At 70.4% G+C, this 45562-nt stretch carries 43 protein-coding genes and 3 pseudogenes; 25 read left to right on the top strand and 21 right to left on the bottom strand.

Features of this window, described 5'->3' with window-relative positions; all coding sequences use genetic code 11:
- From AB0B89_RS09565 to AB0B89_RS09540, 6 genes are all read right to left on the bottom strand, one after another.
- The coding region (locus AB0B89_RS09565) for a sigma factor-like helix-turn-helix DNA-binding protein (protein WP_358550417.1) at window positions 1–672 on the bottom strand (672 nt) is incomplete at its 3' end.
- Window positions 673–741: 69 nt separating this feature from the next.
- Window positions 742–2811 (bottom strand): UvrD-helicase domain-containing protein, encoded by a 2070-nt coding sequence (locus tag AB0B89_RS09560; RefSeq protein WP_358550415.1) that lies wholly within the window; start codon window positions 2809–2811, stop codon window positions 742–744.
- Window positions 2812–2822: 11 nt separating this feature from the next.
- On the bottom strand, window positions 2823–5276 hold the full coding sequence (locus AB0B89_RS09555; protein ID WP_358550413.1) for a hypothetical protein: 2454 nt from the start codon (window positions 5274–5276) through the stop codon (window positions 2823–2825).
- A gap of 69 nt (window positions 5277–5345) precedes the next feature.
- Window positions 5346–6128: a class I SAM-dependent methyltransferase gene (locus tag AB0B89_RS09550; RefSeq protein WP_358550411.1), complete on the bottom strand. Its 783-nt coding sequence runs from the start codon at window positions 6126–6128 to the stop codon at window positions 5346–5348.
- 140 nt (window positions 6129–6268) lie between these two features.
- Window positions 6269–7351: an extracellular solute-binding protein gene (locus AB0B89_RS09545; RefSeq protein ID WP_358550409.1), complete on the bottom strand. Its 1083-nt coding sequence runs from the start codon at window positions 7349–7351 to the stop codon at window positions 6269–6271.
- Between the two features lie 104 nt (window positions 7352–7455).
- Window positions 7456–7608, bottom strand: coding sequence for a hypothetical protein (locus AB0B89_RS09540; RefSeq protein ID WP_358550407.1), 153 nt, complete (start codon window positions 7606–7608; stop codon window positions 7456–7458).
- Window positions 7609–7782: 174 nt separating this feature from the next.
- Between AB0B89_RS09540 and fdxA the strand changes: the two genes are divergently transcribed.
- The 3 genes from fdxA (at window position 7783) to AB0B89_RS09525 (ending at window position 9982) form a co-directional block, all read left to right on the top strand.
- On the top strand, window positions 7783–8109 hold the full coding sequence (fdxA, locus tag AB0B89_RS09535; RefSeq protein WP_358550405.1) for a ferredoxin: 327 nt from the start codon (window positions 7783–7785) through the stop codon (window positions 8107–8109).
- Between the two features lie 122 nt (window positions 8110–8231).
- Window positions 8232–9311, top strand: a complete 1080-nt coding sequence (gene dapC, locus AB0B89_RS09530) for a succinyldiaminopimelate transaminase (protein ID WP_358550403.1) — start codon at window positions 8232–8234, stop codon at window positions 9309–9311.
- An 11-nt stretch (window positions 9312–9322) separates the two neighbouring features.
- Window positions 9323–9982: a DUF4178 domain-containing protein gene (locus AB0B89_RS09525; RefSeq protein WP_358550401.1), complete on the top strand. Its 660-nt coding sequence runs from the start codon at window positions 9323–9325 to the stop codon at window positions 9980–9982.
- Between the two features lie 68 nt (window positions 9983–10050).
- Here the strand turns inward: AB0B89_RS09525 and AB0B89_RS09520 are convergent, their stop codons facing one another.
- Window positions 10051–10830: a hypothetical protein gene (locus tag AB0B89_RS09520; RefSeq protein WP_358550399.1), complete on the bottom strand. Its 780-nt coding sequence runs from the start codon at window positions 10828–10830 to the stop codon at window positions 10051–10053.
- Window positions 10831–10937: 107 nt separating this feature from the next.
- On the opposite strand from AB0B89_RS09520, the gene AB0B89_RS09515 reads away from it, so the two are divergent.
- The 3 genes from AB0B89_RS09515 to AB0B89_RS09505 all read left to right on the top strand — a co-directional run bounded on the left by AB0B89_RS09515 (window position 10938) and on the right by AB0B89_RS09505 (window position 13901).
- The gene (locus AB0B89_RS09515; protein ID WP_358550397.1) at window positions 10938–11774 is read left to right on the top strand and encodes a 2,3,4,5-tetrahydropyridine-2,6-dicarboxylate N-succinyltransferase; all 837 of its coding nucleotides are present in this window, start codon (window positions 10938–10940) and stop codon (window positions 11772–11774) included.
- Window positions 11767–12840 (top strand): succinyl-diaminopimelate desuccinylase, encoded by a 1074-nt coding sequence (dapE, locus tag AB0B89_RS09510; RefSeq protein WP_358550395.1) that lies wholly within the window; start codon window positions 11767–11769, stop codon window positions 12838–12840. The genes AB0B89_RS09515 and dapE overlap by 8 nt, the downstream gene beginning before the upstream one ends.
- Before the next feature lie 272 nt (window positions 12841–13112).
- A complete protein-coding gene (locus AB0B89_RS09505) occupies window positions 13113–13901 on the top strand; it encodes a TIGR00730 family Rossman fold protein (RefSeq protein ID WP_358550393.1) in 789 nt (262 codons plus the stop codon).
- A 71-nt stretch (window positions 13902–13972) separates the two neighbouring features.
- Here the strand turns inward: AB0B89_RS09505 and AB0B89_RS09500 are convergent, their stop codons facing one another.
- Both AB0B89_RS09500 and AB0B89_RS09495 read right to left on the bottom strand, forming a co-directional pair.
- Complete coding sequence (locus AB0B89_RS09500; RefSeq protein WP_358550392.1) at window positions 13973–15217, bottom strand: cytochrome P450; 1245 nt, start codon at window positions 15215–15217, stop codon at window positions 13973–13975.
- Window positions 15218–15464: 247 nt separating this feature from the next.
- Window positions 15465–15848, bottom strand: a pseudogene (locus AB0B89_RS09495) (AMP-binding protein); the annotation flags it as partial.
- On the opposite strand from AB0B89_RS09495, the gene AB0B89_RS09490 reads away from it, so the two are divergent.
- Window positions 15753–16022 carry a hypothetical protein gene (locus AB0B89_RS09490; protein ID WP_358550424.1) on the top strand — a complete coding sequence of 90 codons (270 nt, stop codon included), beginning with the start codon at window positions 15753–15755 and terminating at the stop codon, window positions 16020–16022. The pseudogene AB0B89_RS09495 and the gene AB0B89_RS09490 overlap by 96 nt on opposite strands.
- A 198-nt stretch (window positions 16023–16220) precedes the next feature.
- On the opposite strand, the gene AB0B89_RS09485 is transcribed toward AB0B89_RS09490, so the two are convergent.
- Window positions 16221–17621, bottom strand: a complete 1401-nt coding sequence (locus tag AB0B89_RS09485) for an FAD-binding oxidoreductase (RefSeq protein ID WP_358550391.1) — start codon at window positions 17619–17621, stop codon at window positions 16221–16223.
- Between the two features lie 165 nt (window positions 17622–17786).
- Between AB0B89_RS09485 and AB0B89_RS09480 the strand changes: the two genes are divergently transcribed.
- The 3 genes from AB0B89_RS09480 to AB0B89_RS09470 all read left to right on the top strand — a co-directional run bounded on the left by AB0B89_RS09480 (window position 17787) and on the right by AB0B89_RS09470 (window position 22486).
- Window positions 17787–18269, top strand: coding sequence for a hypothetical protein (locus AB0B89_RS09480; RefSeq protein ID WP_358550389.1), 483 nt, complete (start codon window positions 17787–17789; stop codon window positions 18267–18269).
- Window positions 18270–18328: 59 nt separating this feature from the next.
- A complete protein-coding gene (locus tag AB0B89_RS09475) occupies window positions 18329–21826 on the top strand; it encodes a BTAD domain-containing putative transcriptional regulator (RefSeq protein WP_358550387.1) in 3498 nt (1165 codons plus the stop codon).
- 72 nt (window positions 21827–21898) lie between these two features.
- On the top strand, window positions 21899–22486 hold the full coding sequence (locus AB0B89_RS09470) for a TIGR00730 family Rossman fold protein (RefSeq protein ID WP_358550421.1): 588 nt from the start codon (window positions 21899–21901) through the stop codon (window positions 22484–22486).
- Here AB0B89_RS09470 and AB0B89_RS09465 read toward each other — a convergent pair.
- Complete coding sequence (locus tag AB0B89_RS09465) at window positions 22463–22747, bottom strand: hypothetical protein (protein WP_358550385.1); 285 nt, start codon at window positions 22745–22747, stop codon at window positions 22463–22465. The genes AB0B89_RS09470 and AB0B89_RS09465 overlap by 24 nt on opposite strands.
- 106 nt (window positions 22748–22853) lie before the next feature.
- Here AB0B89_RS09465 and AB0B89_RS09460 point away from each other — a divergent pair, with 106 nt between their 5' ends.
- Window positions 22854–23711, top strand: a complete 858-nt coding sequence (locus tag AB0B89_RS09460; RefSeq protein WP_358550383.1) for a hypothetical protein — start codon at window positions 22854–22856, stop codon at window positions 23709–23711.
- Window positions 23712–23759: 48 nt separating this feature from the next.
- A complete protein-coding gene (locus AB0B89_RS09455; protein ID WP_358550381.1) occupies window positions 23760–24317 on the top strand; it encodes a DNA-3-methyladenine glycosylase I in 558 nt (185 codons plus the stop codon).
- A gap of 13 nt (window positions 24318–24330) precedes the next feature.
- Here AB0B89_RS09455 and AB0B89_RS09450 read toward each other — a convergent pair whose 3' ends face one another.
- Window positions 24331–25224, bottom strand: coding sequence for an enoyl-CoA hydratase-related protein (locus tag AB0B89_RS09450; RefSeq protein ID WP_358550379.1), 894 nt, complete (start codon window positions 25222–25224; stop codon window positions 24331–24333).
- Complete coding sequence (locus AB0B89_RS09445; protein WP_358550377.1) at window positions 25224–26012, bottom strand: PaaX family transcriptional regulator C-terminal domain-containing protein; 789 nt, start codon at window positions 26010–26012, stop codon at window positions 25224–25226. Before AB0B89_RS09445 ends, AB0B89_RS09450 begins: the two co-directional genes overlap by 1 nt.
- Before the next feature lie 180 nt (window positions 26013–26192).
- Here AB0B89_RS09445 and AB0B89_RS09440 point away from each other — a divergent pair, with 180 nt between their 5' ends.
- Both AB0B89_RS09440 and AB0B89_RS09435 read left to right on the top strand, forming a co-directional pair.
- A complete protein-coding gene (locus AB0B89_RS09440; RefSeq protein WP_114033903.1) occupies window positions 26193–26360 on the top strand; it encodes a DUF3117 domain-containing protein in 168 nt (55 codons plus the stop codon).
- 107 nt (window positions 26361–26467) lie between these two features.
- A complete protein-coding gene (locus AB0B89_RS09435) occupies window positions 26468–27910 on the top strand; it encodes a leucyl aminopeptidase (RefSeq protein WP_358550375.1) in 1443 nt (480 codons plus the stop codon).
- Between the two features lie 65 nt (window positions 27911–27975).
- On the opposite strand, the gene AB0B89_RS09430 is transcribed toward AB0B89_RS09435, so the two are convergent.
- Window positions 27976–28626: an O-methyltransferase gene (locus AB0B89_RS09430; protein ID WP_358550373.1), complete on the bottom strand. Its 651-nt coding sequence runs from the start codon at window positions 28624–28626 to the stop codon at window positions 27976–27978.
- A 189-nt stretch (window positions 28627–28815) separates the two neighbouring features.
- On the opposite strand from AB0B89_RS09430, the gene sigE reads away from it, so the two are divergent.
- From sigE to AB0B89_RS09410, 4 genes are all read left to right on the top strand, one after another.
- Window positions 28816–29475, top strand: a complete 660-nt coding sequence (gene sigE / locus AB0B89_RS09425) for an RNA polymerase sigma factor SigE (protein WP_358550371.1) — start codon at window positions 28816–28818, stop codon at window positions 29473–29475.
- The gene (locus AB0B89_RS09420; RefSeq protein ID WP_358550369.1) at window positions 29472–29999 is read left to right on the top strand and encodes an anti-sigma factor; all 528 of its coding nucleotides are present in this window, start codon (window positions 29472–29474) and stop codon (window positions 29997–29999) included. Before sigE ends, AB0B89_RS09420 begins: the two co-directional genes overlap by 4 nt.
- A 164-nt stretch (window positions 30000–30163) precedes the next feature.
- Window positions 30164–31780 (top strand): trypsin-like peptidase domain-containing protein, encoded by a 1617-nt coding sequence (locus tag AB0B89_RS09415; protein ID WP_358550367.1) that lies wholly within the window; start codon window positions 30164–30166, stop codon window positions 31778–31780.
- A gap of 120 nt (window positions 31781–31900) precedes the next feature.
- Window positions 31901–32272: a sec-independent translocase gene (locus tag AB0B89_RS09410; protein ID WP_358550365.1), complete on the top strand. Its 372-nt coding sequence runs from the start codon at window positions 31901–31903 to the stop codon at window positions 32270–32272.
- A gap of 118 nt (window positions 32273–32390) precedes the next feature.
- On the opposite strand, the gene AB0B89_RS09405 is transcribed toward AB0B89_RS09410, so the two are convergent.
- Entirely contained in the window at window positions 32391–33530 is a 1140-nt protein-coding gene (locus AB0B89_RS09405) for a P-loop NTPase (RefSeq protein ID WP_358550363.1), read from the bottom strand.
- 122 nt (window positions 33531–33652) lie between these two features.
- On the opposite strand from AB0B89_RS09405, the gene AB0B89_RS09400 reads away from it, so the two are divergent.
- The gene (locus AB0B89_RS09400; protein ID WP_358550419.1) at window positions 33653–34102 is read left to right on the top strand and encodes a MarR family transcriptional regulator; all 450 of its coding nucleotides are present in this window, start codon (window positions 33653–33655) and stop codon (window positions 34100–34102) included.
- Here AB0B89_RS09400 and AB0B89_RS09395 read toward each other — a convergent pair.
- Complete coding sequence (locus AB0B89_RS09395) at window positions 34087–34578, bottom strand: DUF1003 domain-containing protein (protein WP_358550361.1); 492 nt, start codon at window positions 34576–34578, stop codon at window positions 34087–34089. The two genes, AB0B89_RS09400 and AB0B89_RS09395, sit on opposite strands and share 16 nt — an antisense overlap.
- The gene (locus AB0B89_RS09390; RefSeq protein ID WP_358550359.1) at window positions 34568–35935 is read right to left on the bottom strand and encodes a CBS domain-containing protein; all 1368 of its coding nucleotides are present in this window, start codon (window positions 35933–35935) and stop codon (window positions 34568–34570) included. The genes AB0B89_RS09395 and AB0B89_RS09390 overlap by 11 nt, the downstream gene beginning before the upstream one ends.
- A gap of 122 nt (window positions 35936–36057) precedes the next feature.
- Here AB0B89_RS09390 and AB0B89_RS09385 point away from each other — a divergent pair.
- A pseudogene (locus tag AB0B89_RS09385) lies at window positions 36058–36918 on the top strand (EamA family transporter); the annotation flags it as partial.
- A 101-nt stretch (window positions 36919–37019) separates the two neighbouring features.
- Here AB0B89_RS09385 and AB0B89_RS09380 read toward each other — a convergent pair.
- Both AB0B89_RS09380 and AB0B89_RS09375 read right to left on the bottom strand, forming a co-directional pair.
- Complete coding sequence (locus AB0B89_RS09380; RefSeq protein ID WP_358550357.1) at window positions 37020–37403, bottom strand: hypothetical protein; 384 nt, start codon at window positions 37401–37403, stop codon at window positions 37020–37022.
- Between the two features lie 899 nt (window positions 37404–38302).
- Window positions 38303–39640 carry a hypothetical protein gene (locus tag AB0B89_RS09375; protein WP_358550355.1) on the bottom strand — a complete coding sequence of 446 codons (1338 nt, stop codon included), beginning with the start codon at window positions 39638–39640 and terminating at the stop codon, window positions 38303–38305.
- A 113-nt stretch (window positions 39641–39753) separates the two neighbouring features.
- On the opposite strand from AB0B89_RS09375, the gene AB0B89_RS09370 reads away from it, so the two are divergent.
- Window positions 39754–40242, top strand: coding sequence for a hypothetical protein (locus AB0B89_RS09370; protein ID WP_358550353.1), 489 nt, complete (start codon window positions 39754–39756; stop codon window positions 40240–40242).
- Window positions 40243–40690: 448 nt separating this feature from the next.
- Window positions 40691–40834 (top strand): hypothetical protein, encoded by a 144-nt coding sequence (locus AB0B89_RS09365; protein ID WP_358550351.1) that lies wholly within the window; start codon window positions 40691–40693, stop codon window positions 40832–40834.
- Between the two features lie 33 nt (window positions 40835–40867).
- Here AB0B89_RS09365 and AB0B89_RS09360 read toward each other — a convergent pair whose 3' ends face one another.
- Together AB0B89_RS09360 and AB0B89_RS09355 are read right to left on the bottom strand one after the other, a co-directional pair.
- Window positions 40868–41104, bottom strand: a complete 237-nt coding sequence (locus AB0B89_RS09360) for a DUF6879 family protein (protein ID WP_358550349.1) — start codon at window positions 41102–41104, stop codon at window positions 40868–40870.
- Between the two features lie 207 nt (window positions 41105–41311).
- Complete coding sequence (locus AB0B89_RS09355) at window positions 41312–41878, bottom strand: biotin transporter BioY (protein WP_358550347.1); 567 nt, start codon at window positions 41876–41878, stop codon at window positions 41312–41314.
- Window positions 41879–42035: 157 nt separating this feature from the next.
- Between AB0B89_RS09355 and AB0B89_RS09350 the strand changes: the two genes are divergently transcribed.
- The 3 genes and pseudogenes from AB0B89_RS09350 to AB0B89_RS09340 all read left to right on the top strand — a co-directional run.
- Entirely contained in the window at window positions 42036–42974 is a 939-nt protein-coding gene (locus tag AB0B89_RS09350; RefSeq protein ID WP_358550345.1) for a CoA ester lyase, read from the top strand.
- 413 nt (window positions 42975–43387) lie between these two features.
- Window positions 43388–44284 (top strand): CPBP family intramembrane glutamic endopeptidase, encoded by an 897-nt coding sequence (locus tag AB0B89_RS09345; RefSeq protein ID WP_358550343.1) that lies wholly within the window; start codon window positions 43388–43390, stop codon window positions 44282–44284.
- Between the two features lie 899 nt (window positions 44285–45183).
- Window positions 45184–45562: pseudogene (locus AB0B89_RS09340) on the top strand (hypothetical protein); the annotation flags it as partial.

The raw sequence follows: 45562 nt of genomic DNA, 5'->3' as shown, positions 1-45562 counted from the left end.
GTGCCAGGGCACCGCGGCGGCGAGGTCGTCCGCGGGCACGGCCGAGCCCAGCCGTCCCCGCAGCCAGGCGAGGTGGGCGGCCAGCGGGGTGGCCTCGGGGGCCGCGAGCCGGGCCTGGACGTGGTCGCGAAGGTCGCGCTCGATCTGCCGGATGCGCTCGCGGGTCACAGAGAACCGCTGCGCCAGCTCGTCGAGCGTCACCCGGCGCTCGGCGTAGACCCGGTCCTTGGCGATGGCCCGCTGCCGGTCGTCGAGCGCGGCGAAGATCTCGTCGATCAGCTCGGGGATCGGCCGGTCGGGCTTGGCCGGCTGGGCGGGCACGGACGCCGCCTCGCGGCCGGGCTGGGCCTCGGAGGCCAGCAGCCGCGACAGGACGCTCGTGAACAGCGCGTGGACGGCCTCCCGGGTCTCCGGGACGCGCAGGCTCTGCTCGGGGTCGGTCAGCCGGATCAGGGGCAGGATGTCGCCGAGTGGTAGGTGCCCCCAGCAGGCCATGGAGAGGTCGGCCAGTCGCGCCGCCACCTGAGCGGTTCCGACGATCAGGCAGGCGCGGTCCAGGGGGAGTGCCTGCCACCACGCGTCCGGGAGACGGGTGTCGCTCGCGATCGGCTCGACCTGGCTGGGCGCTGTCCAGCGCAGGGGAGGCACGATGTCGCTAAGGCTCAAATTCATGGGGGTCCAACCGGCATGGGGCTTGGGTCGGGATGAGACTCGGTCTTATCCGCAGTTCAGGTTATTGGGTCATGGGGGCAGAAAGGGACTTGCCCGGCCGGAGTAGGACACGTAAAGCCGCTCGGCGGCCCGTGTACAGGCCATGTAGAGCAGCCCCCGTTCCCGCTGCAGGTCGTGGGCGCGCGCCGTCGGATCCTCGGCGGCCGGGGTGAGCGCGTCGGCCGAGGGCACGATGCCGTCGGCCACCCCGATGAGGGCGACCCGGCGGAACTCCAGGCCCTTCAGGCCGTGGAGCGTGGTGACCCGCACCGGCGCCTCGGCGTTCGCGAGCGCCGCCTTGGCGTCCTTGACCAGGTCGCCGTGGCGGGTCGCGACGGCGATCTCCTCGGGTGGCACCCCGTCGTGGATCCATTCCTGGACGACGGTGACCAGGCCGGCCAGCTCCGCCTCGTGGGAGGTGTACTCCCGTACGAGCGGGCGGGTGCCCGGATGCGTCGCGCGGAAGCCCACCAGTTCGATGATGCCGTCGACCAGGCCGTCGGCCGGGCCCCCGCCGCGCAGCCGTACGCCCCACGAGAGGATCTCCTGCGGCAGGCGGTGGGAGACGGTGAGGCGGTGGCTCTCGGCCTTGATTCCGAGCGCGCTGAGCGCCACCCGGGTGTCGAAGACCCGCTGGTGGGGGTCGCCGACGATGAACAGGTCGTTCGGGGCGGGCGGCACGGCGGCGCGCAGGAGCCGCCACTGCGCCGGGTGCAGGTCCTGCGCCTCGTCCACCACGATGTGCCGGTACGGTTCGAGCCCCGGCGCGTCGTCGCCGAGCAGGTCGCCCGTGGTACGGCCGAGCAGCGTGGAGGCCTCGGAGGCGAGCTGGAGCAGCGTGCGCCGGCCGGAGGCGCGCAGCCGTCCAGTGACGTGCTCGATGGCCTTCCAGACCGCGGTGCGCTCCTCGACTTCGAGCTCCACGCTGCGGCCGGGACGTCGCGCGGCCAGGTATTCCTGCACGGTGCAGAGGTTCTGCGCGAGGATCACCTGTTCCCACTCGCGCAGCAGGAACGCCGGGCTGTGCAGGTCTCCCGAGACCTCCGAGGCCTCCTGCCACAGCGTGGCGAGGTCGGGCGCGCCCACCAGCAGCGGAGGCCGTCCCTCGGCCTCGGCGACGATTCGGTGGGCGAGGCGCTCCACGTTGCCGACCTCGACGCGCTCGCGGATCTCCTCGTCGTCCACCAGCAGGTCGAGCTTCGCGGCCACGTCGGCGGCCACGCCCTGGGAGAACGTCACGAGCAGGACCCGGCCCGCGCCCGCGCGTGCGAGGTGGGCGGCGCGGTGGAGCGCCACCAGGGTCTTGCCGGTCCCCGCGCCGCCGGTGACGAGCACCGGCACGCCGTAGCTGTCCTGGTGGGCCAGGCGGTGCTGGGTCGGGTAGAGGAACGTGCACCAGTGCGGGGTGGTGAGCACCCGGTCGAGCACGCTCGGGTCGGGGACGAAGGCGGCCCGGTCGGGCGTGCGTTCGAGGGCGGCGGTGAGGTCGGTGACGTCCACGGCCGTCGCCGGCACGGCCACGCGCGTGTCCAGCGCCCGCCACGCCTCGGCGACGGAGCCGCCCTCGCCCAGCACCGCCAGCGGGGCGAACTGGCTCTCGGGGAGCAGCGGTTCGAGCGCGTCGAGGTTGGCGGCCGTGGTGATCAGCCGCACCAGGGGGAGCACCTCGGTGTCGATGCCGAGCCCGAGCAGTTCGCTGTCGCGGACGTGCGCGAACAGCCGCCACTCGGTCGAGGCGGCGGAGCGGCGCAGCGCGGGCTCGACCCGTTCGAGGGCCTCGGCGTTCCAGATCTCGGCGACCCCGATGGCCGCGTTGACGGCGAAGCGGTGCCGCTGGGCGTACGACCAGGCCTCGGCGTCCGGCAGCACGGTGAGCATCCAGTACACGTCGCGCTGCCGCACCACCACCCCGCGGTGGCGGTCGGCGAGCCGCAGCGTCGCGACGCGCGGGTCCCTGGTGTTGCGCACCCGCTCGGGGTGAGGAGCGGACGTGGTGTTCTGCAGGAACCGGCGCAGGGAGATCACGGCGTCCCGGCGTACGGGCCGGGGAAGCGCGTCGAGGTCCTGGGGGACCTCGGGGGCGATCGCGAGCCGGGGCACTGCGGCTCCCGTCAGACCATCAGGGACAGCAGGTCGCGGTCCCCGCGTTCTCGGAGCCGGTTCATCAGGTCGGGCAGTCCCACTGGCCCGGTCATGCCGATGCGGGTCGCGAGCACCCGGATGGTCTCTTCGAGCGACTCGGGGCCGCCGTTGGTGGTGTGGCCGGCCAGCCGCAGCGCCACCTCGCCCTTTTCGAGGTCGCCGGTCGAGGGGGGCACCAGCCTGGTCCGCAGGACCTTGTCCTCCTCGGCGACGGTGAGGAACAGGTGGGCTCCGGGCTGCGCGCCCATGTCGTGGAGAAGCTGTCCCAGCGACTCGATGACCGGACGGGCCTGCCAGCTCAGCGTCACCTCTCCGGCGGCGCTCGTCACCGTGTGGCTTTCGCCGGGGGAGAGCCCGAGGTAGGCGGCGAACCCGCTCGGCAGCGGGCACTCACCACCGGTGAGCTGCTCGGGCGCGACGTCGACCCGCAGCCACCAGAGGCCGTCCGGGTGCCGGAAGCACCTTCGGGTCATCGACACGTCCTTGAGCTGGCCGGTCGGGACCGAGTGGGGCCCCTCGGGGTCGCCCGGTCTCTCCTCTTCGGCCTTGCCGGGCTTCTTGGTGCTCTGGATGCGCAGCTGCGGGACGTTCTCCAGCCACTCCTTGGCCACCTCGGGGTGGATGCCCAGGGTCGACACCAGTTCGAGGGCGCGGGCCACCGTCGGCGGGCGGTCGGCGTTGAGGATCAGGGCGCAGGTCTGCTCGCGTAGCTCCGCGATGTCGCCCGACACCAGCCAGTCGTCCTGGACCGTGTAACCGGGCAGGGTGGCCAGCACGAACTGCCAGGCAGGGACGTCGAGCGAGCGTAGTTCCCTGGTGTGCCAGTCGGCGGCGGTCATCAGGCGCGACTTGGGCGCGGCCACGCCGAGCGTGCCGGGGAGCTTCTCCAGGTGCTGGGTGTACGGCGCGGCGTCCGCGCTGTCGAGCCAGTCGGCCAGCCTGCCGCGGAGCTCGCCCTCCAGGGCCACGATGTCCTCGGGGGTGACGGCGAACAGCTTGGCCAGTTCCTCGGGGGCGGCGGGGGAGTCGGCGAAGACGTGGTTCTGGGCCACCGCCCAGGTCTTGTCGTCCAGGTCGGCGAACGCCGCGTCGATGATCGCGGGGATGTCCCTCTCGGTGCGCCCGGTGCCCAGCTCGTCGGTGTTCGTGCCCGTCGGGGTCCCGCTGCCCTCGGGCGCGGCCGGACCTTCCGCCTCGCGCGGCGGTTCGCCCTCGCCCGGGATGTCGCGATCCTGGGTGTCCTCGGGGCCTCCGGGGGCTCCGTCGTCTTCCCCGGAGCCTTCCGGGGCGTCCGCGGCCGAGGGGGGCTTGGCGCCGAAGGGGTCGGGGTCGAGGGGGGCACCGGCGGGGCCGAAGGGCCCGGAGTCCGGGCCGAACGGGTCGTTCTGCGCGAACGGGGCGGGCTCGGCGTCGAACGGCTCGGGCTCGGGCACGAAAGGCCGGGGCGTGGGGGTGAACCCCGGCTCGTCCCCGCCGAACCCGGGACCGTCCGTGCCGAAGGAGGGGACGTCGGGGGCGTACGAGGGGCCGTCAGGGGCGTACGAGGGGACGTCGGGGGCGTACGCGGGTGCGCTCGGGGCGGCGAAGGGCCGTTCGGCGCGCGGGGGCGGGGTGAACATCGAGGGACGGGACGGCGCGGAGTCCCGGGGGCCGTCGCCGGGGAACTCCCTGGAGGCGTGCTGCTCCAGGGCGGCCTCCGCCATGCGGGCCGCGGCGAGCCCTAGGGGGTCGACGCGGTCGATCGACGCCTTCTGCCTCTTCGGCAGCGGGGGCGCGGTCCGTACGGGAAGCGGTTCGGCCCGCGGGGGCGCGGAGGCGGGCGCGGAGACGGCCACGAGCGCTTCCGAGGGCGGCGCGGGTTGGGAGACCGGGGTGGGCGTCTCCGAGGCCGGTACGGGCGTCTCGGAGGCGGGGACGGGCGTCTCCGCGGGTGTCTCCGCGGGCGTTGAGGGGGTCTCCCCGGGCTTCTCGGCCGGCGGGGACGTCCGGGCCGCCTGGTCGTCCTGACTCTGCTCGCCGGTGGGCGTCAGCCGTACGAAGACCGCGGTGAACAGGGCGGTCAGGACCGGCCTGGCACGGATGAACGGCTGGTCGGTCAGCTCGCGGCCGGTCAGCGACAGCAGGCCGAACCACGAGCCCACTCGGTCGAGCGCGATGGAGACCTGCGGCTCGTCGGCCTCCTCGGGGTCCATGACGTGCAGGGCGGGCAGGATGTCGCCCACGGCGGCGGCCGGCCAGTGCTCCATCGCCAGCTCCGTGAGGAGCTCGCCCAGGGCCTCGGGGCCGAGCACGGCGAAGACCCTGCTGAGGGGCACGGCCCGCCACCAGGCGTCCGGCAGGCTCGGCACCTCGCGTAGCTGCGAGAACCCTGTCGCGTCACTCCACCGAAGCGGAGGCACGAGATCACTCAGGCAGAAGTTCATCCCGTTTCCTCTCCGGTGATTCCGTTGACCAGACCATAGTCTGGCAAATCGCTCGATCGTAGGCGGCGGTTAGGCTCGCACAGCGGCGAATCGCAGCCTCACGTAGTCGGCCACCCAGCCCGATTCGCGGCGCAGGGCGGGAGCCGCCAGCTCGTTGACCCTTCTCAGCAGCGGCTCCACCGTTGCGGGCGGCACTCCGTCGAGCAGGGATCCGGCGAACATCCGTACCCAGTCGGCGGCGCCGTTGGGGCACTCGTCGAGCGGCGTCGGGCGGTCGAAGTATTCGAGCAGCCGTACGGTGAACCCGCCCTTCTCCAGGCGGACGGCGTACTCGGCCGGGCTGGGGAAGTACCACGGCAGCTCGGGTTCGGGCAGTCCGTACTCCCGCCAGGCCGTGAGCATCGCGGAGGTGAGCGCCGCGCAGTTGCCGGCGCCGCCCAGCTCCGCCACGAACCGGCCTCCGGGGGTCAGCGCCGTGCGCACGCACCGGATCACCGCGTCGGGGTCGCGGCCCATCCAGTGCAGCGCGGCGTTGGAGAAGACCGCGTCGTACGGCCGGCCGACGCCGAAGTTGGCGCCGTCGCCGACCATGAAGTCCAGGCCCGGGTGGTGGGCGACCGCGACCTCGATCATCGCGGCGGAGCCGTCCATGCCGAGCACGGTGGTGCCCCTGGCGGCGATGTCGGCGGTGAGCACGCCGGTGCCGCAGCCCAGGTCGAGGATGCGCTCGCCGGGCTGGGGGTCCAGCAGCTCGATCAGCGGCGCTCCGTGCGCCGAGACGTAGCCGAACGAGCTGTCATAGGCGCGTGCGTTCCACCGCATCAAGCTCGGCGTGTCGTATCGCAAGGCCATCAGCTCGCATTCTCAGACATCGCTTCCCGTGTCCGTAAGTACAGACACTTTAGAGCCAAGATGCCCTTGCGACACATCTGTCCGGGTGCTTCCCCCTCACCGGCCGCGTCGATCCGGGGATGGGGGACGGATCACCAGGGTCAGCTCATGGACTTGGCCCAGTTGTCCTTCAGGTAGGTCTTGGCCTCGTCGGCCTGGGGGATCGTGAGCACGACCGGGGTGCCGGACACGGCGGGCAGCTTGGCCGCGGCCTGCTTGTCGAGCTTGCCCTTCATGTCCAGCGCCTCCATGCGCGCCGGGCGGGCGAATCCCTTGAGGAAGAGGTTCTGGACCTCGTCGCTGTAGAGGAACTCCTGCCAGAGCCGGGCCGCGGCGGGATGCGGCGCCTTCTTGTTGATCGCCTGGACGTAGTACGACGCGAGCGCCGCGTTCGCCGGGATCACGACCTTCCAGGCGGGCTTGTCGTCTCCGGCGGTCTGGGCGGCCTTGGCGGCGTTCACGTAGTCCCAGTCGACCAGGGTGTTGGCCCGGGAGGGCAGGCTGAAGGCGCCCGACTTCTTGAGCTTGGTGAAGAATTCGAGGCCCCGCTGGGCCTGCGGCTTGCCCGCCTGGAGCGAGGCCGCCATCACGCCGTTGAACGCCGCCGCGGTCTGCAGCGGATCGCCCGGCAGGGCCACGGCGTATCCGGGCCTGAGCAGGTCGGAGAAGCGCGACGGGGCGCTCACCTTGCGCGGGTCGTACCCGATCGACATGTAGCCGCCGTACCCGGCGTACCAGTGCCCCTTGAGGTCCTTGACGCCGTCGGGGATGTCCTGCCAGGCGGCCACCTTGTAGGGGGAGAACTTCTGCGCGTTGGCGATGGCGACGTCCATGCCGAGGTCGAAGACGTCCGGCGCCTGGGCGGGCGGCGCGGCCTTCGCCAGGTCGATCTCGCGCTGGCTGCTCGCGCCGGGCTCCGCCACGTTGATCCGCAGCCCGTACTCGCCGGTGAAGCGGTCCATGATGGCACCGTAGTTCACCCAGTCGCGGGGGACCCCGGTGAGGTTCAGGGAGCCCTCTTTCCTCGCGGCCTCGACCAGCCGTTCCATCGAGCCGAACCCTTCGGCGAGACTGGCGGCCTTCGGGTTGACCGGAGGGAGCTTCTTGTCGGTGGTGGTCGCTGACGAGCACCCGGCCACGGCTGTGGCGAGGAGCGCTACTGCGGCTGCGGCACGTGATGTCACGAGACGAATACTCAACGTCACGCCCTCTCGCGTCGAGGAGGCACGCGGACACTTGGGGCAGCGTTGGGGTACAGCTCAGGGCTTACGACGCCAAAGGGGCCGGCTCAGCGCTCGGGGACGACCTTCGCCGCGACGACCTTCTCCTCGGGGATGCCGACCAGCGTGCCGTCGCGCTTGCGGACCTTGAGCAGACCCTCGTGCCAGGACTCGAGGACGCCCACCGTGTCGCGGAATCCCTCGGGTTCCCTGCGTCGCACCGTTACCCTGCTGCCGACATCTGATGGGGAAACGGAGATGAGCAGTCTTCCGCCAAAGTGCGTTGTCATCCGCTTTCCCCCCCTCCCGTTTCAGACATGTGGCCAGCACGGCAATACTAGGTCTAGCAACCCGCGGTCGAGTCGTGCGAAGGCGCGGAGAAGAAGGAGCCCGAGGTGACCTACGTCATCGCGCAGCCTTGCGTGGATGTCCTGGACAAGGCGTGCATCGAAGAATGCCCCGTCGATTGCATCTACGAGGGCAACCGCATGCTCTACATCCACCCAGACGAGTGTGTGGACTGCGGCGCGTGCGAGCCCGTCTGCCCGGTCGAGGCGATCTTCTATGAGGACGACACGCCCGACCAGTGGAAGGACTTCTACAAGGCGAATGTGGAGTTCTTCGACGAGCTGGGCTCGCCCGGCGGAGCTTCCAAGGTCGGGAAGATCGCCAAGGACCACCCGATCGTGGCGGCCCTTCCGCCGCAGGCAGAGGAGCACTGACCTTCGGCCTGCCCGTGGTCATGAGGTGCCGCCGGGTACCGTGGCCTCTGGTCGCGGTACCGCCGGTGACATGACCGGCCGCCGACATCCATGATCGCGCTGGACTTCTGGGGGGTTTCTCGGTGATCGGGCTGCCTGACTTTCCGTGGGACCGTCTGGTGCCCTACAAGGAGCGCGCGCTCGCGCACCCTGGCGGCATCGTCGACCTGTCGGTCGGCACCCCCGTCGACTCGGTGCCCGCCGTGGCGCAGGAGGCGCTCGCCGGCGCGGCCGACAGCCCCGGGTACCCCCTCACTTACGGCACCGAGCGGCTCCGCCGCGCCGCCGCGGGCTGGCTCGCCCGCCGCCACGGCGTCACGGTCGACCCCGCCGGCGTCCTGCCGACCATCGGCTCCAAGGAGCTGGTCGCCTGGCTGCCCACCCTGCTCGGCGTGGGCGCGGGCGACCGCGTGGTGATCCCCGCCCTGGCGTACCCCACCTACGACGTCGGCGCCCGCATCGCCGGGGCGACGCCGTACGCCACCGACGGCCTGCTGGGTCTCGGCCCCGAGCGCGTGCCGCTGGTCTGGGTGAACTCCCCGTCGAACCCCACCGGCCGCGTGCTGCCCGCCGAGCACCTGCGCAAGGTCGTCGCATGGGCGCGCGAGCGGGGCGCCGTCGTGGCCTCCGACGAGTGCTACATCGAGCTGGGCTGGGAGGAGCGGCCGATCTCGATCCTGCATCCCGATGTCTGCGGCGGCTCCCACGAGGGCCTGCTCGCGGTCCACTCGCTGTCCAAGAGGTCCAACCTCGCCGGCTACCGCGCGGCGTTCGTCGCGGGCGATCCCGCGCTCGTCGGGCGGCTGCTCGAGGTGCGCAAGCACGCCGGCATGATCGTGCCCGCGCCCGTCCAGGCCGCGATGACCGCCGTCCTCGACGACGACGAGCACGCCGACGCGCAGCGCGATCTGTACGCCGCGCGACGCGCCCTGCTGCGCCCGGCGCTCGAAAAGGCCGGGTGGCGTGTCGAGCACTCGACCGCGGGCCTCTATTTGTGGGCGACCGACGACCGTAACTGCTGGGAGCAGGTTCAAGCGCTTGCTGAAATCGGCATTTTGGTTGCGCCGGGCGACTTTTACGGACACGCCGGTTCATCACATATCCGGATCGCCATGACAGCAACTGACGAACGGGTCAATGCGGCGGTGCTCCGCCTCCAGTAGGATCCCGCGGCATGACCGTTGCGGTCGTGCTCGCAGTGAGCGCAGCCATCTTCGTCGTGGTGCTGGGCGCTTTTCTCGGCACGCGACGGCCCGAGAAGACGGCTCGACCGGCTCCCAGACCCCCTGAGCCGGCACCCGAGCCGAGTTCGTCGCACCCGGCGCTGGCCCGCCCGGTCGTCCTGGACCCCGACTACCTCGATCCGAGGACGATCAAGGTCGGGGACACCATCGACCGTCAGGGGTCGCGCTCGCGCGTCCTCGGCGCCCTGCACCTGTCGTGGCAGGGCGACCAGTGGATCGAGTACCTCCTGGAAGAGGGGGTGCGCCACTACCTGTGGCTGTCGGTCGAGGAGCGCCAGGGGGCGACTCCGGACGACCCGCCGCACCTTGAGGTCTACCTGTGGACGCCGGTCCCGACCCAGGGCATGGTGCCCGCGAAGAGCATGCTGATCATGGAGAACGTCGAGTTCTTCCCGATCGACCGTGGGACCGCCGCCTTCCGCTCCGAGGGCACGACCGGCTATCCCGAGCGGGGGCTGGTCGACTTCGCCGACTACCGCGCCGCCGACGGGCGGCTGCTGAGCTTCGACCGGGTGCAGGGCCAGGCCTGGACCGCCGCCTACGCGCAGCCCCTCTCGCCCGGCTCGATCAACGTCGAGCGCATGCTCTAGACGCGCGGAGGGCATGTTTCAGGCCCGCGGAGCGCATGCTCCAGCCGCTGCTCCGGCCGCGCGGAGCGTCAGGCGATCTCGACCTTGCCCGCTGAGGACTTGGCGTCGGTCAGCCAGCCGTCGTGGCCGGTCGCCGACTTCCACGCGACGCCGGCGTAGCGAACCTGGTGCAGGCCGTACTTCTGGGCGTGGGCGACCGACCAGGCGGCGATCAGCCAGCCCCTGCGCTGCGTCGCCGCGCTGATCTGGTTGCCGTCGCTGGTGGTGTCCCCGAGGGCCCTGCTCAGCTCCTTGCGCGCCTTGGCGGTCTGGGTCGGCACGGGCTTGTCGGGGAGCGGGTACCAGCAGTGGACGGCCTTCGGGACGCGCCCGGTGAACGCCCCCGCGAGGATCTTGGCGTCCGCCTCGTGCTGGGCGTACGCGGAGCCGTCGGCGGACCGCTGCACGGCCTGGGCCGCCTCGTGCAGCGGCAGTTTCTGGTAGCGCTTGACCTTGACCAGCGCCGAGAAGAACTTCTGTGTCGCGTACACCGGGTCCTGGAGCTGCTCGACGGTGCCCCAGCCCTGCGAGGGGCGCTGCTGGAACACCCCCACCGAGTCGCGGTCGCCGAACGGGAGGTTCAGCAGTTTGGACTCCTGGATGGCCGTGACGTACGCGATCTCGACGGCCCGTTCGGGCAGCCCGCGGCGCGTGGCCACGGCGGCGATCGTGGCCGCGACCTGCGCCTGCTCGATCTCCAGGTCGAGCGTGCCGAGGGTGGTCTTCACCTCGCAGTGCTCACCCAGAGCGAGCGGCTTGGCCTTGTTCAGCAGCTGATAAATCCCGAAAAATATCGCTACGCCAAGCACGACGACGATGCCCGTAATCGTCAGAACCGCTCGTGAGAATCGCCGTGCCACGCACAAGAACCTACCGGCCCAGCCGAGGTCCCCGTGCGGCACTAAGCTCCCCTTGCATGAGCGAGACCTTCGAAAGCCCCTTGTCGGCCACCGTGGACGAGCTGTGGGAGCGGCGCGCCGAGCTGTCCCCCGATGACGCCGAAGCACGTGGCGTGATCGTCGCCGCCGTCGACATGCTGGACACCGGAAAGGCCAGGGTCGCCTTCGTCGACCACTCCTCCGGTGACGTGATCGTGGACGAGCGGGCCAAGCGCGCCATCCTGCTCAGCTTCCGGGTCCTCGGCATGGTCAGGAGCCAGGTCGGCGACTTCCACCACAACGACCGCATCCCGCTGAAGACCTCCCTTGAAGGCGTGCGCGTGGTGCCGGGCGCCATCGCCCGCTGGGGGGCCTACCTCGCCTCGGGCGTCGTGCTGATGCCGTCCTTCACCAACATCGGGGCGTATGTCGACAGCGGCACGATGGTGGACACCTGGGCCACGGTCGGCTCCTGTGCCCAGATCGGCAGGAACGTCCACCTGTCGGGCGGTGTCGGCATCGGCGGCGTCCTTGAGCCCCCGAACGCCGTCCCGGTCGTCGTCGAGGACGAGGCGCTGATCGGCAGCCGCTCGATGATCGTCGAGGGCGCGCGGGTCGGCAAGGGCGCCGTGGTGGGCGCCGGCACGATCCTGACCTCGTCCATGCCCGTCATCGACGTCCAGACCGGCGAGGAGATCAGCCGGGGCCACGTCCCCGACTGGTGCGTCGCGGTCGGCGGCACGCGCCCCAAGGAGTTCCCCGGCGGCACTTTCGGGCTCCCGTGCGTCCTTGTGCTCAAGCGGCTCGCGGCCGGCCGGCGACACGACAAGGCCGAGCTGAACGACGTACTGCGCCAGCATGGCCTCAATGCCTGAGACGGCGCCGCTCGACCTCTCCGGTGACGTACGGGCGCTCACGGCCGCGCTGGTCGACATCGAGTCGGTCAGCGGCGGCGAGAAGGCTCTGGCCGACGCGGTCGAGGCGGCCCTGGCCCCGCTGCCGCACCTCACCGTCGTGCGCGACGGTGAGGCCGTCGTGGCGCGCACGGATCTCGGGCGCTCCGAGCGGGTGGTCGTCGCGGGCCACCTCGACACCGTGCCCCTCGCCGGGAACCTCCCCTCGCGCGTCGAGGGCGACCTGCTGTACGGCTGCGGCACCTCCGACATGAAGAGCGGCGTCGCCGTCGCGCTGAAGCTGGCCGCCGGGGTGCCGAGCCCCAGCAGGGACGTCACGTACGTCTTCTACGACTGCGAGGAGATCGAGGCCGCGCGCAACGGGCTGGCGCGGCTCGCCCGCACCCGTCGCGAGCTCCTGGCGGGCGACTTCGCCGTGCTGATGGAGCCCACCGGCGGCGAGATCGAGGGCGGCTGCCAGGGCACCCTGCGGGCGCAGGTCGTCACCGAGGGCAGGCGGGCCCACAGCGCCCGCTCCTGGTACGGCGTCAACGCCATCCATGCCGTGGCGCCCATCCTGGACCGCCTGAACACCTACGAGGCGCGGGAGCCGGTCGTGGACGGCCTCGGCTACCACGAGGGGCTGAACGCCGTCGGCATCGCCGGAGGGGTCGCGGGCAACGTCATCCCCGACGAGTGCGTGGTGACGGTCAACTACCGCTTCGCCCCCGACCGCTCGCTCGACCAGGCCCAGGCACACGTGCGCGAGGTCTTCGACGGGTACGAGGTGCGGTTCACCGACGGAGCGTCCGGCGCGCGCCCCGGGCTGACCCATCCCGTGGCCGCCGCGTTCGCGCAGGCCATCGGCGGGACTCCCCGGGCGAAGCTGGGCTGGACCGACGTCTCGCTCTTCTCCGAGCTCGGCGTCCCCGCGGTGAACTACGGTCCCGGCGACCCGAACATGGCGCACCAGCGGGGCGAGTACGTGTCGCTCTCCGCGATCGCCGAATGCGAGCGCAGGATGCTGGCCTGGCTCGGCGCTCCGTGACCGTGGGGCACTGACCGTACGGAATCGGGGCCGCGCCGCTTCGCGGAGCGGGCCGTAAGGCGTCCGCGCAAAAGAAAGTGGCTTTCCTCGCCGGCCATTTGGCGGGGAAAGCCACTTTCAGTCCCGAGCAGCACCCTCGGCTCTTAGACGCGACCTCGCGAAGAAACGGTTCCCCTGCTCCGAGCAGATTTTTCAAGATTCTTTGGGGCCTGGGTGAGACCTTCCCATCCGGTGCGGCTTACGCGCTCGCGCGGGCGGTTAGCGTGATTCGCATGAACAAAGCACCTCGCGAGGAACGCCGTCAGGGACCGTCTCTGGTCCGGGGGAAGTTCCTCCCCGACACCACCTATGACGAGAGACTCCTCGACCAGCGCGGATCCACCGAGTGGCTGCACATGGACCCCTGGAGGGTGCTGCGCATCCAGGCCGAGTTCGTGGAGGGGTTCGGGCAGCTCGCCGAGCTGCCGCCCGCCGTCACCGTCTTCGGGTCCGCGCGCACTCCCGCCGACAGCCCCGACTACGCGCTGGGCGAGCAGGTCGGCAAGGCTCTGGCCGAGGCCGGGTACGCCGTCATCACCGGCGGCGGGCCCGGATGCATGGAGGCGGCGAACAAGGGGGCGCGCCAGGCCGGCGGCGTCTCGGTGGGGCTCGGCATCGAGCTGCCCTTCGAGCAGAAGCTGAACGACTATGTGGACCTCGGCATAGAGTTCCGCTACTTCTTCGTCCGCAAGACCATGTTCGTGAAGTATTCGCAGGCCTTCGTGGTCATGCCTGGCGGCTTCGGGACTCTCGACGAGCTCTTCGAGGCCATCACGCTCGTCCAGACGGGGAAGATCACCACGTTCCCGATCGTCCTCGTGGGAACAGAGTTCTGGAAGCCGCTCATCGACTGGATCAAAGACACCCTGCTGGTCAGAGGCATGATCTCCGAGGATGATCCGAAGCTGTTCCACGTCACGGACGATCCGGACGAGGCCGTCCGCCACATCGTGGCCGGCCATCAGCAGGCGGCCGTCGAATCCCGTGTCCGGGCCGCCACCGCAGGGGCCGAGGCAACCTGACTCCACGGTCGGCCCGGCCCCCGGCAGCGGCTGGAGAGGCCGCTGCCGGGTATCTGAGCGGGTCTAGAGGGTCAGCTGGCGGCCGCCTGGCCGAGAAGGACGGGTAGCTCGCGGTGTCCGTTGGACATGAAGGACTCCAGGGGACGGAGTTGGTCCACTGGACTGGCGAGAGCGAGGCCGGGGAAGCGGTCGAACAGCGCGGGCAGGGCGATCTCCGCTTCCAGGCGGGCCAGGGGCGCTCCGAGGCAGAAGTGGGTGCCGTGCCCGAACGACAGATGGCGGTGCCGGGTGGGACGCTGGATGTCGAACCGGTCCGCGTCCTGGCCGTGCAGGTCAGGGTCCTGGCCGGCGGCGGCGTATCCGATCACTATGGCGTCACCGGCGTGGAACACCACCCCACTGGCTGTGTCGTTGATGTCTTCAACGGCGAAGCGCATGATCAGGTTGGCGACCGGTGCCTCCTTGCGGAGGGTCTCGTCGATCACGTCGTCCCAGGTGGCCTGGCCGGTGCGGACCAGGGCGAGCTGGTCGGGGTGGCTGAGCAGGTTCACGATCGCGTGGTCCAGGAGATTGACCGTCGTCTCGTGCCCGGCGCCGATGAACAGGAGAAGCGTGTCGAGGACTTCCTGTTCGGACAGGTTCGAGCCGTCCTGGTCGTCGCGGGCCGCGATCAGGGCGCTGGTGAGGTCGTCGCCGGGAGCCTGACGCTTGGCGGCGATGAGCTCGGCGAGCATCATGTAGATCTCGCGGGCGTTGGCCGCGGCCTGTTCCTCGGTGAGGTTGGTGGCGAACAGGCCGCCGACGGTGCGGCGGAACCCGTCGTGTGCCTCTTCGGGGACGCCGAACAGTTCACTGATGACCAGAAGGGGCAGCAGATAGGCGAACTGATCGCGCAGGTCGACGGCGCTGTCGGCGGGGGAGGCGGCGAGTCGCGCGAGGAGATCGTCGGTGATCTTCTCGATCGTCGGCTTCAGCGCGGCGGTCCGGCGGGGAGTGAAGGCGGCGGACAGCAGGCGGCGTAGGCGGGTGTGCTCGTCGCCGTAGGCGGTGAGCGCGCTGCGGACCTCCACCCAGGGGCGCAGTGGCCAGTTCTCCGGGATCTCACCCTTGATGAAGGCCGGCCAGTGCTGGTGGGCGTCCTTGGACACCCGGGGGTCGCTGAGCAGTCTCTTGATCAGGGCGGGATCGGTCACCGCCCACGCCACCACTGCACCAGGAAGTTCCACCCGCGTCGCGGGGCCCTGGGCGCGGAGGAGCCGGGCTTCGGCGTGGATGTCCTTGCCGGCGGGGTCTAAACGGTGGGGGCAGGTGTCCATGAGTCTCCAGACATCGTGATAGGTGGGTAGGTGACAGGCAGTATGGGCCGCCCGCCTGGCGGCGGGCGGGTGGGTCAGTACATGGACGAGCCCTGGCTGAGCGTGAGCTCCTTGATGTCGCCGGCATCGGGAGAGACCGCCGCGTTGCCGCCGGAGAGGATGGCCACCACGGGCCCGGCCGGCAGCGCAGCAGGTTCAGGGTGTTGCGGTGTTCCACCACCACGCCCTTGGGCGTTCCGGTGGATCCGGAGGTGTAGATGACATACGCCGCGTCGCTCGGATCTCCGGGCACATAGGGCGCCCCGTCGCCCGGCGCGACGTCGTCGACGAGGATGGTCTCGGCCCCGGTCAGGATGGCCGTCCGGCGCAGCGCGGCCGAGGTGATCACTGTGGAGAAGGCGGAGTCCTCGGCCATGAACCGCAGCCGCTCGGCCGGGTAGGCGGGGTCCAGCGGCACATAGGCCGCTCCCGCCTTCCACACCCCCACCAGCGCGGGCACCAGCCACTCATCGCGATCCAGGCAGACTCCGACCAGGTGGCCGCGTCCGACGCCCTTTGCGGCAAGGGCGCCTGCGACGTCGTCGGCTCTGCGGTCCAGATCGGCGTAGGTGAGTCGGCTGGTACCCGCCACGACGGCGACGCGGTCCGGAGTACGACGACTCTGGTGCGCTATCGCCTCGTGGACGCGACCTGGCAAGCCGAAGTCGTCGGTCGCCGTTGCGGTCTCCCCCTGCCACGCCGTCCGCAATTCGACGCGTGTCGCATCAACGGTCACTTCGTCCTCTTTCCCACCAAGATCACGTAGGTGACGAGAGTTTGTAAGGCCCCGCCTAATTTGCCAAAGCGTGAAACAGGGGACTTGTAGCCGTCTTGGAGCGACTTGTGATCCAACTGCGCGGGCGGCGACCGGCAGGTGGGGTGCCGGTCGCCGCCCGCATGCGCGGCACGGTCGCGGAAAGGTCCGGCACGGAAAGGTCTCCGTACCGCCCCGGCGAGACCGGGCTCAGCCGCGCGGCACCACGTGGCCGAAGCGGAAGAGGCCCGCCGGGTCGTACAACCCCTTCAGCTCCACCAGTTTGCGCAGCACCGGCTCCGGCCAGGCCCGGGAGATCCGCTCCGGAGAGAGGTCGCCGCCCTGGAAGTTGATCAGCGTGCTGCTCGCCGACCAGGGGGCGAGGGCGCCGATCACCGCCTGGACGCTCGCCGGCACGACCATCTCCATCAGCTCGGGGACCGGTGCGCCGATGACCAGCAGGGAGAAGGCGGCGTCGCGCCCGCCGACGGCGTTCGGCTCCTTGGGCGCGCGGGCCAGCGCGCCGCCGAGCTGCCGCAGTTCCACGACGGCCAGCGGGATCTCCGCCGAGGGACCGGCGACGGCCAGCAGCGCCTCCACCGTGTCCTCGGTCAGCTCGCGGAGCGAGACGCCGCGCTCGTAGACCGGCATCGGGGCGACCGGGTCGTTGTGGATGGAGTCGATCGCGGTGTAGGGGAGGTGCCCGATGGTGTCGAGCACGGGCTCGGCCACGGCGCGCATGGGGGCCAGCAAGCCCTCAGCCTCCTGGGCGTCTCCGAGGTGGGCGAAGCGCAGGTGGACGACGAACCGTCCTCGCAGCTGCGGCGGCAGCTCGGGCAGCGGCGGCAGCCGGAGCAGCGCCACAGAGGTGGTGGAGGACTCCGGCAGCGTGCCGGTCCAGGTCCGGTAGGCGTGCAGGACCCGGGCCGCGTCGTCAGCGGCGTAGTAGAGCCCGCCGGCGTACAGGGTGGTCACAGGGAACAGGTCGACGGTGATCGAGGTCACCACGCCGAAGCTTCCCTTGCCTCCGCGCAGCGCCCAGAACAGGTCGGGCTCGCGCCCCGCGTCGACCGTGCGCACGATGCCGTCCGCCGTCACCACGGTGATCTCCCGCACGTGGTCGGCGGCGAAACCGAAGGTCCTGGCGATCGGGCCGACGCCGCCGCCGAGGGTGAAGCCGACCACACCGACGGAGGTCGCCGAGCCGCAGAGCGGGGCGAGGTCGTACGCCGACGCCGCCGCGACCACCTCGGTCCAGGTGCAGCCGGCGCCGATCCGGGCCGTACGGGCCAAGGGGTTGACGTCGAGCTCGCGCATCCTCGACGTGGTGATCAGCAGCGCCCCGTCGGCCGCCTGCACGGCGCCGTGGCCAGTGGCTTGGACGGCGACGGGCAGCCCGCGGACGGCCGCGAACCGGACCGCCGCCGCGACGTCGTCCTCACAGGTGGCGGCGACGACGAGGGCGGGGTGGTGCCGGACGGCGAGGTTGAATCCGGAAACCTCCTGCTCGAAGCCGTTCTCGCCCGGGGACAGTACGGGTCCGGAGATCTGGCTGCGCAGCCCCGAGAGGTCGATGCCGAGGTGGTCCGCTGACGGGCGGGCGGTACTCATTGATCATCTCCTGATGACGAGAGGTTGACGCTCCAGTTGTCTCGCATGGCGTTTGGAATTCTCTGGCGGACGACTTGTGCCGTCCCTGACCCGGCCGGTGGACGGCGGGCCGGGATACTAGCGACGCCCAAGACGCCTCCTAGCCGCGGGCGAGATCCTGCGGGCATGTCGTCGCCATCCGAGTTCCGGCCGCCCAGTACCCTGCTTCTGCGCGAGGTGCCGGCGCACACGGGCACGGCCGGTGGGCAGATCCTCGCCCCCGTCCTCACCGCAGCCCTGCGCGAGGCTTCGGCCGTCCGCTGCCGCGTGTACGTGCTGTCGGATCTGGCCGGTCCCGCCGCCGCGCCGCCGCTCGCCGCGGCCCTGGTAGAGACCGATCCGGCCGCCCACCGGGCGCGTCTGAGGGCACTGACCGTCATCGGGCCGTACCGGGGGCTCGGGCTGGAGCGCCGGCTGCTCGGGGAACTGCTGACCGAACTGCGCGCGGCCGGGGTCCGGCAGGTGTGCTACCGCGCGGAGCCGGGAGCCGGTGACCTGCCAGCGCTGCTGCGCTCGTCAGGTTTCACCGGCGACGAACGTACGCCTTGTCAGTACGATGAGCCAGGCATCGGGCCCCTGGCGGTCACCTGGCTCATCCGCGAGCTGTGATGGAGACGGCCCTAGGCGTCATCCGGAGCCCGGCGATCGAGATGGACGGAGCCGTCAGAGTGAGCAGAACCGGCGTGCCGGACGACGCGAGCGCCGCACACGATCTGGACTTCCGGATTCTCGGACCGCTGGAGGTCGTGGACGGAGCTGGAACGGTCCTCGACCTCGGTTCCCGCAAGCAGCGTGCCGTGCTGGCGCTGCTCACGCTGAGCGCGCCGCACGTCGTCCCCCTCGACCAGCTCATCGACCGGCTGTGGACGAACGAGCTTCCGTCCAGCGCCACCGGCACGCTCCAGGCGTACATCTCACAACTGCGCAGGGTCCTCGAACCCTGGCGCAGCCCCCGTTCCCCCGCCCGCGTCCTGCGCACCCGGGAGCCGGGCTACCTGCTCGACATCGCCTCCGACCAGCTCGACGCCAACCGCTTCACCCGGGCCGCCGAGGCGGCGCACGCCGCCCTCGCGGAGGGCAGGCCGGAGGACGTCGATCGCGTCCTCGACCCGGCGCTGAGCTCCTGGCGGGGTGAGCCGCTCGCCGACTTCCCTGACGACGCCTTCGCACGGGCGACCGCGGCCCGGCTCGCCGAGGTCCGGCTGTCGGCGCTGACGGTCCGGGCGGAGGCGTGGCTGGCCATGGGACGGCACGCCGAGGCGGCCGTCGAGGCCGAGCGCCTGCTGCAGCACGACCCCTACCGGGAGGGACTGTGGGCGCTGCTCATGCGCGCCCTGTACGTCGGGCACCGGCAAGCCGAGGCGCTGTCCAGCTACCAGCGCTGCCGCGTCATGCTCGGCGAGGAGCTCGGGCTGGTCCCGAGCCCGGAGCTGCGCCGCCTCGAACGGGCGATCCTCGAACAGGACGAGACGCTCGCCGGCACCTGGCCGTCCGCGGCGGCCCCGGCCGTCGCGTCCGCCGTCCGCGTTTCCCCTGCCGGCCGGACCCGGGGGGCAGGGCAGGAGGAGGGCCCCACGCCCCCGGCGCCCGCGGCCGGGGAACCGGAGCCGGGTGCGGGCGGCCGGCGCCCGCCGAGGCTCGTCGGCCGCGAACCCTATCTGCGCCGCATCAGGGAGCGGCTGGACGACCTCGGGCGCGGGACCGGCGGGGTGCTCCTGGTCAGCGGCGAGTCGGGCATCGGAAAGACCCGGCTGGCCGAGGCGGCCGCGGGGCTCGCCGCCGAGCGGGGCATCACCGTGGCCTGGAGCCGGTGCGCCGAGGGCAGCGGCGTCCCCGCGTTCTGGCCGTGGCTCCAGGCGCTCCAGGAGCTGGACGGCACGGGCTCCGGTGAGCCGTCGAAGGTCGTCGCCTCGCTTTCGGGCGTCGACCGTGCGGCCGACACGGGCGACCCGGACACGGCGCGGTTCCTGCTCTACGACGCCGTGGGCAAGACGCTCGGGCAGCTGACGGCCACATCGCCCGCGCTGATCCTCATGGACGACGTCCACTGGGCGGACGCCGCGTCCCTGAAACTGCTGACTTTCCTCGGCGGGGATCTGCACCGGATGCCGCTGCTCGTGCTCGCGACCATGCGCCCGGAGTCCGGCAGGGCCCCGGAGCCGCTGGCCGACGCCCTCGGTGAGCTGACCCGGCAGCGCGGTACCGAGAGGATGGGCGTCACCGCGCTCACCTCCGAGCAGATCGCCGACTACCTGGACGACGTCGACCAGGCGGCCGCCAGCCCGGAACTCGCGGACGCCCTGCGCGACCGCACCGGCGGGAACCCGTTCTTCCTCGGCGAGCTGCTGCGCCTGCTGGCCAGCGTCCACTCTCTCGACCAGGTGGCCGTGGAGGACGTGGTCGCGCTGGCGGTGCCCGACGGCGTCAGCGACGTCATCACCCAGCGCGTGTCGCGCCTGCCCGAGGACTCCCAGACCCTGCTGCGGGCCGCCGCGGTGATCGGCAGGGACGTCGACTCGGCCGTGCTGGAGACCGCCACGGGCATCGGCGGCGCACGGCTGATGATGCTGCTTGAGCCCGCGGTCGCCACCGGGCTCCTCATCGAGGTCGACGGCGGGTGGGACTACCGCTTCTCGCACGCCCTGGTCAGGGAGGCGCTGTACGCCAGGCTGAGCCGGCTGCAGCGGGCGCAGCTCCACGGCAGGGTCGGCGAGGCGATCGAGACCCTGGCCCGGGGGGACCTTGCCTCGCGGCTGCCGGTGCTGGCCCACCACTTCGGGATGGCCGCGCGGGTCGGCTACTCGGAGAAGGCGACGTCGTACGCGGCCCAGGCGGCCAGGCAGGCCGCCGACCGGCTCGCCTACGACGAGGCGGTCATGTTCTGGGAGCAGGCGCTCGCCTCGCTCGACCCGTCCGCGCCGGACTCCGCCTCGACCCGCTGCACGCTCCTGATCGAGCTCGGCCGCGCGCGCCGGGTGACCGGGAACGTGCTCGGGGCCCGCGTCGCACTGGACGAGACCGTGACGCTGGCCGGCCGCCTGGGCGACGACGCCGCCGTGATCGAGGCCGCGACGGTGTTCGGCGGGGTCACGCTGTGGAACTGGCGTTCCTACGGAGTCGTGGACCAGGGCATGGTGGGCGTGCTGGAGGACCAGCTCGCCAGGCTGGCCCCCGAGCTGGCGTTCCGGCGCGCCGAACTGCTCGGCACGCTCGGGGTGGAGCTGTACTACGGAGAACGCCGCGACGAGGGGCGGCGGCACGCGGCGGAGGCCGTCGAGCTGGCGCGCGGGATCGGCGACCCGAGGCTGCTGGCACGCACGCTCAACAACTTCGTCATCACCGCGTGGACGCCCGAGCACGACGAGGAGCACCACCGGGCGGCAGAGGAGATCCTCACGCTCCCGGGCCTGCCCCGCGTCACCGAGATCATCGCCCGCCTGCACCGGATGCCCGCGCTCCTGCGGGCCGGCATGCTCGCCGACTACGACGCCGAGCTGGCGCGCTGCCTGCGGATGACCGCCGAGGTCCGGATGCCCGAGATCGAGGCGCAGGTGACCTTCGCCGCGGTGGGCCGGGCCATGCTCGGCGGCGACTGGCCGGAGGCCGACCGGCTGGCCGCGATGGGCACCGGCAGCTACCGCCGCACCAGCCTGTGGGGGGCCGACCCCCTCAAGCTGATCTACGCGTTCTTCTCCGACTGGTGCCGGGGACGGCAGGGCGCGCACGTACGGGGACTGGTCGACGCCGGCGCCGACGACTCCAACCGGCTGCTGCGGCCGACCGCCGTGCTCGCCGCGGTCGAGGCCGGGGAGGAGGCGCTGGCGCACCGGCTGATCGACCGCTGGGGCGTCAAGGCGGAGCGGGACTGGTCATGGCAGTTCGTGACCTGGCAGTGGGGCCTCGTCGCCACCAGGATCAGCCGTCCCGACCCCTACTGCCTGCTGGCCGAGCTGGAGCCCATCGCCGGCGAGCTGGTGACGCTCGGCACGGGCTGCGTCTCGTGGGGCGCCCTGCACGACGTCGTCGCCAGGCTGAAGCGCGCGACGGGCGACACCGCCGGCGCGCTCCACCACGCGGAGGCGGACCGGGACACGCACCGGCGCCTCGGCCTGCGGCACCTGGAGAACCGCGGCGCCGCCCTCCTCCGCGAACTGCGCGGCGGCTGAAGCGGGGGGACGAATGATCAGTCGCCGCCCCTTTCCGGACGAGAAGGTCTGTGTAGGGTTACCGGCGTGGATATGGCGATCTGTGTGTTCTGTGCCTCCAGCCAGAAGATCGACGGGAAGTACATCGACCTCGCCACCGAGGTCGGCACGGAGCTGGGCCGGCGCGGGCACACGCTCGTCAGCGGCGGCGCCGTGGTGTCCTGCATGGGCGCGGTGGCCCGTGCCGCGCGGGAGGCCGGAGGCCGCACGGTCGGCGTGATGCCTCAGGCGCTGGTCGACCTGGAGATCGCGGACACCGACTCCGACGAGCTGATCATCACGACCGACATGCGCGAGCGCAAGGGCGTCATGGACGCCAGGTCGGACGCGTTCCTGGTCCTGCCCGGCGGCATCGGCACGCTGGAGGAGCTCTTCGAGATCTGGACCTCGCGCACGCTCGGCCTGCATGACAAGCCGCTGGTGATCCTGGACCCGTGGGGCCTGTACTCCCCGCTCCGCCGGCTCGTCGACGGCATGTACGACGAGGGGTTCACCCGCCCCAACGTCTTCGACGCGATCTCCTGGACCACCACGGTCGAGGAGGCGCTGCACCACCTGGAGAGGCCGGGCCGTCCCCTGACCCCCCACGCCGAGGAGCTAGGCGAGGCCGCGCCGAGCTAGCTCCGGGGGCCGCCGCCCGGCCAGCGACTCGGTCATGTCGATCGCCAGCCGCACCTGCTCCTGGTGGTCGGTGCGGAACACGCGGGCCCCGAGCCAGGCGAACACCGCCGCCGTCGCGAGCTGCGTGTTCTCGTCCCCCGAAAGGGTCACCACGACCGTACGGCCCGCGCGGGCGTGCCGCTCGACCTCGGAGGCCGAGCCCGCCTCCACCCAGGAGGCGTCCAGGGGCCCGTCGGGGCCGGTAACGAGTACGGGCGTCATGCGCCGATGGTGCCACATGCTTCCGCGTACGTTCCAATGCGCGGGCGGATCAAGGCACCGGGGCAAGTGGGCGCGCTCAAAGGCACCGATGTGGCACGATTCGTATGTGCTGGTCCTACTCGCCGTCGCCGCGCTCGCCGTGCTGTTTTGCGTGGTGATGGTCTCGCAGGGGCGCGGTGGCGAGCTGACGGAGTTCGCCCCCGATGTGCCGCCCCTCGACCTTCCCGAGCCCGGGCAGCTGACCGCCGTCGACTTCATGGCGCTGCAGCTGCCGGTGAGCCTCGTCGGGTACCACACCCCGAGCGTCGACGAGACGTTGCAGCGGGCCGCGACGGCCATCGGCGAGCGTGACACCCACATCGCCGTGCTGGAGCAGCGCGTCGCCGAGCTGCTCGCGGGTCGCCTCCAGGCTCGCCAGGAGTCGTACGCGCGGCCGTCCTGGGCGCCCGATCCGTCGGAGCCCGCGACGGAGCAGGAGCTCGCCGCGGGTCCTTTCGCGACGGCGGAGCACCCGCCCGGCGTCGCAGGAGGGGAGGGAACGGCGGCGGGCGCGCACCAGAACCTCTTCGACGCCATCACCCCGGCCCCCGGCCTGGTCCAGGTTCCCGGCGAGGACACCGACCCGCCCGGGACGCCGGGCGAGCCCGAGGACACCGACTCCGCGAAGGAAAAGCCCGAGGACGCCGACTCCGCGAAGGAATCGGACCCCTCACCGGAGCTCGCCCCGGATGGGTCCAAGGAGCCCTCCGGAGAACTCCCCTCGGAAGGGTCCAAGGAGCCCTCCCGGGAACTCCCCTCGGATGCCAAGGAAGCGAGCTCCTCCGGCAAGGCCGAGAGCGCGTCCGAGGAGCCCGCGAGCGGGACCGCTTTCGGGGAGCCCAAGAGCCCCCCCGGGAAGCACTCGGCGTCCAACGGGGGCGGCGTCGCGACGGGCGGCCGCACCGAGGCGGAAGAGGCCCGCTGACCCCTCGGCCTGTGAGCCTTCGCCCGCGAGCTTGTAACCTCGGGGGCTGTGACCCCTGAGCTTGTGCGTTGCGGCTGGGTGACCACCGCGCCCGACTACATCCGCTACCACGACGAAGAGTGGGGGCGGCCCGTACGCGGCGACGACCTGGTGTTCGAGCGGCTGACCCTGGAGGCGTTCCAGTCGGGCCTGTCCTGGCTGACGATCCTGCGCAAGCGCGAGAACTTCCGCGCGGCCTTCGCCGGCTTCTCCATCCCCGCCGTCGCCGCGTTCGGCGAGCCCGACGTCGAGCGGCTGCTGGCCGACGCCGGCATCGTCCGCAACCGGGCCAAGATCGAGGCGGCGATCGCCAACGCCCGCGCCGCCGCCGAGCTTCCCGGAGGCGTCTCCGAGCTGGTCTGGCGGTACGCCGACCCGGCCGCGCCCATGCCGAAGACGCTCGCCGACGTGCCCGCGACGTCGGCGGCGTCCAAGGCCCTGGCCAAGGAGCTGAAGCGCCACGGCTTCCGCTTCGTCGGCCCGACCACGGCCTACGCCCTGATGCAGGCGATCGGCCTGGTCAACGACCACGTGGCCGAATGCTGGGTGCGCGACAGCGTCGCCTGACGCCCGCCGTGGGTCAGCGGCCGGAAAAGACCGGGCGTTCCTTGGCGAGGAAGGCCCGGGTGGCGTTGTGGTGGTCCTCCGACTTGGCGCAGGCGTCCTGAAGATCGGCCTCCACCTCCAGGGAGTCCTCCAGGGAGTGCGCGGCCGAGAAGTCGAGCGCCTGCTTGATCGCCCCGTAGGCCACCGTGGGCCCCTGTGCGAGCCGTACGGCCAGCTCGCGGGCGCGGGCGGTCAGCTCCCCGGCGGGCACGACGGAGGTCACCATGCCGAGCTCCAGCGCCCTGGCGGCCCCCACAGGCTCGCCCAGCACCAGCAGCTCGCGCGCCCTGGCCGGGCCGACGAGCCTCGGGAGCGTCCAGGAGGCTCCCGAGTCGGGGGCGAGGCCGATGCCGCTGAAGGCCATGGCGAACTTCGCGCCGTCGGCCGTGACCCGGAAGTCGCAGGCGAAGGCCAGTGAGGCGCCCGCGCCGGCGGCGATGCCGTTGACGGCGGCGATCACCGGCTTGCCCATGCCCGTGATCGTCAGGATGATCGGGTTGTAGTGGGCCCGGACGGTGTTGTCGAGACCCACGCCCGCTTCGAGGTTGCCGGCGTGCTCGCGCAGGTCCTGACCGGCGCAGAAGCCGCGCCCCGCGCCCGTCAGCAGCACCGCCCTCGCGCCGGCGTCGTCGCGGGCCCGCTCCAGCGCCTCCAGCAGGGCGGCCTTCATCAAGATCGTCAGAGCGTTCATGGCGTCAGGGCGGTTCAGTGTGATCGTCGCGACGCCGTCCTCGACGGAGTACAGGACGTGCTCGTGCCCGTGCTCGTCCGCGTTCGGAGAGGAGGACGCCGGCCCCGGGGCCGGCGCCGTCGTGCCGGTCGGCGCGCTCTCGGGCGCGGTGGAGGGGAGGTCGGGTCGCTGATCCATCAGTGGACTCCCTTGTCCAGGTTGTGGTCGACGAAGGCGGACGCCGCCGGCAGCAGCCGGGCCGCCTCCTGCTCGAAGTAGGCGCGGGCCTGGTCACCGGGCCAGGCCGGGGGCAGGAGCTCCGGCGGAAGGCCCGGGTCGCGGAACAGGAAGTTCCGCCACCCGTGGACCAGTTTGCTACGGACGGCGAAGACCTGGTCGTCGGGGGCGTCCCGGGGCAGCGAGCCGACCAGGCCGGCCGCCTGCTCCATCCACTCCTCGTAGGCGCGGGCTATGGCGCGCAGGTCCCACGCGCGGGTGACGAGCTCAAGGGGGTCGCCGTCGAGGGTGCTCTCGAACCGGTCGGCGGACACCCGCTGGTCGTCGAGCAGGGTGTCCAGCTCCGGTGAGGCCCTCGGCCCGATCCAGGTGGTTTCTGACAAGGGAGCGTAACCGAGGAAGGACAGGTCGGCACGGAGCCGCTCACGCGTCGCCCGCTCCCGTACGGGCTGGAGGACGAGCACGTGCCAGCGCCCCGCCCACGGGTCCGAGGCGGTGCGGTAGATGCGCACGGCGGTCTCGTCAAGGCGCCGGACGCTCTTGGGCGTCAGCGCGTACCCGGGCCCCTGAGAGAGCCGCACAGGGACGAGCCAGTCCTGCCGCACCATGCGGGAGATCGCGGTGCGGACGGCCGGCGGGGCGATGTCCAGCGGGGCGAGCAGCCGGACCAGAGCGGCCACGGACGCCCTTCCCGCACGGATGCGCAGGTGGTCTCCGTAGAGGTCGAAAAGCGCGGCGCGGGCGTTCACATAGACCAGTTTGATCGGCGCAAGGGCCCCGGACAACGCATTCTGGGAGGAGATCGTTACCCATGCGCGCTCGCGAGGCGGGATAATGGGACGTCACAGAAGACGTGAAAGCGGCGGGCGGCCGGGCGCGGACAGGCGCGAGCCGGCATCGCGCAGGCCGAGGCAGGAAGGGATACACGCATGGCGGCGATGAAGCCGCGGACCGGCGACGGTCCGCTGGAGGTCACCAAGGAAGGACGGGGCATTGTCATGCGGGTCCCTCTCGAGGGTGGCGGGCGACTCGTCGTCGAGCTCTCACCAGACGAGGCCAGAGCCCTTGGCGACGCTCTGAAGAACGTCGTCGGCTGACATACCCCTGACACAACCCACCGACACAGGCGACTTGACGGCCCCGGCGGCCGGGCCGCGCGCCCCCATGCCGGGGCTGTCGCACTTCCAGGCAGGGGAGGACCACCATGCCCATTGAGACCGCGCTGCGATTCATCGACCCCCCGGCGCAGGACGCCGACCTGCTCGCCGTCCCCTTCCGTAGCGATCTCTCCGCGGACGTGGAGCTTCCCGTACCGGTCCCGGCGCTGCTGGCCCAGCACGAGTCCAAGGGTGAGCCCGGCGAGGTCGTCGAGGTGCCTGTGGCCCGCGGGAACACTGTGCGCCGGGTGCTCCTCTACGGCGTCGGCGACGGCACGCCTCGCGCGCTGCGAAAGGCGGGCGCCGCCGTCGCGCGCCGTGCCAAGGGGCGTCGCTCGATCGACGTCACCCTCCCGCGTGACGTAGGAGAGCCGGGGTGGTCGGCCCTGGCCGAAGGCGCCCTGCTCGCCTCGTACACCATGAGGATCGGCGCGAGCCGCACCAGGGCCGTCGAGGAGATCCGCTTCTCCGGTCCAGAGGAGGCCAGGCCGGCCGTCGCCCGCGCCGAGGTGGTGGCCCGCGCCACGGCCCTCGCCCGCGATCTGTCCAACATGCCGTCCTCCGAGAAGACCCCCGCCTGGCTGGCCGACCGGGCCGTCGAGGTCGCCGAGCGTTCGGGTCTTACCTCCAAGGTCTGGGCGCCCGACCAGCTCTCCTCGGAGGGCTTCGGGGGCATCCTCGCGGTCGGCCAGGGTTCGGCGAGCCCGCCCCGGCTCATCCAGCTGTCGTACGAGCCCGCCGACGCCGACGGCACCCACGTCGTGCTGGTGGGCAAGGGCATCACCTTCGACAGCGGCGGCCTGTCCCTCAAACCCACCGACGGCATGAAGTTCATGAAGACCGACATGGCGGGCGGCGCGGTGGTGATCGCCGTCCTCGGCGCGCTTCGCGACCTGGGCGTGCGCACCCGGGTCACCGGCCTGATCGCCGCCGCCGAGAACATGCCCTCCGGCTCGGCCCAGCGGCCCGGCGACGTGATCACCCACTACGGCGGCCGCACCGTCGAGGTGCTCAACACCGACGCCGAGGGCAGGCTGGTGCTCGCCGACGCCCTGGCGTACGCGCACGAGGTCCTCGACCCCGACACCGTGGTCGACCTCGCCACGCTGACCGGGGCCATCGGCATCGCCCTCGGGCGCGACATCGGCGCGGTCTTCTCCTCAAGCGACGATCTGGTCAAGGAGCTGCTGGAGGCCGGCAGGGCGTCCGGCGACCCCCTGTGGCGCATGCCACTGATCGAGGACTACCGCCCGGCGCTCGACTCCCCGGTGGCCGACCTGTCGAACATCGACGCCGAGGGCAAGTACGGCGCGGGCGCCGTCACCGCGGCCCTGTTCCTGCGGGAGTTCACCGGCGGGCGGCGATGGGCCCACCTCGACATCGCGGGAGTGTCCAGAAGCACCACCGACGACGGCATCCTGACCAAGGGCGCCACCGGGTTCGGCGCCCGCCTCCTGCTGGAGTGGCTCGGGCGGGGGGCGTCCTCGTAGTTCCCGGGCGGCGTCAAGCTTTCGACCACGGCTAGTTCGCGATCACGGCCGGCCACCGATCACGGCTAGTTCGCGATCTTTATGGCGGCGAGCAGCCCGTCGCCCAGGGGCATCATCAGGGCACGCAGCCGCTCGTCCGCCTTGATCAGCTTGCCCAGCTCGCGGATCGCGACGGTGTCGGGATCGCGCTGCGCCGGGTCGGCCACCCGGTTGTGCCACAGCGCGTTGTCGAAGGCGACGATGCCCCCCAGCCGCAGCAGGCGTACGGCCTCGGCCAGGTAGTCGCCGTACTCCTGCTTGGCGGCGTCGCAGAACACCAGGTCGTAGCCGCCGTCGGCGAGCCGGGGGAGCACGTCCAGGGCACGCCCGCCGATCAGGCGGATCTTGCTGCCGGAGAACCCCGCCTCGGCGAAGGTCTGGCGGGCCAGCCGCTGGTGCTCGGGCTCGGCGTCGACGCTGGTCAGCGTGCCGTCCGGACGCATGCCGCGCAGCAGCCACAGTCCCGAGACACCGCATCCGGTGCCGACCTCGACCACGGACCTCGCGCTGATCGCGGTCGCCATGAAGCACAGCGCCGCGCCGCCGCCGGGCAGGATGGGAACGGCCCCGACCTCGATGCCACGCCGCCTCGCGGCGCGCAGCACCTCGTCTTCGGGATGGAACTCCTCCGCGTAGGCCAGCGTGGCCTCCACCGGATCAGTCGGCGTCGGGGCCATCGGCCTCTCCCTCCCCGCTTTCGCCGTACGCACGTATTGGTCGCAGCCTAGGGGAGTCGGGGCCGAACGGGAACTCACGCCACAACGGGTACGTTGCACGCTTTGAACGACCTTTGTTCAAGGGCGTCAAAGAACACAGTCCGGCCTCGTTGGTTCGTGGGTACGCAGGAAGGGGCGAAAGCAGGCACTATGGCTGTAGCGGTGGTCCCGGAGAGAGGAGTGCTGGTGGACGACTACCACCAGGCTGATACTCCCGATAGCGCGTTCCCGGGGGGAGACCCCCGGCTGCCCGATGGGGGCTGGACACCCCCGACATGGGAGGAGGTCGTCCGCGACCATTCGGCGCGCGTCTACCGGCTGGCCTACAGGCTCACCGGCAACATCCACGACGCCGAGGACCTCACTCAGGAGGTCTTCGTCCGGGTGTTCCGTTCGCTGTCCAGCTACACCCCGGGCACCTTCGAGGGATGGCTTCACCGCATCACCACGAACCTCTTCCTGGACATGGCGCGGCGCAGGCAGCGCATCCGGTTCGAGGGGCTCGGCGACGACGCCGCCGAGCGTCTGCGCGGGCGTGAGCCGTCACCGGCCCAGGTGTTCGACGACTCCCAGCTGGAGCCCGACATCCAGGCGGCCCTCGACGCGCTCCAGCCCGAGTTCCGCGCGGCCGTGGTGCTGTGCGACATCGAGGGCCTGTCCTATGAGGAGATCGCGGCGACGCTAGGCGTCAAGCTGGGCACCGTGCGCAGCCGCATCCATCGCGGTCGCAGCCAGTTGCGGGAGGCACTCGAACACCGGGCACCCCGTCGCGACGAACTCCCCCCGACCGTTAGCAGGGAGGGAGCATGAGCCATCTCGGAGAGCGCGCTTCCGCGCTCATTGACGGTGAGCTTGGTCACGCCGAGCGAGAACGTGCTCTGGCGCATCTGACGTTCTGCGCGGACTGCCGCGCCGAGCTCGACGCGATCAGGGCGCTCAAAAGCCGTCTTCGATCACTCGACCCGCCCGCCGTCCCGGCGGATCTCACGATGTCCCTTCTGCGGATGTCCGAGCCAGGCGGGCCGCTCCCGCCGCGGGTGCGTCCGTTTCCGAACCCGACCTATTCTCTGACCAGCGCCCCGATCGACAACAGGCCGCGGCGCAGCGGCGGGTTCTCGGGGCCGGGACGCTCGGGGGGCAACCGCCGGGCGGGTTATGTGGCGGTCGGCGTCGCGTCGGCCGCCGTCGCGCTCGGCACGCTGTTCATGGTGGGAGGCTCCGACAGCAGGCCGTCGGCTCCGCCGGTCGAGATGTTCGCCAACCAGCACCGCACCACCACTCCGGCCGGTTCGGTGCTGCCGGGGCGCGCGGGCTCCACCTCCCGGCAACCCTGACCCGGGGACACGGCCCGTCACTCCCCCCGTCCGTGCCGTTCACGGCGACGCGGGCATACGATCGGATGGACCCTGTCGGGCGCCGTGGGCTTACGGCGCTCGTATGGGGTCCGAGCGAGAATCTGGCGTAGCCCACGTTGACTGGCCTCGGGAGTGAGCGTTCGATGACCGACGAGACACGTACCTTCGACTCAGGGGACGTGGCCGATCCCTCCCAGCATTCCTGGGAAGGCTCGGCGTCGGGGTCCACCGGCTCCAGCGGGATGCGCGTCAGACCAGAGTTCCTGCCCGCCTCCGAGGGGTGGCCCGCCAGCGGGCCCGACGCGTTCACCGGGCCCAACCCCTTCGCGGCGAGCGGTGGAGGGCACGATCCCTTCACCCCCGCGGGCGGTGCGGGCCGTGACCCCTTCGCCCCCGCCGCTGACGCGGGGCGCGACCCCTTCGGCACCGACAGCACCGGGCCGATCCCGTTCGCGTCCGACGCGCCGCGCCACGGTGGCGACGAGGGGATGTTCGGCTGGGGCAACCCGTCCGGCGGGCCCCTCCCTCCCTCGCCCGTCGGCCCATACGGGCCGACTCCGCCCCCTCCGATCAACCCCTTCGGCATGGGTCCTGGCTGGGCCCCGCCCCCCGGCGCCCCCCGCACGGAGCAGGCGGGCGCGCGGGCGCCGAAGACCGGGATCCTCGCGGCCCTCGCCGTCGTGATCGCCCTCGTGGCCTCCACGGCCGGAAGCGTCGGCACCTACCTCCTCACCCGCAACGGCTCGGGCGTCGACCCCACCTACAGCCTCGGCACGCCGACGGGCGCGATCGTCAACCGCGCGCCCGACTCGGTGGCGGGCGTCGCCTCACGGGTCCTCCCGAGCGTGGTCTCGCTCGACGTCAAGGGCAACAGCGAGGCGGGCACCGGCTCCGGCTTCCTGATCAAGGGCGGCTACATCGTCACCAACAACCACGTGGTGGCCGCGGCGGCGCAGACCGGCAACATCAAGGTGACTTTCAGCACCAAGAAGACGACCAACGGCAAGATCGTCGGGCGTGACCCGAGCTCCGACATCGCGGTGGTCAAGCCCGACCAGACCTTCGGCGCCCCCGAGATCGTCCTGGGCAACTCCGACCGGGTCGTGGTGGGCGATCCCGTCATCGCGATCGGCTCGCCCCTCGGGCTCACCGGCACCGTGACGACGGGCATCGTCAGCTCGCTCAACCGTCCGGTGACCGCGGGCGGCGAGAGCGGGTCCGAGTCCTCGTTCATCAACGCCATCCAGACAGACGCGGCGATCAACCCGGGCAACTCGGGCGGCCCGCTCGTGAACGCCGCCGGCGAGGTGATCGGCGTCAACTCCGCCATCGCGACGCTCGGCAACAGCTCGTTCGGCGCGCAGAGCGGCAGCATCGGGCTGGGCTTCTCCATCCCGGTCAACCACGTGCGGCGGATCGCCGAGGAGCTGGTCACCACCGGTTCGGCCAAGAAGTCCCGCATCGGCGTCCAGCTCGACGAGAACTACCAGGGCGACGGGGTCCGCATCGCCACCGCCACGCAGCAGGGGCAGGAGCCGGTGATCCCCGGTGGCCCGGCCGACAAGGCGGGCCTGAAGGCGGGCGACGTCATCCTGGAGATCGACGGCACGCCCATGACCCAGCCGTCCGAGCTGATCGTCACGATCAGGAGCAAGGCGCCCGGCGACAAGGTGACCGTCAAGTACCAGCGTGGTGGACAGGAGAAGACCGCCACCGTGATCATCGACGCGGTTCCGGTCCCGACGCCGCAGCCGTCGTGATCGGGTGTCCTGTTTGGTGCCCATTGCCGGACCGGCGTATTAGTCTGAGAGGTAGCCAGGTCGCTGTTGGACGGTCCCGGTCAACGGCAGGCGTCGGCGTAGGAGAGCGTAGGAGATCACGTGTTCGGACTCGGCTGGCCTGAGGTCTTGGCACTCGTGGTCATCGCCCTGCTCGTCTTCGGGCCTGAGAAGCTTCCCCAGGCCGCCAAGCAGGCGGGTGGCATGCTGCGTCAGGTCCGTCAGATGGCCAACAACGCCAAGGCCGACCTCCAGGACAACCTCGGTCCCGAGTTCGCCAACTTCGACCCCACCGACCTGCATCCGAAGAACTTCGTCAGGAAGCACCTCCTGCAGGATCTGGAGGACGACTGGAACCGGCCGGCCGCCGAGAACTCCCCGGACTCCTATTCCCCCGTCGGCTCCTATGCGACGGCGGGCGCCGGCGAGCTGGGGTACGGCGAGATCCCGCCGTACGACTCCGAGGCGACCTGAGCCTTTCGAGAACATGTGAAAGAGGGCCGTCCCTTCACTGGGACGGCCCTCTTTCACGTGGAGCGCCCTGTGCTGTGGTATTTCGTGTGCGGCGCCCTGGGAGCCCCCTTGCGGGGCTTCAGCGGCCGGAAGGGGACAGCCCGAGCTGGAGGCCCTTGATGCTCCCCGACTTCTTGCTCAGGCTTTCGGCGATCCGCCGGAGCTCGGTCGCGGCCGGAGAGTCGGGGTCGGTGAGCACGAGCGGCTTGCCGTTGTCGCCCCCCTCGCGCAGGCGCAGGTCGATCGGGACCTGGCCGAGCAGCGGGACACGGGACCCGAGGGTGCGGGTCAGCCCGTCGGCGACGGTCTGGCCACCGCCCTCCCCGAAGACCGCGATGCGCTCGTCGCAGTGCGGGCAGGGGAGCCAGGCCATGTTCTCGATGACGCCGGCGATCTGCTGGTGGGTCTGCGTGGCGATGGACCCGGCCCGCTCCGCGACCTCCGCCGCGGCCTGCTGCGGGGTGGTCACGACGAGGATCTCCGCGCCGGGCATGCGCTGCGCCACCGAGATCGCGATGTCGCCCGTGCCCGGGGGCAGGTCCATGAGGAGGACGTCGAGGTCACCCCAGTAGACGTCGGCGAGGAACTGGTGCAGCGCCCGGTCGAGCATCGGCCCGCGCCAGACCACCGGGCTGTTGCCCGGGGGCTTGAACATGCCGACCGAGATCACCTTGATGTCATGCGCCACCGGCGGCATGATCATGTCCTCGACCTTGGTCGGACGGTCGCCCACTCCGAGCATGCGGGGGACGGAGTGGCCGTAGATGTCCGCGTCCAGGACGCCGACCTTGAGACCCGAGGCCGCCATCGAGGCCGCGAGGTTGACGGTGACCGACGACTTGCCGACCCCGCCTTTGCCGCTCGCGACGGCGAAGACCCGGGTCAGCGAGCCCGGCTTGGCGAACGGGATCTCCTTCTCGGGCCCCCGGTTGCCGCGCAGCTTGGTCTGCAGGGTCTTGCGCTGCTCGGTGCTCATGACGTCGAGATCAACTTGGACGCCGGTGACACCGTCGACCTTGGAGACGGCGGCGGTCACCTCGCGGGTGATGGTGTCGCGCATGGGGCAGCCCGCGACGGTCAAGTAGACCCCGACTCGCACCACCCCGTCCGGGGAGATATCGACGCTCTTGACCATGTCAAGGTCGGTGATCGGCCGGCGGATCTCCGGGTCGTTGACCGTCGCCAACGCGGCCGTCACCAATTCAGGGGTTGGTGCCATGGATCCATGCTACGAACCCAGGACCGATCCGACGAACTCCGCACCCTCTGGTAGGGGCCAAGAGAGCCTAAGAGGGAGGTGTACGCGCTTATGCAACCTTCTAGGATGACCGCGTGACGTCCATGACGGCGGAGATCACCCCGCAGCAGCTCATCGTCTGGCGCAAGGTCCAGCGGGCCCAGGTCCACATAACCCGGAGTCTTGAGGGCGAGCTGCTGAGCCGGCACGATCTGGCGCCGGCCGCCTACGACGTGCTGCTCCAGCTCTCCGAGACCGCGGGGCGCAGGCTGCGCATGAACGATCTGGCCGAGCGGGTGCTGCTGTCCCGCAGCGGGCTGACGCGGCTCATCGACCGCCTCCAGCGCGACGGGCTGGTCGAGCGCGAGGCCTGCGCCAGCGACGCGCGGGGTCTGTTCGCCGTGCTCACCAAAGCGGGTGACCAACGTCTCTCCGAGGCCACCCCCACCTACCTTCGCGCCGTACGGGGGCAGTTCCTCGACCTGCTCGACGAGGAGGAGCTGCGGCAGTGCGCCGACATGCTCACGAAGTTCTTCCCTCAGGTGTCGGCCTGACCCCGCTCTGGGGGGGACTCGCGTATTTCGTCCAGCAGACGCTCCAGCTCGCCCCTGATGTAGTCGCGGGTGGCCAGGTCGCCGAGGGCAAGGCGCAGCCCGGCGATCTCCCGCGTGAGGTACTCGACCTCGGTCTGGTTGCGCTCGGTGGTCATCCTGTCCTGCTCGCTCTGCACGCGGTCGCGGTCGGCCTGGCGGTTCTGCGCGAGAAGGATCAGCGGAGCGGCGTACGAGGCCTGAAGGGACAGGATCAGCGTGAGGAAGATGAACGGGTAGGGGTCCCAGGCGAGGCTCCTGGGCGCCAGCGCGTTCCAGGTCACCCAGACCGCGATGAACCCGGTCATGTAGACCAGGAAGCGCGCCGTGCCCAGGAAGCGCGCGATCTGCTCGGACAGGCGTCCGAACGCTTCTGGGTCGTAGTGCGGGCGGATGATGCGGCGGAGCTCCCGGGGCTGGTCCAGCCGATTAACCGCCACCGGTCACCCCGGGCGTGCCCTCGTCCGGGTCCGGCCGCCTGGATTCGGGCGTGCGGTCGTCCGGCCGTACGGGTTCGGGCGTGCGGTCGTCCGGTCCGTTGGGCCCCGGTGTCTGCTCGTCGCGCTCGCGCCAGTCGGGGGGCAGCAGGTGGTCGAGCACGTCGTCCACCGTGACGGCCCCGACGAGCCGTCCGAGCTCGTCCACCACCGGGGCGGCCACCAGGTTGTAGGTGGCGAGGTACGACGTGACGCCGTGGAGGGACAGGTCCGGGCGGATCGGGTCGATCGTGTTGTCGATCGCGCCGCCCACCAGCGTGGAGGGCGGTTCGCGCAGCAGCCGCTGGAAGTGGGCCACGCCCAGGTACTTGCCGGTGGGCGTCTCGACCGGAGGCCGGGTGACGTACACCTGCGCGGCGACCGCCGGGGTGATGTCCTGACGGCGGATCTCGGCGAGGGCCTCGGCGATCGTCGCGTGGGGCGGCAGCACCACGGGCTCGCTGGTCATCATGCCGCCCGCGGTGTTCTCGGCGTACGTCAGCAGGCGCCGGACGGGCGCGGCCTCGCGGGGCTCCATGCGCGTCAGCAGCGCCTCGGCCTGTCCGGGCGGCAGGTCCTGAAGCAGGTCGGCGGCGTCGTCGGGGTCCATGGCAGCGAGCACGTCGGCGGCGCGCTCGGCGTCCAGGCGGCTCAGGATGCCGATCTGGTCGCGTTCGGGCAGTTCCTCAAGCACGTCGGCGAGCCGGTCGTCGTCCAGCGCGGCGGCGACCTCCGCCCGGCGCTTGTCGGGCAGGTGGCGCAGGGCGTTGGCGAGGTCGGCGGGGCGCGTCTCCTCGAAGGCGGCCAGCAAATTCGCGGCCCCCTGGTCCTTCTGCACGGCGCCGAACCCGCCGACCTCCGACCAGTTCACGACCAGCGTCTCGCCGCGCCTGCGGCGGAGCCCGCGCGCGGCACCGCCGCGCATCACCGCGACCTTGGTGATCAGCCACTCGCCGCTCTTGCTGCGCTCCATGGCGAGGTCGAGCACGGTGACCCTCTCGCCGCCGACCTCCACGGTCAGGTCGAGCAGCTCTCCGATGGCCAGGGACTCGGTCGCGTGCTTCTCGAAGCGCCGCAGGTTGATGCTGCCCGTGAAGACGACGGCGTCGGCCTCGATGTTCTGCAGCCGGGTGATGGGCAGGAACACGCGCCGTCGCGGCTGGACCTCGACGACCAGGCCGTGTACGCGGGGCGGATCTTGGGCGCGGATGGCGACCACGACGTCCCGGATCCGCCCGATCTGGTCGCCGGCGGGGTCGAAGACCGGAGTTCCGGCCAGCCGAGCGACGAAGATCCTCACTATCGCAGCGTACGAGGTCATAGTGGGTGCGCCGCGTGGGACTGCCCTAAAAGCCGTCTCAACGTACGGTCGCGCCTTGATCTCACCATTCGCCCTATGACAGCATCAAAACCATCTAACGGTAATTACGGGGATGGTGGCAGATGAGGCGCGCGGCGCTGGCTGTGGCGGTCGGGTCGGCCTGGTGCTTCGGTTTCTCCGGGTCCATGGCGAAGTTCGTCGGCGCGGGCGGTCTGACGCCCCTGCAGGCGGTGTGGGTGAGGATGGCGGGCGCGGCCGTCCTGCTCATCGTGGTCCTCGCCGCGTTCCGGCCGAAGGCTTTGCGCGTCCCTCCGGGCAGGCGAGGGTTCTTCGCCGCGTACGCGCTGATCGCGGTGGCGGGGGTCCAGGCGCTGTTCTTCCTGGCCATCTCGCGGCTCCCCGTCGGGGTGGTGCTCCTGCTGGAGTACTCCTCGCCGGTGCTCGTCGTGTTCTGGGTGCGGCTCGTCAGGCAGGTACGGCTGCCGCGCTCGGCGTACGCGGGGGCGGTGATCGTTCTGGTCGGGCTCGCCGTCGTCGTCGAGGTCTGGCACGGGATGAGCCTGGACGGCATCGGGCTGATCCTGGCCCTCCTCGCCGCGGCCTGCTCCGCGGGCTACTTCCTCATGAGCGACGGCTTCGGGGGCGACGTCGACCCGCTCGGCCTCATCGCCTGGGGGCTCGCGGGCGCCGCCGTGGTCCTCGTGCCGATCTCCCGGCCCTGGGACATCCCCTGGGGGGCCTTCGGGACGAGCGTGACGCTCGGTGGGCACACCCTGCCCGTGATCGCCGCCGCCCTGTGGCTCATCGCGATCTCCACCGTGCTTGGCTACATCACCGGGGTCATCGCGGTCCGGAAGCTGTCGGCGGCGGTCGGGGCCACTGTGGCGTCCCTGGAGGTCGTCACGGGCGCGGTGATCGCCTGGTTCCTTCTCGGCGAGCACCTCGGCACGGCCCAGATCACCGGCGGCGCCGTCGTACTGGTAGGGGCGCTACTGGCTCAGACCGCCACTTCGGGCGCCGGCCGTACGGTCGGGGAAGCCGGGCCAGCCGCTCAGGCCGGTCGTACGGTCGGGGGGGTGGTGGATCAGACGGCCGCTTCTGGCGTCAGCCGCACGATCGAGGACCCGGAGGCCCAGCGGGCCGCAAGCCCCGCCGCGTCGACCGCGTTGAGCCGCTCCTTCGCCAGGGCCGCCACGGCCCCGGACTCGGCCTCCGACAAGGACGCCTGATCGACCAGGTGAACATGGGCGTCGAAGGAGACCAGCTCTGCCCCGTTGTCCTTGCTGCGCAGCGTCACCCGGACCCGTGAGGCCTCCACCAGGCCGGGGAGCGACTGCTCCTCGCCGCCGGTGACGATGTAGATCGCACCCTCATGCCAGATGTGCCACGCCAGCCGATCACGCCCGGAAAGCGAGACCCACAGGACGCTCGACTTCTTCGCACCCTCTTCGATCAGCGACAAACTCACACCCAGCAATCTACGACGCCCGTGTCTCATCGGGTACCTGGAGGGATCGGGCGAGGTGGTTCCGGCCCGCCCGTCCAGCGGCTGGGTGGTGGCCCGGGCGTTGCCCACCCGGGAATTCACCTGCCTGGAGGCGGGGGCGGGGGGTGTGTCCTTCACCAGCGGCGATCAGAATCCCAGGGGGCACTGCCGCAGTCGACAGCGCCGCAGTCGGTCGGCACGGCGAAGCCCACGCCGAGTCCCACCAGCGAAGGCGTGTGCGGGGACCTTGAGCAGGAGATCACCTGGAACCAGTCCGGGCCGGCCGGCCCCACAGGCCCACAGGGAGCCACCGGCGCCCAGGGATCACAGGGAGCTCCCGGCCTGTCGGAGGTGCAGACCAGCCATGTCTCGGGCACCGAGCCGGGCTGTGGTTGATGGGTCTGGATTTTCGCCCGCCCGTCCAGCGGTTGGGTGGTGATCCGGTTGCTGCCCACCCAAGAATTGGGCTGCCTGGCGGCGAGGGGGCGTGGGAGTGGCGTGCAGGAGGGCCTGGTTGGACGGGTTGGCCAGGTCGTCACGCGTTTGGGCAAGGGCGGGCCGGCGGCGGGGTGCGAAGGGATCCCGGAGGGGCAGCGCCTTCCTGCCCGCCATGCTGGTGAGGGGCCGTATGTGGGTGGGCAGCACACGGATCACCCGTCAATCGGGTGACGGGAGGGCACGAACTCTCAGGGCCACTCTCGGACGATCACTAATCGCTCCCCGCGGCCGATCAGATAGTGCGACGGAGGAGCGGTGTGCGGACGTGCGGGCATGAACGCCACCCGAACGGGTTGGAAGGGGTGCTGGGGGAGGCACTCGAGCGAAGCGCCAACATCGAATCACCATTAGGCTCACGTCGCAGTGGTCTGGGTCTAGCGTTCTTAAGATGCGCTGAGGTCGCGTCTGCGAACGCTCCAGATCTCCAATTCCCCGTGCCAACCGTTGCTGGTAGCGACTGATATTGCGAGCTCAACGAGGTCTTGGCCCAAGTTCTCGGTTTCCTTAAGCACCCAGCCTGAGCCCTCCAATTTCCAAATTGTGGCGTGGAGCGATGGGGCGGATCTAATTTGCTCCCATTTGCCTGCCGCCAAAGAAAGAGCGGCCTTGTGTCGCCCTAAGGAAAAAAGGCAACACATCTGGTTATAGATGGTAAGGGCCTCGTTGTAGAATCCCAACTCTTCGGCTCTTATTAGGAGGTTTAGCGCTTTGCTAGGCTCTAGGGGGATGAGGCAGAAGCCCCAATTGTTGTGCAGATCGGCACTTTCGGGAGCACCCTGAACGCCAAACTCAAATACTGCTGCTGCCTCCCGCAGCCGTCCTTCAGACAGAAGATGCTTCGCATGGCGAGTCATTTCCATCGCGAGGCTCACCATGACAAGAGCGGTAGTCTCCTCGGGGGGAGTCGACAACGCTGTGAGCGGCCGAACAGTCATGCTCGTCGACGTCGAAACAGGGGATTTGCGGCCCTCGTCAGCGGTGACACGATCCGCGATCTCAAACGCTAGCAGTTCGGGATCGATTTTCCTATCTTCCATAAGCTCGGGCGAGCATGGCGGCACCTCAAGACCCTTCATCCATCGATGTGTCAGATGAAGTGACTCGGTTTCCCACTCGTGGAGAAACGTGTGTGAAAAATAGTCGACCATCCACCGATAAGGTACCTGCAGAGCAAGAAACTGAGATAAATCTTCCTGTGGAAGACCGCGAATGCTCCCCGGCGGAGTAAGACATACCATGTCCTGGAGTGACGCGACAGAGATCCACGACATGATGCGAGGAATCGTAGGAATTATCAAATTGGCGAAAGCCTTTGAGGCTGCGCGTGGACTTCCCGCATCGATGACGGGAATCTTGGCTGGCAGGTGCAAGACCTTCGCCCATGCTTCATGATCGAAGTTCTCGAAGCCGGCGAATGGCTCGACATGCCAGTGAGGTGCCAGTCGCGCAGCGGTGAGGTTGGCGATCAGGGCTCCGAGGACTTGCTGGAACATCCCGTGGCGAACCAGGGCGGTTGTATCCAGGCCGCGCCGAGTGAGCTCGCTGGCCGCGGTACTGAAGGCCTCCACCCTGGCTGCGGACCTCTCATCCTTGAAGGCCCGGCCTCCTTCCAGCATTCCGCGCAAGGTCACGACAGGACTGATCGTCCGACGACCGGCTGTCTCTCTGGCCTGGTCAGAGAGGTAGATCTCGTGCGCATCGAAGGGGCGTTCGCCCTGCACCTCGAGACACCTCCTAAGTTTTACCCTTCGCTGCCAGCTGTGAGGGTGCCATTCTAGCAGAATCATGGGTAGTATCATGGGTATGAACATGGTAGGCCTGGAGCGAGTAGATCATGAGTGACACCATCTACCAAGCAACCGATCTGGCGGGTGCCAAGCGGGTTGAGTTCCTGAACGAGGCCCGCCGTGATCGAGCGCGCCTGCGTGCTACCGATGGGACGAGCCTGGTGATGTTGCCTGAGCGCACACTGGACCTGCTCGAAGCGATCGCCAAGTGGGGCGAGGCGTACGTCAAGCTCAGCACCCTGTTGCGTAGATCCACAGGCGTCCCGAGCACTTCTGATCTGGGCGAACTGGCCTGGCTGCGATCGCTTGATCGAGAGGATGTCGAGGAGTTCGTATCTGAACTTCAAGACGCCATCGTCGCGGCGAGAGCCGATGAGGACACAGTGGTCTTGGATGAGTGCGTCCGCGCATGGAAGGCAACAGCACGCCAGCTATCGGACCCGCTTCGACGTTCCGTTCTGCTGGGTACACATCGTTCCGATGAATACGTCGCTGCTGAGGAGCCAGAGCTTCTCAACAGTTCAGAGGCTGGCTAGCGGATGACGGGGAGTAGCAGCGCCTACAAGCCCTTCACTCCCGCCAGACGGCCTGGCGGGAAGCCAGATACGCGCCCCGCCTATCGCGTTTTGGTTCATCGCAAATTTCTTGGCCACTGGAATCAGTTGGTAGCCAATATAGGAATTAAGGCCGCCCAGCAGTTCTGGGATCATGTAAGTAAGACGCCAGGAGAGCCAGACCCGATTGCCTCAACATGCTTTTTGCGCGGTAAGGCTGGCAGACCGCAGGGTGAGGGTTGGTCTAGAACTGTGCATTACGAAATAAGTGGTGCCGGCCGCATCGACTATCAATTTTCGGATAGCTATAAGGCGACACCTGGCGGCGATGCGCATAGGGTGGTGGCAATTCTGACCATCAATTATAGCAGCCACTAGCCGAGCGGCTCAAGTTTCCGGTTGGGCTGGGGGAACTAAGGAGTGATGCGCCATGAGTGAGCAAATCCTCGAGGATATTGTTGCATCCTTCGGAGCTGGAGTTCTGGACATCGACCAGTTTCTGGCGGCCGTCGAGGAGCGAGTTAATGCTCTATACCCGGTCGCATTTGGCGAGATATCGGTTCTTCGAGCTTGATCGGGAAGGTTCGCCGCGAGTCTCGGTCGGCGATCACGTGGTGCGCCGACCATGCCTTCTTAGGACCCGGACGGGAGCGCGCACCAGGTCCGTCCAGCCGGCGAACCACGCGGAGACTTGCTCGTAGCTTTCATGCTCGCCGCCCAGCCACCGGCCGAACCTGGTGTGCTCGCCGGCCGCGTCATAGGAGTCTCGGAGTTCGAGGTGGAAGGCATCGCGTTCGACACGGGTGAACAGGTCCCGCCACTCCTCAGCGGACAGCCGCGGCATGGTCCTCCCTCGACGCCGTTCAACCGTGCGCCCGAGAGCCATCGTATCCAGATCAACCGAAGCCCTGGGAGTGGTGCCGGACCTCAACCGGCGCCCCGCGACGGTCGGCACCGTAGATCAGGGGCGGTCGCCACCAGATGGTCCGATCGGTGGGCACGCGCATGGGCGCCCCGGCCGGATTGGCCGGGGCGCCCAGGGTGACGTGGCTCAGCGGCCGGCGAGTTTCCAGGCGGCGGGGAGCAGGCCGGCGGCGGCCAGCACCTTGAGGCCGTCCCCGATGAGGAACGGCACGACACCCGCGGACAGGGCGGCCGGCAGGTCGAGGCCCGTCGCCACCATCAGCCACGGCAGGCCGATGGCGTAGATGAGCAGGGTGCCGAGGGCCATCGTCGCGATGGTGCGCAGCGGGGTACGGTCGCCGCCCCTGCTCGCGAGCGCCCCCACGACCGAGGCGGCGAGGACGAAGCCGACGACGTACCCGAGGGTGGCGTTGCCGCCCGACGACGCGAACCACGGCACGCCGAGCTGTCCGATCGCGAGGTAGAGCGCCATTCCGAGGAAGGCCCTCGGCAGGCCGAGCGCGGCACCGGCGAGCAGGACGGCGAAGGTTTGCAGCGTGAACGGCACAGGCGTGCCGGGGAGCGGGATGCTCACCTGCGCGGCCAGTCCGGTCAGACCCGCCGCGCCCACGACCAGCGCGACGTCGCGGACGAGCTTTCCAGGAATGAGGTCGGACAGTACGGCGGGCCGAACCGCTATGGATGCGTCAGTCATGGCCATCTCCCCATTGAAATCCCCTTTACCGGGGCTTGAGGTCCATTGTCGGGACAGGGGTTGGTATATCCCTACTTGATCCGTGCCAAGAACAGGGGGTGGCCTTTGTGACGCTCCCACAGCCTGTGGCGGCGGGCCGGGCCACTACCGTGGGCGTATGCGCTCCCGTCGTTCCTGTCTCGCGGTCCCCGGCAGCAATCCTCGTTTCCTCGACAAGGCGCAGGGGCTCCCCGCCGACGAGGTCTTCCTCGACCTGGAGGACTCGGTCGCCCCGCAGGCCAAGGAGCAGGCCAGGAAGAACATCGTCGCGGCGCTGCGCACCGGCGACTGGACGGGCAAGATCCGGGGCGTACGGGTGAACGACCTGTCGACCGCGTGGACGTACCGCGACGTGATCGAGGTCGTCGAGGGAGCCGGGGACGCGCTCGACTTCCTCACACTGCCCAAGGTGGAGGACGCGGTCCAGGTTGCCTGGCTCGACCTGCTGCTCACCCAGATCGAGAAGGCGAACGGGCTGCCGGTGGGACGCATCGGCATCGAGGCGCAGATCGAGAACGCCCGGGGCCTGGTCAACGTCGACGCCATCGCCGCCGCGTCGCCACGGCTGGAGGCGCTGGTGTTCGGGCCGGCCGACTTCATGGCCTCGATCAACATGAGGACGCTGGTAGTCGGGCAGCAACCCCCCGGGTACACCGAGGGGGACGCGTACCACTATGTCCTCATGCGGATCCTCATGGCCGCCAGGACGTACGGCCTTCAGGCGATCGACGGGCCGTACCTGCAGATCAAGGATGTCGACGGGTTCGCCAAGGTCGCGCGCAGGGCGGCGGCGCTCGGCTTCGACGGCAAGTGGGTGCTCCACCCGACGCAGATCGAGGCGGCCAACGAGGTGTTCTCGCCGAGGCAGGAGGACTACGACCACGCCGAGCTGATCCTGGACGCCTACGAGCATGCCACGACGGTCGAGAGGCGGGGCGCGGTGATGCTCGGCGACGAGATGATCGACGAGGCCTCACGCAAGATGGCGCTGGTCGTCGCCGCCAAGGGGCGGGCGGCCGGGCTCACTCGCACGAAGACCTTCTCCCCGCCCGCCTGACCGAGCAGAGCCAGGCCGTTTCCCGCTCTGCGCCAGGACAGGTGCTGAGCCTGGAAGGGTGGATGGAGGAAGGCGTACAGCGGCATCCAGCCGTGGGACGTCCCTGCCCGGTGAGGAGAATGGCGGGTATGCACGATCCGTCGCAGGCACACCAGCCACAGCCGGAGCCGGGGTCTATGGGATTCGGGCATCCGCCGCAGGCCCATCACCCGGAGCCGGGTCCCTCTGGATTCGGACGAACGTCGCAGGCGCACCAGCCACAGCCGGAGCCGGGTCCCTCTGGATTCGGGCATCCGCCGCAGGCGCACCAGCCACAGCCCGGATCATCGGGATTCGGGTATCCGCCGGCGACGCATCCGTACTATCCGGGGCCCCATGCCTGGCATCCGCCGCAGGCGCCGGGGCCGTGGATCGTGCCGTCTCCGCCCGGCACGCGGTACGACCACCTGGCGCGTACGTCTCTGCACCGCTGGTGGCGTCCGATCGTCGGGACGGCCCTCATCGCTTCGGGGTTCGTGGGCATCGGCCTCTTCGTGATCTTCATCGGCGTGGTCGTCGCGGGGCTCGCGGACATCCCGGTGATCTTGCAGGATGACCGGCTGTTCGGGAACCCGGTGTTCGAGCTGGCGGTGCTGCTGCTGTCGATCGCGGCGGTCCTGCCGGTCGTGTTCGCCACCGCGTGGGTGGTTCAGCGCCGCCCGCCGGGCACCCTCTCCTCCGTCCTTGGACGGGTGCGCTGGCGATGGCTGCTGATCTGTCTCGGGGTGGCCCTGGTGGCGCTCATCCTGGGCCAGGCGGCCATGGTCGCGACGTACGCCGTGACGGGGGAGAGCCTCGGGAACCTCTTCGGCTGGGTCGGATGGGACAGGTTCCTGCCCGGCCTGGTGGTCATCCTGCTGCTGGTGCCGTTCCAGGCGGCGACGGAGGAGTACATCTTCCGCGGATGGGTGCTCCAGGCGTTCGGCGCGTACTTCAGGACCCCCTGGCCTGGCATCCTGCTGGGCGCCGCGGCGTTCACCTCCCTGCACGCCTACACCGACTGGGGCATCATCGACGTCTTCAGCTTCGGCGCCCTCATGGGATGGCTCGCCGTCCGCACGGGCGGCCTGGAGGCGCCGATCGCGCTGCACGTGATCAACAACGTGGTGAGCTTCCTGCCGGCCGCCGCCTCCGGCGAGCTCGGCGATGCCCTGAAGCAAGGCGCGGTGCCGTGGCAGGCGCTCTCGGGAACCGTCGTGCAGTTGGGTTTCTTCGTCATTGTGGTCGCGATAATCGCCCAGAGGCGGGCAATTCAGACGGTCTCTAGATAAATCTGACTAGAGAGGTCTCGCCAGAAGGGGCCTCGGCATGTTGCCCTGGAAGATGTGCGGGCCGGCAGTCGGTCCCAGGGAGGTGCGCGCTGGCGGCGAGGGCGAGAGCGACCATCACCCCACCCAGATATGTGATCACTGGGCATGGGTTGGGTATCGGTACGATCGCAGGTGATCTGCTGTCGATGCAATGGATGAGCTGGAGTTCGGTGGAACGGTCCCGAATCACGGCCTTCAGACTGGGTTAGGCTGCCTACGAGGAGGTGCTGAGCGTGGCCTCGGGCCCCCACGACCCGCGCTCGTCATGGTGGTCGGCCGGCGACGGCGCCGACCACGGAAGCACGTCACGCCCCAACGGGTCCCACCAGGCCCACATGCCACCTCCGACCCTGCACCACACCCCGCCCGACCCCTCGGACACCCGCTCCCGGAGCCTCCCCCTGGACTCACCGTGGGCTCTGCCTCCCTTCGGGGCGCCCACCCCCGACGAGGGTTCCTCCACCCCTGAGGACCCGTCCGCGGAGCCTCCGAGGCAGTCCTCGGCCGGGCGCCACCCCTACGCGCGCCCGTACGGCGCCGCCGCCGAGCCCCGCCACAGCGCGGGCCACCCGTCACCCGAGACATGGGGTGAGGCTCCTCCCGGATGGGTGCCCGAGGCGCCTCCAGAGGACCCCGGCGAGCCTCCGTGGCCTCCGCGCCGGCTGGTGAACCGTCCGGACAAGCTCGTCGCCTCCGGACCGCCACGCAAGCCTCCGCGAACCTCAACCGCAACGCCTCCGCGAACGCCTCCGCGGACGGAGGAACAAGCGTCATCGCCGACGCCGCAGGAAACCCCGCCGCGCGCGCCGTCGCGCGCCCACACGCCCCCTGCGCCCGAGTGGGACAGGAAGGGCATCAGGGTGGAGCCCAGCATCCCGGCCGAGCCGGAGGAGGCTCCGGAGCCGGAGTCCGGCATCTCGCCCGAGCCCGACGTCCCGTACGGCCGGGACGTCCCGTATGGCGGCGACGTCCCGTATAGCGGCGACGTCCCGTACGGCCGCGACGTCCCGACGGAGCCCGCCGATCCGTACGGCGGCGACGTCCCGACGGAGGAGCGGATCGGCAGGCCCCCCGCCGGACGGCCCGCCCGCCCTTCCCGTCCCGACATCCTCGTGGCGTCCGGCCCGGCGCGCCCGCGCGGCGGCGGGCGCGGCCGTCACCACCGCGACCAGGCGGCTCCAAGGCCACCGCGCCAGCCGCGCCCGGCCCGGCGCGGGCTCGGGCGCGGCCTGATGACCC

Source organism: Sphaerisporangium sp. NPDC049002 (assembly GCF_040649355.1).
Lineage (GTDB): Bacteria > Actinomycetota > Actinomycetes > Streptosporangiales > Streptosporangiaceae > Sphaerisporangium.
The sequence above is the reverse complement of the archived record's forward strand: the minus strand, read 5'-3'. Positions and strand labels throughout refer to the sequence as shown.

What these genes read in the sequence shown, in the direction of transcription:
- AB0B89_RS09555 (WP_358550413.1), bottom strand. Translation starts at nt 5,276, where the DNA reads ATGAACTTCTGCCTGAGTGATCTCGTGCCTCCGCTTCGGTGGAGTGAC.
- AB0B89_RS09550 (WP_358550411.1), bottom strand. Translation starts at nt 6,128, where the DNA reads ATGGCCTTGCGATACGACACGCCGAGCTTGATGCGGTGGAACGCACGC.
- AB0B89_RS09525 (WP_358550401.1), top strand. Translation starts at nt 9,323, where the DNA reads ATGACCGTTGCGGTCGTGCTCGCAGTGAGCGCAGCCATCTTCGTCGTG.
- AB0B89_RS09515 (WP_358550397.1), top strand. Translation starts at nt 10,938, where the DNA reads ATGAGCGAGACCTTCGAAAGCCCCTTGTCGGCCACCGTGGACGAGCTG.
- dapE (WP_358550395.1), top strand. Translation starts at nt 11,767, where the DNA reads ATGCCTGAGACGGCGCCGCTCGACCTCTCCGGTGACGTACGGGCGCTC.
- AB0B89_RS09505 (WP_358550393.1), top strand. Translation starts at nt 13,113, where the DNA reads ATGAACAAAGCACCTCGCGAGGAACGCCGTCAGGGACCGTCTCTGGTC.
- AB0B89_RS09500 (WP_358550392.1), bottom strand. Translation starts at nt 15,217, where the DNA reads ATGGACACCTGCCCCCACCGTTTAGACCCCGCCGGCAAGGACATCCAC.
- AB0B89_RS09485 (WP_358550391.1), bottom strand. Translation starts at nt 17,621, where the DNA reads ATGAGTACCGCCCGCCCGTCAGCGGACCACCTCGGCATCGACCTCTCG.
- AB0B89_RS09480 (WP_358550389.1), top strand. Translation starts at nt 17,787, where the DNA reads ATGTCGTCGCCATCCGAGTTCCGGCCGCCCAGTACCCTGCTTCTGCGC.
- AB0B89_RS09470 (WP_358550421.1), top strand. Translation starts at nt 21,899, where the DNA reads ATGGCGATCTGTGTGTTCTGTGCCTCCAGCCAGAAGATCGACGGGAAG.
- AB0B89_RS09465 (WP_358550385.1), bottom strand. Translation starts at nt 22,747, where the DNA reads ATGACGCCCGTACTCGTTACCGGCCCCGACGGGCCCCTGGACGCCTCC.
- AB0B89_RS09450 (WP_358550379.1), bottom strand. Translation starts at nt 25,224, where the DNA reads ATGGATCAGCGACCCGACCTCCCCTCCACCGCGCCCGAGAGCGCGCCG.
- AB0B89_RS09440 (WP_114033903.1), top strand. Translation starts at nt 26,193, where the DNA reads ATGGCGGCGATGAAGCCGCGGACCGGCGACGGTCCGCTGGAGGTCACC.
- AB0B89_RS09435 (WP_358550375.1), top strand. Translation starts at nt 26,468, where the DNA reads ATGCCCATTGAGACCGCGCTGCGATTCATCGACCCCCCGGCGCAGGAC.
- AB0B89_RS09430 (WP_358550373.1), bottom strand. Translation starts at nt 28,626, where the DNA reads ATGGCCCCGACGCCGACTGATCCGGTGGAGGCCACGCTGGCCTACGCG.
- sigE (WP_358550371.1), top strand. Translation starts at nt 28,816, where the DNA reads ATGGCTGTAGCGGTGGTCCCGGAGAGAGGAGTGCTGGTGGACGACTAC.
- AB0B89_RS09420 (WP_358550369.1), top strand. Translation starts at nt 29,472, where the DNA reads ATGAGCCATCTCGGAGAGCGCGCTTCCGCGCTCATTGACGGTGAGCTT.
- AB0B89_RS09415 (WP_358550367.1), top strand. Translation starts at nt 30,164, where the DNA reads ATGACCGACGAGACACGTACCTTCGACTCAGGGGACGTGGCCGATCCC.
- AB0B89_RS09405 (WP_358550363.1), bottom strand. Translation starts at nt 33,530, where the DNA reads ATGGCACCAACCCCTGAATTGGTGACGGCCGCGTTGGCGACGGTCAAC.
- AB0B89_RS09400 (WP_358550419.1), top strand. Translation starts at nt 33,653, where the DNA reads ATGACGGCGGAGATCACCCCGCAGCAGCTCATCGTCTGGCGCAAGGTC.
- AB0B89_RS09390 (WP_358550359.1), bottom strand. Translation starts at nt 35,935, where the DNA reads ATGACCTCGTACGCTGCGATAGTGAGGATCTTCGTCGCTCGGCTGGCC.
- AB0B89_RS09370 (WP_358550353.1), top strand. Translation starts at nt 39,754, where the DNA reads ATGAGTGACACCATCTACCAAGCAACCGATCTGGCGGGTGCCAAGCGG.
- AB0B89_RS09365 (WP_358550351.1), top strand. Translation starts at nt 40,691, where the DNA reads ATGAGTGAGCAAATCCTCGAGGATATTGTTGCATCCTTCGGAGCTGGA.
- AB0B89_RS09360 (WP_358550349.1), bottom strand. Translation starts at nt 41,104, where the DNA reads ATGCCGCGGCTGTCCGCTGAGGAGTGGCGGGACCTGTTCACCCGTGTC.
- AB0B89_RS09355 (WP_358550347.1), bottom strand. Translation starts at nt 41,878, where the DNA reads ATGACTGACGCATCCATAGCGGTTCGGCCCGCCGTACTGTCCGACCTC.
- AB0B89_RS09350 (WP_358550345.1), top strand. Translation starts at nt 42,036, where the DNA reads ATGCGCTCCCGTCGTTCCTGTCTCGCGGTCCCCGGCAGCAATCCTCGT.